Genomic DNA, 57,299 nt, shown 5'->3' with positions numbered 1-57,299 from the left:
TTCCACGCTCCTGATCCTCTTCGATCTACCGTTGTAGTAAAGCCGGTAACGTTCGTAATCGTGCTAGTTGGAATTTGCACGGCGGCAGAGATATACGCCTGGATAAATTCGTTATCAGCTACCTTTACCGCATTCGCGACATATGAAAGCGTAGCTTCTTGCGAATACATCGAAGCGGAAGTGTTTTCCTCAACTTTGATATGGCGGAATCGCAATGTATTTGCTGGGGCATTCGGGCTATTCACCGCACCCATGAAACACCGCCAATATGCCGTATCGGCGGGAGCGGTCGCCGTCGCGAATCCGAACGTCCAGTCGTTACCCGCGTCCAGCGTATAGAACACGTTTGAAATGACGTTCTGGTTTGAATCTAGGAAGTCAATACCGATCCGGCCCGAACCTGCCGTCATTCCTGTCGTATAGATTTCGCCGGAGATTGTGAGAACGGTATTAGGCAGGATAACTACAACATCATGTTCGTCATATGTCCCGTCCGCCGTGATAGCAGCCGGGTTATAGAACAATGAACCTTCGCCAGCCCCACCTGTAACGCCGGACCAATTGCCATTGTTCCACGTCAGATTACCCAGTTCGCCGGAGCCATTAACTAGAACATTTAGCGCGTTGCGTCCTAGAATTTTGCCGGTAGAACGGACGGAACCGCCTACAAATACCGTAGACAAACCGTCATCAGTCTGTGAGCCAAAGGACGTTCGGCCAGTCGAATAAACGCGGGCCGCAACCCTATTACCCGCCGTAAATACCAGGTCCCCGTCCGCTGCCGCAGACCCAACGATGGTATCCCCTTCCGACTGGAAATAACCGCTGCCGCTGTCTGCCGAAAGCCAGGAAGTTACCGTGCCGTCTGCGCCTGCGTATATCGTGCCGTAGGAACGAGTATCCCCGCCGATCTGTAGGGAGTGCGTCGCGTCAGCCGTGGTAATGTCCTTATTGATCGTTACGACACCCGCAGAATTAGCACCCCACGCGTTCAAAAAGTTAGAACCGAAGTCATCGTATGAATGCTGGAGCGTGATGTAACCGTCATTCGTGCCGTTGATCGTGCTGGCGAGTCTCCAACCGTTTAGGTTCGATTCGTTGGCCGCGCGCATGCGGATTTCGCTATAGTCGGCGCGCTGGACAATCTGTCCGCCAACCTGTAGAAGCGCGTTATCTTCGTTATCTGATACCCCGACCAATAGACGACCATCAGCGGAGATACGCACGCGCTCGATTGCATCGGTACGGAAGACAAGCGAACCCGCGCCAGTCGTGGCCGATCCATAAAATCCCACAGTCGGCCCGTTCGCGTTGCCAAAACCGATCAAACCAGAATCAGTCGTATTCTGCGAATTGAAGACATAGTTTCCGGCGCGCACTGATCCGTTAATCTGCAACGCCGTGCCGCCGTCATCGGCTGTCGAGTTGACCGTTACGCGGCCTGCAATGTTGGTCGTGCCGGTATCGTTGACAAGCGAAAGCGTATTTCCTACATAGGTTCCGTCAACGTATCGCCCGACATTCCAGGAAAGATTAGTCCCGTAAGATTTCGTTTCCCACAGCCGCACGCCGTTGTTTCGATATTCGACGGCGCTACCCGTGGTTGCGGCGATATCGTCAAGGATAAGTACCGGCGCGTTACGGCTTACGATTGCATCCCCTTCCACCGTCAGATTCGCGCCCACCGTAGCCGCGCCGTCTGAAGTCAGCGTACCGACGATTTCCACGTCAGCAGCCGTCAGCTTTCCGGTTAGTTTCGTAGCAGCACTGACGGAGAGATTGCCGCCAACGGACAAATCCGCGCCTACGCTCTCACTTTCGGATGCAGGACGGCTGCGCACCAGGACATTCCATGCGCCCGCGCCGTCTGTATCGAACAAAACGGAATCGCCTGGTGCGAGCGTGGTAAGCGCCAGGGTATCGCTTCCCGCTGGCGCGAGCGTAACCGCTACAGTGCCCACGTTGCGAAGCTGGATTACTGCGTCCGCGCCCGCGTCAGCAGAAGGCGGGAAACCTACCGTATCGGTTGCCGCAAAGTCGAGATTGACGCGCTTTCCGACATGATCCGCAACCGTCAGAGATTGCGCGGCGGAAATCAGCGTTGCAGAAGCTACGGCGATTTGCGCGGCAAGCGCAGCAGTATTTGAATTGAGCTTTGTAAAACCTGTGCGAACTGTATCGCCTTGCGTGCCGTCTGTAGCAGCGCCTAGATTAACCTGTTGTAGTGCTGTCATCTTGACCCGGATCGAATGTTTGTTGGAAGGTCGCGGTCATCGTGTACCAATCGCCGTCTTTGGTAGGCTCTGCCCACGTTTCGCAATAAAACAGCGCGGGGTCATCCCACAATGGCGGAGTCCAGTAAAACGAATCCGCGCCGGCTGCTGCGATAAGAAACGCGCGGATTGCGCGCGTATCCGTTTCGTTCGCGATGAATTGCAGGCTGAATTGCGAAGAAATGTTGTTGATTCCGTCCGCTGCGCGCTGTTGGTATCCATCACCAAATTGCGCGCTGCGGACTTTCGCCGTTGCCGTCCCCGAAAAATTGGCAACAGTCGGAACCCATGTGAAAGTCGAAGCCACGGTTAAACGCTCCTATTTGTTAGCTGCCACGCGTAACCGCCCTGCCCCTTAAACTTCTGTGCCGTGCGTTGGTCAATCAGCTTTGTAATTGCCTGGGTCAACCACGGCGCATCGGACGGATCAATTCCGCCGTTGCCGCTGTTGACGACTACGGAAACATTTGCCCCGCTGCTTTGTGTAGGTGCGCTGACGCTCGCAATCGAACTACTGTTGACCGCACCACCGGACGCGAACTTCGCAGCCGAATTAATCGAGTTACCCGCGTTCAATGCATTCAGCAAAGGAATGCCCAGGCGGCGCACGGCTTCGGCTGTCATGACGAATTCGCCGTTTGACAGCTTCGCGAGAATCGAATCTGACGTTCCCGTACCCGGCCCTGTAATCGAACCGCCGCCCGCGTGGCCTACCGTTCCGAATCCGCCGGTAATGTTGGTTAGGTTGTCGAGCGAATCGCCTGGCAACGCATTAGCGACCGTCGTAGCGGCCCCGGTATTCGCGGAGAAGAAACCACCGATTGCGCCTATTGCAGCCGTTGCAAAGCCTAGAATCGCTTTCTCAATCGCGATCTTTTCCAGGTCGGCGATTACAGATTTCGTGAAGTCGGAGAAGTTGAGTTTTCCGGTCTGCACGAAATTCAGCAGCGCCGATTGCATGCCGTTCGTTACGTCATTGAACAAAGACGAAACCTGTTGGACGTTGTTTGAAACGGTAGTCGCATAATTCGCCCACCCTTCCGTTAGGCCATTCATCCAGGATGAATTCGCCTTGTCCATGTCTTTGTAATGCTGCGCGAGCGCATCCATTGCCACCTGTTGCGATTTCTGGATATCCGCTGACGCGTTTTTATAAACGTCTGAATTCCGGTTATCCGGCGAAGTCGCTTTATTCAGGGAGTCTTGCTGTTGCTGGAATTTCGCGGCAATCTGTTGCTGTGCTTGCAAACGCTGCTGCGCTTCTGTTCCCAGGCCAATCGCCTGTACCTGTTCCTGGTACTGTTGCGTTTGGTTTGCCAGATACGAACTAATATTCAGTTCGATCTGCGCGGCGCGATTCTTCAGCGTGTTTAGACGTTCCTGCGCCTGGTTCTGGGCTTCAAGCGAAGCATTCGCCTGTAGCTGGGTCTGTACCGCCTGCTGATTCAGGAGAAGCGACTTTTCCGCATTGGTGAGGGGCTTTCCGTCATCGCGTTTCTTCAGAATGTCGGAAATCTCTTGCTGGAACTTCGCGAGTGCTTGCGCATCCTTGCCCAGCTTTTCGCCGGTCACCGATTGCGTTTGCAGTTCGGCGCTTTGCTGCTGAAGCGCTGCATATTCCTGGCGCGCTGCTTCCAGTCGGTTATCGCCCGCGCTGGTGGTCACCGCACGCGATTTCGAGCCGTTGCCGTCAGTGCCGAAGTTGATCGTCTTCGTTGGCGTCGCCTTCTGCGGCCCCAGCGTGTAATCTGTGTTGGAGAACAGTTTGGACATGAAGGCTACATAGTCTTGCCCTTCCTGCTTTACGTTCCCGAACGCCTTCTTCGCATCGTCAGCAGCCGCGCCCCAATGCAGCCCCACCACATCATTAGCGACGATTACCAGGCCCTTAATCGTGCTCAGTACCTGGAGAATGCCCGTTGCGACCGTGGCCGCTACGGCTGCGACGCCTTCCAGGCCAATCGCCAGACCCTTGTAAAGCGTGGTTTGAATCGTGGTGTTATTGCTGCTCGAAGCCATCGCGTTCGATAGATTCGTCAGCGCCGGGACAAGGTTCGATTCCGCTTCCTTGTGTACCCCTTCCATGCGCGCCTGTGACTCCTGGTGCGCTCGATTCATCGCGTCAATGGATTTCAGCGTCTTGTCATCGAGCACGCCGCCATACGTCACCGCGTCAGCGCTCAATTGCTGAATCTTCGAACTACCCTGATCGAGTAGCGGAATCAGTTGCTTTCCGGCGTTGCCGAATAGCTCCTGCGCAAGCGCCGCTTTGCTCGCGCTGTCGCGCGTGTTTTCGAACGCGTCAGCAGTGCGCGCCAATAGGTCTTCTGGCGAAGCCGTCTTCAGGTCATTTAGCGAAACGCCAACCGCCTTAAACGCTGCGATAGCGTTCTGGTTGCCGTGCAATGCGTCGTTCTGTACCTTGTTAAGATTCTCGAACGCTGCGCCCGCATCCTTCGCAGATACGCCCACGTTTGCCGCAGCGAACGCGAATTGCTGGATAGCTTCCGACGATTGGCCGGTAATCGACTGGATAGACGCGATGTTTTCCGCGTACTCGGACAGGTCTTTATTCGCTTCATAGATCGCGTAACCCGCCGCGCCAATGACTGCGACAAAACCCAGCACGACTGCGCCCAGGGGAGTCATTGCGAGTTTTACCAGGTCAACACTTTCAGCGAGCACCAGGAACGAACCCGGAATCTTAGAGAAGTTGCCGGATATCGCTTCATGACCCATTACGATCAATTCGCTGGTAACGCCTTGCATACCGCCATGCGCGCCGCTCGCGGCTTTCCCGCTTGCCGCCATCGCAGCGTTAGCTTTGGAAATGTTGTCGATATACTTTTGCGCCGAATCGCTGACGCCAAGCTGTGCGGCGCGCAATTCCAGAAGCTGTGTTGTAGTCAGTCCCGCCGTGGCCGATTGCTGGACAAGCGAGTCCATAAATCTCTGTACCTGGCGCTGACTGCGGACGCTTGAATTACCGGTATTGGTTACCGCTTCATCAAACGCCCGTTGCGCTGCTGCCGCTTTCTGTGAGGAAAGGTCAACAGCAACGCCAAACCGGTCAAACGAATTTTGCGCTTTCTGGAGAGCCGTATAAACGCCGTCCGCGTTGACCGATACGTTATAAACTGTGTTTTGACTCGCCATTACAGCCCCGCATCTTTCAATGATTGCGCCAGGGACGCATTAATGGCGTCTGCTTGCGCTTGTTTTGTTGCGTCGATAGCTGGGCGGAAGAATGGGCGTGCTCGCTGTTTGCTCGTGCCGTATTCGTAGAAGCGGAGATAAAAAGCATCCTTATCCCAACCGCACAAATATGTAGCGATCTTTCCTTCAACGGACATTTCCGAATTGAAGGCAACGAACATATTTTCTTTACCGAACCCAATCGGAAACTTCTTAGCGCCCTGGTGGTGCGCTCGCGGCCCTACAGGTGCGCGCGCTTCCGCTTCCTTGAGAACGACTGAAGCGGCACTTGCTGCCGCTTTGCGGATCGCTGATTCGCTTGTCGCCTGGTCCAGCTTCGCGAGTAGATCGGCAAACCCCGCCTTATTTTGTACTTCGATTTTTAGCGGCATTGCTTTTCCCAAATAGTTTTGCTCGAAGCAGATTCGTTTGTGCTTTCGGGTTAAATTCGCCCGCTGAATCAATTTCGATAGCTGGCTTTTCGTTCTGGGATTTCATCCAGAAGAAAGCGTCATCCGGCCCGTATGGGCGCGGTCGCTTCTTGCTGTCACGATTGACGTTTAGGATGGTTGCCGCCGTCATTCCGGCGCGTAACTCTTCGAATTCGCTTCCCCACCGTCTAATGCGGTGGTGCGCGATCCATTCGGCAAATTCGGCGCTGTCGATTTCCTGCTGACAGCGCCTAACCGACATGCCTAGTTCTTTTGCGAGATCGAACCAGAAGAGTCTTTCGGGGCGGCTTCGGAGTTTTTTTCCGCTTCTTCCACGTCGCTAACAGTCAGTTTGTTGACGCGGATCGCGACATCGAGCACGCGCGAAATAACGTCTACATTCTTGTTAGCGAGCGCTGCGATATCGTCTTCCCCGAAAAGCGGCGCGCCCGCTTCGTCAATCAGAGTGAGAGCCAGAAGCAAAGCGCCGAATTGAACCGTGGAAAGCTTCCCGGCTGCGGCCTGAACCTTTTCCCGGCCTGCACCGCTCAAGACGGCAACCCGAACTTCCCCGCCCCATTCTTGAACGTTGATTACTTCGGACTCCCGATCTTGTGCGGCAAGGATTTGATCGCGTGTAAGCATCTAATTAGCTCCCCGTACCCGTATCGGCTTCTACAGGCGTCACCGCGCCGGTAATCGTCAGTCCGATAGTTGCCGTAAGAACCGCGTCAACACCGCCCGCCGCGTTGAACGACTTGCAATAGGCTTCGAAGCCGTCCGCCGTGCCATCCGGGTATTGAAGTTTGCAGTCAACCACCGCCGAACTCTTTTGCGCTGCGAGAAGCGCAGCCTGGCCGGGATCGTCCACGTTTCGATGCACGTCGAGCGACATGGAACCGAAGTCAATCAGACCCAGGCGCTTTTCCTTCGCAACAGAATCCAGATTCGTTACGTCGATTTCCGTTGCCGTGCCATCGAAACCGGTAAAGGAAATGACGTTCGCAACCGGAGTCCAAATAGGCGCGCTCGCGCCTTCGTCCGCAGTATTTACGAAAAACTTCGAACCCTGCGCGCTAATAGCCGTGCTAGTCATATTTTTTATTCCGTGTAGTAAATGGAAACGTCTTGCCGACGCCCATAAAGATTTGTGTCGTCTTCGAATTCGCTTTGGGGTCCGCCGATTGGGAACCCGCCCGCTTCGATTAGCGCGACTCGCGCCGCCTGCATTGCTGATACGGTTTCGCCTTTGTCGGCGGACCAGATAGCGATTTGCATACGGCAGTTCTGAAGCGTGTTTGCACCTGATAGCGTGGTGAAATCCACGCCACTGACGGCCTGATAGACCGCGTAAGGCGGCTTTGCGCCGTTTGGTGCATCGTCTGGGTACACCGGCATAGAAAGGACGCCTTTAAGCGCCTGCACAGTGATTTGTTCTGCGTTCATTACTGCACCTCAAGACATACAAGGTCCGTAAAGACGCGCCCCGCGTGATCCGGCATGACTGCCTGAATCTGGAAAACAAAATTGGGAAATTGAGGGAAGGAAAGACGCATTCCGGGTTCAATATCTGTGCGATATCGAATCCGAATCGAAGAATGGATTTCGGAGTCTTGCGCGTCCGAAAGGATCGTTTGCAGACCGCTTTTGTTGGCGATATTCGCCCAGCAAGTCGCAACTTCCGTCCACGTTTGAAGCTGCTGCCCGTAGTCGTCCTGTTCGGTTGACTGCTGCGTGATTACCACGCGTCGATTTAGCATTCCGGCAAGCATCAAACCCCCGGAATGATTCGAAACGGACGCAACAGCGTGCGAGCGTTGAACGGCATTTCGATTACTTTCGATTGGCCGCTGTCTTCACGATTCGCGTACTGTTCGGCGCACAGCTTCAGGATTGCCGCAACGATTGCGCCGTTGACGACCATAGGGTTGTCATCGGTCGTGATCGTGCCCGCCGTGATATCCGCGTCTAGCGCGTCCTGCGTCTCGTATACAGGTCGATTCAGGTATGCAACGGCGGAGTCTTCCGCAGCCGATAGAAGCGCCTGGATTACGTCGTCTTCGATTCCTGCGTCTTGCCGAACAAATGAGAGTGCTAGACTCAATTCGACAAGTGCCATACTCAACCGCCCTTCTTCGTCTTCGCTGGCGCGGGCGTGTCTGAATCCAAAGCGTCCGCCGAATATTTCGGCGTTCGAGCAACCGCACCAACGGCGCGCGCTGCTGATTCCAGTTCGGCAGGGACTACTTCCCCAACCGCGAACCAACGCGGGTAAATTTCCCCGCGCGGAACCCCGCGAAACTTTTTAATGAGTGTTGCCATACCGGCCCCCATGTGAAAACGGGGAATCCAAAGATTCCACGCATTTAGGATCGCTAATCAACTAATCCGGCGTTGTTGCCGGATTGGTCGTTTCGCTTAGGCCGAAGCTGCCGCCACAGTGAGCGCCTTCATGGTTTCTGGATTCAGAAGACCACCGCCAACGCGCTTCGTAACGTAGTAGCTGACATACGGCTTTGCCGTGTACGGATCGCGGAGAACGCGAACGCCCACGCGGTCGTTAATCAGGTACGTTTGCGCGAAGTCACCGAACAGCACCGGCACCGCACCGGCTGCAACGTCTGGCATATCCGGCAATTCCGTAAGCGAGTAACCCGCAAGCGTGGCCGGTTGCCCTGCCGTTACTGCCGGTTGCCACAGGTATTGACCATAGGAATCCTTCAGCTTGCGAATCACGCCCATCGTGTTTCGATTCATGGCGAAACGCGCGTTACCCGTAAAGACGGTCGGAAGCGCGTAAATCAGGTCATAAATCGAATCCGCCGTGATCGTTGCAGCGTCGCCGCTGTTGACGGTTTCGATTGCGCCGAACGGATGCACCGCCGCGTTAGTCGCGCCAGTAACGTAGGTCAACAGGCCGGTAGGCTGATTCGTGCCCGTACCTGCAAGGAAGGCTTTACCTTCTTGCAAAGCGAATTCGGTCTGGACTTCAGCAGCAAGCCACGATTCCAGGTCGATAAACGAATCGTCAAGCATTTGTTGCGTAGCTGCCGGGTTCGCGTACAGTTCGCCGGTTGCATACGTCAGAGACTTGAACGTTGCTGTATTCGTTTGCGGACGGTCTGCGGCTTCACCAACCCAGCCGCTGTCTGTGCCGCGAAGGTTGAACAGCTTCGAATAGCTGCCGCGCGAAGTTTGCTCAACACGGCAAATCTGGCGCATTGGCGATACGAGAATCAGCTTATCCGTAAGGGTGCGGTCCCATTCGGTAGGCGCAAGATATCCGCCCTGCTCGTCAGCGCCCTTATTGAGCGATGCGGAAACGTCGCCGCGCTTCATGTGCATCTTGAAGGCTTCGGTATATTCCTTGTCTGCGAGTTGCTTTCCGCCGACCATCTGCGAACCGGCCATCTGAACGGCCATCTTGTCGATTGCAGATTGCATCTTGTCGATATCGGCGCTGATCGTTTCGACCTTCGCTTTCGTGTCGCTCGATTCGCGGCCCTTTGCCTGGACTTCGGCAAGCGCCTTATCGTTCGCATCCTTGAATTGAGCGAAGGCATTTTGAACGCCTTCGATCATTTGCTTTACGTCCACTTCAGCGCGCACGCACTGGATACCACGCGGAACGAACGAATGCACAGGGTCGAGCGCTGCGAGAAATTGCTTAATGAGATTCATATTTAACCTTGTAGGGTATTCAAAAGAGATTGCAGACTGGCTGCGATTTCACTGCTTCCGTTATCAGCGCTCGGCGTGATAACTGTTTGCGTTTCGTCTTCCGCAGCGCCCGGCATGCTTCCTTCGAACAACGCCTTTAGCGTCTCGCGGCGCGTTTTCCGGCTGTAACCGGCGCGCGCCATTGACGCTTCAATCGTTGCCAATGCCTTTCGAGCACTGGCGTTTGTTGACTTGATTTGGGAACTGTTGAGCATCCCCGTTGCGAAACCCTTTGCAACGGCTGCTTCAGCGCCTAGCCAGGTTTCTTTGTCCATCATTGCCGCAGCCTGTGCGGTCGTGATTCCGGCGCGATCTGCGTACAGACTCGCCATTGCGTTATCGAACGGTTCGAGCGTTTGCGCTGCCGCCTGCATGTCGTGGCGGTTGCCGATTGCGACACTCCACGCGTTATGGATCATTAGGAATGACCCTTCGCCCATGTTGATTTCGTCACCGGCCATCGCGATAACGGAAGCTGCACTGGCCGCAATGCCCATGACGTTGACCGTCACCGCGCCTTTGTGCGCCGTCAGCAGATTCAGGATTGCGACGCCTTCGAAGAAGTCGCCGCCTGGCGAATTGAGATTGACGGTTAGCGGCTGATTCGCGCCAACCGTTCGCAAAATCCCCGATACTCGCGCTGCCGTCCAACCGTTCCCGTCGTAGCTGTCACCGATTTCGCCATACATGGAAATCGTTGCGGGATCGTCTGTCGCTGCGGCCTGGATACCGGGGTCCCACTTGTCGAGCGCATCCGGTCGAATCTCGTATTGCGCCGTATTAAGGCGATGGTCAGCCTTGATTTGCGGGATTTGTCTTAGGCTCATTTGTATTTGTCCCCTCGTTTCCTGCTGTACTCGCGCCACTTGTGGGCGCGTTGTCTGTCGCTGGTGCGGCTGCGTTCGGCAACTTGTCCGCTGTCTCGTCATCGAGCGCGGGCAAGTCCTGGCATGCTCGAACCTCGTTAGGCGTCATCCAGGGAGCGCCGCCGCCTTGCCCCAATGCGGTAGCAAAGAATTTCGATTGATCGGCCAATGTGCCGCGAAGAAGCGCGCTTTCATCGAAGCGGAATTCAACCTTGCCGGTCTGCGCGTCCGTCAAAAGAACGCGGTTTAGCGCTTCCTCGAACGTCTTCAGCCAGGGAGCCAATCCGTATTGCAGGAAGAACAGCCCCAGCGTTTCGATACCTGCACCCCATGACGTATCGGACATCATCAAAAGCGGTCGCGGAATGCCGAACAGGCGCGCCACTTCCTCGATTTGGTGGTTTCGGTTTTCGATCTGCTGCGAACTCTGGGCGGTCATCGCAAACTGTTTCGCCTGCGCGCCTTCTTCGAGCACCATCCAGGAACCGGCGTTATCAGCGCCCGCGTAGTCGTCCTGCAATGACGCTTTCATGCGCGTATAGGCGTTGTCGGACAGTTCTTTCGGCACCTCGATTGCGCCACCGGCCATCACGCCAGTGCGGAACAGTCGATCCGTCGAGTTTTCCGCCTGTTCTGCCAGGTCGAGCGTGCGACGCCCCAAGCGAAGACGCGAAATCCCGTGGATACTGTCCAGCGACGTGTCGCGGATATGCAAAATGTCGCTTGCTGGAAGGTTTAGGCTTTCACCGAACGGGGTTACGTGCTCATAGACAAGCGAGTAATCCGGCATTAGGTAAGGACGCGTTGACCACCGACGAAGCGGAACGATTGCGATAGGTTTGTTATTGATCGGGCTTCGAATGACGCGCGCATATCCGTTGCCGTCTAGCAGCGCATGAATCATTACTTGCGCCTTGAATTCGCTAGGCGTTTGCCAGTCGTTCGGCTTCAGATTCAGAAGCTTGTGCGCCGGATTGTTCGCCTGGATCGCTTTCGTTTCGTCACATGCAATCAGATTGACCGGAAGCATGGAAATCGAATCCGCAATCAGCTTCACACAGCGAAAAAGCGCCGTGTTATGCAACCGCCATTCGCCAATAATGTCGCCGCCGTCGATTTCGCTACGGCGGATATATTCGAGAAAGGCCGGATCGTTCAAACCCGTAAAGGTCTGGCTTTCGCCTTGTAGTGCCGCGCGAATACGCGGTTCGCTTTGTGGCGCTGCCGGTTTTCCCGTTAGGACTGCTACCGGTTCTGAACGCTTAAAGCGCGAAAAAATACCCATGTGGTCCCCTAGATTCTTCTGATACCGCGCGTTTCGTACACGCTGCGGCCTTGCGCTGGTGGATTCAGCGCCATAAGCGCGACTGCATCGAAGACCGCCATTAGTGGGTCGATCTTTCCGACGCCTGACGCCTGTTTCGTGACGTTGATCGCGTTGGCGGTCGCGACAATCCGCGCGTTACCGACTGCCCAAGCCATAAGGCGGGTTCCGGCGTGCGTCATCACGCCTTCAGCTTCACCGTTGCCGGTCGCTGCGGCTGCAATGCGTCTTTCCGCCGTCTTGATAGCGCCGCCAAGCTTCCAACCCTGGGAAATACCGATAACCTTGTCAGCCGGGATTCCGGCTTCTTCGAGTGCATCGAGCAACGTCCCGATACCCGCAGGGTCCGCGCCTACCTTGTCGAGCAATCCAGCATCGAAAATCCGCTTCACCACTTGGGCGACTTCGGAAACGTCTTCCCCGATCTGGCGAACCACGGTTAAATCACCGTCGCGCTCGAAATCGCGTAGTACCGATACAATCGCCTTGCGTCTTTCGAAGACGGACGGATGCGCCCAGGCGTGCGAATGCACTAGCCAGTTACGCGTCCCCTTCTCACGCCCGATTACGGCGAGTCCTAGCAAGTCATCCAGGCCCCCGCCGTCGATTCCAACGGTTATGACCTCGCTTCGCCGGATCAACTCATCGAGCGTCAGCCCCTTTTCCGTTCCGGCTGCTTCCCAGAATTCAGCGCCCGCCCAGCGATCCGAACGAAGCGCCAATCCGATTTCTAGGTTTGCGTGTTTCGCCATGAATCCGCGAAAGGATTCTTCGCCAGACTCGCGCGCTTTCTGGAATTCGCGTTCTAGGAATGCTTGATCGACGGAATATCCGAAATTCGGATTAACCAACCGCAGGTTTTCTACCTGCATGTGCTCGCCACGTTCCACCATGTCCGGCGGAAATTCGTAAATGACCGGAACGAATCCAGGATCAATTACTTTCCCGTCTCGAACGTCTCGCGCATATCTTAATTTCTGCTCGAAAACGCCCGCAGGCGGATCGTCTGATTGCGTTGTTAGGTAGATCGTGAAGCCTTCAGGACGCGATGCAAGACCGCCTGTCGCTTCGCGAAGCATGTCTTCTGCGTTCGCCTGTTTCCCGAACAGCCACAATTCATCAATCAGCGTGCCAATCGACTTTTTGCCGGATACCGTCTTCGGATCGGCTGCGATTACCTTCAGTCGCGCGCTTTGCGGTAGGTGCGTGATCTGCTTAATGTTCGGCTGCACATGGAACATTGCGCCAAGCTCGGAATCCGTCCGAATCATGTCCCGGCAAGGTGCGAAACTATTGTTCGCAACTTCCACGGTCGGCGCGATAATCGCGAATTCGCCGGAAGCGCGCCAGTTGAGCACTAGCGCTGTCATCATGATTCCGGCTGCGAGCGTGGATTTGCTGTTCTTCTTTGGGATACAGACAAACCACTCTTTAATTAATCGCCTGCCTGACTCTGGGTCATATGATCCGAAGATCGAGCGCACCAAATCGAAGACCCATTCCGCCGATGACTCGCCAAATGTTGGCGAACCCGGCGCGTCAACGATTCGCAATTCCTTGAAAATCTGGACTGCCCTTTCTGCGACTTCTGGAAAGATCGGCGGCGGGATAATTGAATCCCCGCGCTTCAATCGTTCGGACCAATCCGGCATGGCTGTTGACCATACCGGTTCCGTCATACAGGCTTGCCCCCGTTACTCGCCAGGCGTGGCGGCGGAAGGCTACCGAATCGCTGTGCGGCGGCTTCGGCTTCTTGCTGTTTTGTTTCTCGCTTCGTTTTGTCGCCTGGTACGGCGTGCGTATACTTCACGGCTGCGGTTGCCGCTCTTACCTGGATAGGCGTTGCGTCAACTTTGCCCAAGGCGATATCCTGCAAAAGTTGCAGCATGTCGCGTTCGCTGATTTCGACCGGCACCGGAGCGGCTTTGCGCGGTCTGCCGCTTCCGGGTCGAGCGCCGCCACTGTTCGGGCGTGCGCCGCCGCTGCGGCCTTTTACGCCACTCATAAGCGGCCCTCCATTTGCTGATTATTTTTGAAATCGGACTTTCTATCGCGCGTGCGGGATCGGTCGGTCTGCCTAATTTTTAGGCACGAACTTTTGACCGGGGGCATGCAGAAACACACCCCGGAGTCAAGAAATATTTTTATTTTCTTTTCGTCACTTCATATTTACTGCATTCGCGCAAGTTTTTTTACATCTTTTTTTGATGCGCCTATCGCTGCCTATTGGCTCGCTCGATAGCTGCCTTGTCACGGTCGTGATGCGTCTTGCACAACGTCTGTACGTTGCCTGGATCAAGGCGCAATGAGTCATTGCCGCGATGCGGCACAATGTGGTCACCGATGTTGCCTATTGGCTCAGTGATTCCACTCTCTGCACAAGCAATGATTACGTCTTGTGGCGTCATATCGAGCATGCCCAGACTGGCAAGACACATGACACAATGAGGATGTTTCGCTAGGTGCGCTGCTCGAAGCTTGCGCCAAGCACTGTCGTAACCTCGCGCGTGCGCGCTAGTCTTGTGGGTGCGCCACGATCCAGGCTCGGCAATGGCGGTGCGTGGTTTGATCGTGGATAGCCTGGGTTTGAGTGTCGGCAGTCTTGCCATTGCGTTTCACACCATAAATATTTCGCGCGCCTTTCTTCCGTCACACTGAATCGGGGGTTTCAATGGGTGGGATTACGTTTGTCCCTGGCACTTTGGCCGATGGACTACATGAAACAATCGGCTACAAAGCGGGTTTAGCCGTTTCCGTACCAGACCTGTGCGACCTGCTGACGGGAACCGAATATCCTGACGTGCTGCGAGATAGCGAAACGGAATACGTTCGCCTGCGGTCGGAAGAATTTCAAGACCTCTACTATCACGCGCTATATAAGGTCGGCTATTCGAAAGAACTGTTCAACGGCGACCGGCTGGGCATGTATGTACACAAAAAGTACGCAGGCCATGAAACGGAGCTTACCGGCGTCACCAAGTTAATGACTGAATGGCAACGCCAGTCGCTGAAAGACTTCGAAAGTGGCGCAGTGAAGTCGATGGACCCCACGTCTTTTTTCGAAAACGCACTTGTGCAATTTGGCGAAATTGGACTAAGGATTGCGTTTGATCGCATCGAAGCGATGGCGCTAGGCCAGGATTTAGACCCGTTATTTGGCAACCGTCGCCGCTGCGAATGGCTTGACCGTTTGGACCTTGCCGAATTGAAGAAGCGTTGCGACCAAGCGCCTAAACATGGCGCATTCTTCGATCAACGCTTCATCAACTTTCTTGCCAACAATGGCGAGAAAATTAGCGAAATGCACTGGCGACGTTTTGAGCAAATGTCCGCCGAATTTTTCCATCGCGCGGGCTTCAAAGTCGATATTGGCACGGGCGGGAACGATGACGGCGTTGACATTCGAGCATGGGCGGAAGGCGAAGACACTGCCGAAGCGCCCACCATCATTGTTCAGTGCAAGCGCCAAAAGGAGAAAATCGACAAAGTGACAGTCAAAGGTTTAGCCACCGATATCGACTATAACGGCGCGGATTATGGCGTACTGATAACGTCCACAGAATTCAGCGTCGGCGCGCGCGAAGTCGTGGAAGTGCGCGGATATCCGATTCAGGAAGTCAATGCTGGAAAGGTGGTTGAATGGCTCGGACTTCTCAGAGAAGCCGGAAGCGGCATTGTTCGCGTATAACAGTCACACGTTGCGCGCGCATAGCAAAAAGCCCGCGAATATGACTACTCAAGCGGGCTTAAGGTTCGGAACGGTTGACGACGTTCGCGAAGCGTGATATTTAGATTAGACAAATCTTTTACTACAATAGTTCAGTTTTGTCAATCAATAAAGTGTAACTCTTTATTTCGTAAAGTTCCCCTTCTGCGTGCCGATATGTCAGAGAGTGACTGACGAGGAATCAGCATGCGTTCAAAGGAAAAGGACATGACCTGGTATGTAGGCTTGCTGGAAAAGGGTTTGTCGCTCGCTGGCGACTTCCTGGGATATCTGCGTGAGAAGGAATCGAATAGCTTTGCACTCGCGAGCGAAACGAATTCGAAGCTTGCGCACGCAATTGATGACGTTGCACAGAAGCTTGATTCGGTCGTGTCGAGCATTACAGACAAGATTGAACGCGATCAACTCGAATTCCTGACTACGCAAGCGAAGTCTGTACATTTCGCGCTGGAATTCGAAAACGAAGGCATGATGGGACAGACCGTCACCCGCCTTATGGAATTGATCGGATACGCGAAAAACCGCATCGCTGAAGGCAAGGCCGAATGGCTCGGCCCCTGGCTCGTGGCCGAATCAATCCGCCTTATTGCATTGCGCCGCCTGGCTGCATCCGAAAAGGCGCTGGCACTGGTCGAGCGCGAATCCAGTGTTTTCCGCGCTGCGCTTATGGATCATTGCGGACGTTCGATTGTGGCGCGCGGTAATGTGCCCTGGGTCAAGATTGGGGAATTCGTCCAAGGCGCAAACGAAGACGTTATGCCGCTGATCGCGCAAACCTTGCACGTCGAAGAAGACGAAGAAGACGCGCGCGAAGACGCGATTGAAGCAGGCTCATTCGGTCACGCTTTGGCGATTTCCAAGTCAATTGTGGCACCCAGCGCAGGACCTTCCGCCGCCGTGAAGCCTGCATTGAATCCTGCCGCCGCGTGGCCGTTCCCCACCGGTAGCCGTCCCAGCAAGTAAACCAAAATGAAAAAAACCCGGCGAGTTGCCGGGTTTTTTTATTCGACCAAACGAAGATGGTTCGATCCTTCAGCCGGTTCCGGCTTCAGGGGATCGGGCAAATCCGCTTCGTTCCGATACTTGATAAGAATCGCGGTTCGCTGGTTGTGGTCACCCTTGAAAATCACGTCCGGGTTTAGACGCCAAATCGTGCGGCGCACTTCATTGATGACGTTCGCGGCTGCGAGCGAGTGCATAAGGCGTTGAACCGTCTTCAAGCTGGTTTTCGTCGCGTCCGCGATTTCCTTCTGGGTCGCAATGATCCGGTTTTGACTGTCGGCATTCGAAAGCAACCACATAAGGACTTGCATCTTCGAGTTGCCCACTTCGTCCACCAGGGAAAGGATTTCATGCAGCCAAATCTTATGAAATCCAACGTCCCCCGCCGTCTTCAGCACGACTTGCGCGTCCAGGATTTCGCCCGTTTCCACGTTCGCGAAACGTTGCTGACCTTGAAATTTCGTGCTCACTTGCTCCCCCAGAAGTAACTTAGGGCCGGAGCATAGCACAATGCGCAAGGATCGTTGCGCACTTTGTGGTCTGTAAAATGGCGCACTTCAAGGTCTGAAAACGGCACATTAGGCGGACAATCTTGTCCAGTTCGCGATAGCGTGGTATTCGCGCGCAGGAAATCGCCTATTTGCCTATGTTTTGAGCACGAATCAGCCAATTTTGACCGCTTCGCCGGTCGTTTTTGTCCTGTCGCTCTATACCTGGCGGGCGTTTGCGGGCGTTCCCTTCTTGCTCTGCATGTACGCCTGCGCGTTTAGCACAGCAAGAAGAAAAGCGTCAAGGGTTTTGACGTTGACGTGTTTATCAACGCAAGGCAAGCGAAGCGCGTCAGCCCGAAGGGAATGTTCGTGAGGGGACCTGTGCGCAAGCTGGGGTAACTCAGCGAGTTATCCCGGTTTGTGCATGGGGACGCGGGAATTACCAACGCGCCAAACGAACCGGACAAAACTGTCTGCGTAGTGGTCAATTCTCCTGGCCGCTTTGGTAGTCAGTTTTGACCGGTTGCGGGTTTCAATCACACCAAGCGAAGCGCGGAGCGAATTACCGAAAGAAACGCGGGGTCCCGTGGGCGCAATCTCGATTGCGAACATGGGCGCGGGATCGACCAACGGTTTTCGCTTTAATTGCTCGAACGGGATATTCTCCCCGTTGTCAATTACCCATTCTCGACGGCGATTTTACAGACTACAAAGAAATAGCGCAGTGAGGATTTTTTTATTAAGCTCGCTTTCATCTTATTTCCTCACTCCCGCAATGACCGAACAAATGCAACTCGCGCTTAAAGTGCTGGATATCTTCAAAGCGCGCCACCCTCGCCCGTCGCATGTAACGATTAAACAGGCGGCTGAAATGCTGAATCTCAGTCCGCCCACGGTTTCGAAGATGGTCCATTGCGGAACGTTCAAACTGAACCGATGCGGTCGTATTCCGATTGAACAGGTAGACGCGGCCCTTACTACTTATTGAGGCGCTTTGCGATATCGGCGGACGATTCGCGGTAATAGTGATCGTTCAATGTCTGAAGGTTTTTAATCCCGCTGATTCGGGAAAGCGTGAAAACGTCAACCTTCTTTGAAAGACGCGTCAATGCTTCCCCCCGGCTATCGTGGAAATGCAAATCCTCGATAAGCAATGCGGTCTTCGCTTTACGGAACAGCGTATCCATTGAATCAGCCGAAACGCTGAAGCAGGCTTCGCGATCCGCAACCGGACGCAAAAGCCGGATTGCCGCCTTCGAAAGCGGAATCTCGCGCGGCTTCTTCGTCTGGTATTGCATCTTGTGCGCCACCTTCGCAACGCGCGTTTCCATATTCAGGGTCGATTTCCCCAATCCCCGCAATTCCTTTGCGCGCATGCCAGTGCGCAATGCGACCAACCAAGCAAGCGCCACTTCCGCGCTTTTCGTCTTCGGCGCTTCGCCGGTCACATATCCCAGCCATCGAACGATTGGGCGAATCTCTTTCCACGGATGCGGGCGACGGTCGCGCGCCGGGTTGTCGCCTGGTTTCTGAAGATCGGTAATCGGACTTGCGCCGATCCACTTCCATTCTGTGCGCGCGATCTTGTACATATTGCTGTACAGACTCAATTCGCGCATGACGGAACCGGGCGTGATTGCGCGCCACTTCGTGCCATCCGGCGCGACAAAGCCAGCCAGGCGCGTATCGCGCCATTTTCCCCAAACGTCCGTTTCGGATTTCCCCAAAGGCAACGCCGCCATGTCTGGGAAGTCACGGATAAACGCGTTGATCCGGTTTTGTTCCCAGCGCGTGCCGCCCTTCTTTGGCGAAACTTCGTCCCGATATCTCGCGAGCGCTTCGCCCAGCGTATGACTTTCGGATGGGTCTTTCGACTGTTCAGCCTTCAGTTCGGCTTCGCGGGCGTGGCCCCAGGCGGTCGCTTCGCGCTTCGTGCGGAAGTTTGACTTCGAGTCGCGAACGCCTTTGACTGCTACAGCGCAGCGGAAACCGTCTTTGTACGGCGATACATAGGGCATGCGTGGGGAATCCCGTGGGGAAGTTTTGGGGATTCCATTCTACTTTTTTGCACTTTGGGGAGCAAACCAGCACCGTACCGATACCGCAAAGGTCTGTATAAATGCTTGTTTTTACTGCGTTTTTCTCTTCAAGCGTAAAACAGAAAAAACGTTGTGGTGCGTGAGGCCGGACTCGAACCGGCACACCCTTGCGGGCGTCAGGACCTAAACCTGGTGCGTCTACCAATTTCGCCACTCACGCGAATCTTTCTGACCGGCAACTGCGCTGCGAACCGGTGAAACGAGTCGCGTGCAATACAGCCCGATACAGCTTCCTGCGCCCCGCTTGTGCACCCCGATGGGGCGCCGTCAAAGCGCAAGCGCGAGATTCTAACCGATTGCTCCACGCTTGTCTGCATCTCGAAAGCGCCGGAACCCGAAAGCCGCGCCGGTGCTAGAATCGCCGCGCTTCCCCACGCCCCAGAACCCCGTGAATTTCGACGAATACTGCCTGCAAAAGGCGGCCCCGCCAGGATCGAGCACTTACTACGCGCTGCGCCAGGCGAGCGCCGCGCAGCAACCGCTGCTCGCCGCCTTCTTCGCGCTGCGCCGCGAACTCGAGGAAACCGCCAAGGAAACCAGCGACCCGACCGTCGGGCGCACCAAGCTTGCCTGGTGGCAGAAGGAACTGGCTGCGCTCGCGGCAGGCAACGCTTCGCATCCGGTCACCAAGGCGATCGCGCACCACACCGGCGACGCGGCGAAGCTCTATGCGCTGCTGCAACAGTTGCTGGCCGGCTTCGAGATGGATTTCGAGCAGGCCCGCTATCTCGATCTGCCGAATCTGCGCCGCTATATGGACGGCGTGGGCGGCACGTTCGCGACGCTGGTGGCGCAGGTTGCGGCGGGCAGCGATGCAGAACGCGCGGCGATCGCGCAATGGGCCACGCCGCTGGGCAATGCGCTGATGCTCGCGCAGTTCGTGCCGGAGATCGGCAACGATGCGCGCCACGGCCGCATCTATATTCCGATCGACGAACTGCAGCGCTACAACGTCACCGCCGCCGATCTCATCAACCGCCGCTACAGCGCGGAATTCACCGAACTCATGCAGTTCCAGACTGCGCGCGCGCGCGAAGCGGTGAACGCCGCTCTGGCCGCGATGCCCGCGAGCGAGCGCCGCCGTCAGCGGCCGTTGCGTGCGCTCGCGGCACTCGAACTGGCCTTGCTCGACGAAGTGGAACGCGAGCAGTTTCAGGTGCTGCATCAGCAGATCGTCCTCACGCCGATCCGCAAGCTCTGGATCGCGTGGCGCGCTGCGCGACGCGGCTAGATACGCGCCAGCCGCACACGAAACGCGCACACGAAACGTATTAGACGCGCAGCAGCGGCAAGGGCTCGAAACGCTGTTGCAGGACGGCTTGCGCGTCCAGCCCCCACCAGTCTCCCAGCACCGTCGCGTAGATCTGCCGGAAATCGACGGCGACCGGCAAATTGCCGTTGCCGTCGAGGCGCGCAAGCTGGGGCGCCGCGCCGTACAGACCGCCCGTCACACGCCCGCCCGCCACAAAATGCGCCGACGCCGTGCCGTGATCGGTGCCGCGACTCTGGTTCTCGCGCACGCGCCGCCCGAACTCCGCATACGTGACGATCATCGTGCGATCCCAACGCCCCATTTCGACGAGCGCCGAGCGCATCGCCGCCATGCCCGCCGCGAACTGACGCAGCAGATCTGCGTGCCGTTCAGGCTGATTCTGATGCGTGTCGAAGCCGTTGAGCGTGAGGCGGATCGCCGCCACGCCCTGCCCGTTCACGGGCTCGCCCTGCGGCGTGTCGCCGGACGCCAGCGCCTGCATCGCCGTCTTCACCGATGTGCCGAACGCGCCATTCGGAAACGCGGTCTTCAGCGCCAGTTGCCCCGGACGCGGACGCAGTTGATCGGCGGCATGCACGATGTCGTTCTCGACATCGAGAATGTGCGCGAGCGCCGGGTTACGCTCCTTGAGCGAAACCGGCGTCACGAGTCGCGACGCGCGCGCGAACTGCGCCGGATTGACGAGCGCAATGGCACGGGCGCCGTTCGCGAGCGGCCCCATTTCGGCGCTGCCGAGCACGAGTCCATCGGCGGCAAAACCGCTGGGCACAGGCGCCGAGGCAAACGCGCGCGTAAGCCAGCCTTCGCGCAGATACTGGTCGGAACGCGAAGCCGTGTCCCAGATCTCGATCGAGCGGAAATGGGAGAGATTCGGCTGCGCGTAAGACACGCCCTGCACGATCGCGAGTTCGTGTGCGCGCCACATCGGCATCAGTGGGGCGAGCGCGGGATGCAGTGCGCTGTGTTCGTCGAGTTGAATCACATCGCCGCGACGCACGCCGATGGTCGGCCGCAGATTTGCATAGAGCGGGTCGGCGTAAGGCACGACGGTGTTGAGCCCATCGTTGCCGCCCTTGAGTTCGACGAGAATCAGCAGATTCCCGTAACCACTCGCACGCGGCTGCAGCGACGGCACCGACGGCGCAATGCCTTGCGCCCAGGCGGTCTCGGGTAACCATGTCGCACCCGCTGCCGTCATCGCGGCGGCGGCCAGAAAATCGCGTCGCTTCATGCCATGCCTCGTTCAATCGATGCGGCGCGCGCCGCCCGTGTCGTGAATAGTGTGATCATCGCATGCACGCTTATTTGAGCTGGCTTATTTGAGCTGATACACGGGGTCCATCAGGAGTGCCTGGAGATACGCCTCGGCGCTACTGCCTGCTGCAATCGCATCGACAGGCGCAAGCGGCAATACCGCATGCTGCATCTGCAACTGCGCCGAGAGCGACGGCCTGGCATCGGCGGTCAAACCGAAATGACCGAGCCAGCCATCCAGATCGAAACGCATGCCGCCTTGCATCGGCCGCGCGGGCGTCTTCGTTGCGCCGCTTGCCGGCAACGTTGCAGAAGCCTTCGACATCGCAGCATGCGCAGCCGGACGCCCTGCTTCGGTCGCGCGAAACAGTTGCTCGACAAACTGCTTGCGCGCAAGCAGCGTCGAACTGTTGATCCACGCAGCGCCGCCGGGCCAGCCTTTCACATTCGGCGGATAAAACAGGTTCTCGCCGAGCGATGCCGAAGTACGCACGAAAGGCATCGTGTTGGCATACGCGACGTCGAAGCGGCGCACGGTGCCCGCGATGAATTCAACCGGCGAACTCACCAGCACGCCGCGATTGCGTTCGTCCCAGAACGCGGGCGTCACCAGCAGCGCAGCCAGCGCCGCCTTGATGTCGTAGCCGCTCGCGCGAAAACGCGTCGCCACGGTATCGAGTTGCACGGGATCGGGCGTGTCGGCAACGAATTCGCGCCATAGTTTCGCCGATACGAAACGCGCGGTCTGTGGCTCGCCCAGCAGAATGTCGAGCACCGCATCGCCGTCGAACGAACCGGTGTGGCCGAGCACGGTCTTCACACCATCGTCGTGCTGCGGCGCGCGCCAGTCGAAACGTCCGGTATCCGGGTCCACGCCCCAGCCCGTGTAGGCGCGCGCCGCTTCGGAAACGTCCTGCTGCGAGTACTGCCCTTCGCCGAGTGTAAAAAGCTCCATCACCTCGCGCGCGAAGTTTTCGTTGGGCTTGCCCTTGCGATTGCTGGCGCCATCGAGATAGAGCAGCATCGCCGGATCTTTCGCCACGTCATGCAGCATCGCCGAAAAACTGCCGAGCGCGTGACGCCTCAGGAGCGCATTTTGCTGCGCCATCATCTGCGGCTCGGGAACCTTGTCCTGTCCCGATGTGAAATGGTTGTGCCAGAAGAGCGTCATGCGCTCGGTGAGCGGCGATAGCGTCGTGAGGATTTCGTGCATCCACCAGGCGCGCAGGTCGTCGTAATGCTGGCCGCGCGTGCGTTGCTCGTCGCGGCGCTGGTCGGGTGTCAGCGCTTTGCGTTGCTCGCGGGTCAGGAGCGCGTCGCCGGTCCAGCCCGGCAGTGGCGTGAGTGCTTCGGTGCGTCCCGTCGATAACACCTGCGCGACTGCCTGCGCGCGCGTGAGCCCGACGTATGGCGCGATCTCGCCCGGCGCCGGAGCAAAGCCGGTGCGCAGGAGCAGATGCGTGGCGTCGTCGGCGTCCAGCAGATCGGCATCGGATGCTGTTTCGGCGGCCGCGGCGCGGTGAGGCGAGCGGTGAGGCTTCGGCGCGTCTTCTGCCGAGGCACTTCGCGACAACGTGCCAAGCGTGGAAGCGAGCGCGACCAGGCCTGCGGTCGTTTCCGGCAACGCTTCTGGCAAAAACCGCATGAACCGTTTCATGGCACACATGGGATCGAAAGGAGCGCACGAGCCGATCGCGCATCCGTGATGGATGGAGGTATCGACTTAACGGGCCGCACAGCGCACTTGTTGACCGCGCAATTGAAACGGAATTTTTCTCTGCCGCCAGGCGTTAGAGCTGGCTGAAGCGCGCAAGCGCAGCAGGACGGTGCAGCGGGAAGGAAAATAAAGGTAAGGCGGGGAAATGAAACGCGAGAAACGCAAGAAGCGCAAGTGCATCGAACGACACACCGGGGAGCGACGTGGTGTTGGCTCAGCGCTTGTAGAGCTCGCGCACGGCGTCTTCGATGTGCTGGCGCAGAAGGCGGCGCTCATCTGGCGTCATATGACCGTCACGACGACGTTCGTCGAGATCGGGGGGAACGACGGTACGCTGGTTGAGGTCAGAAGCAGGACGTGGCGGCTGATCGTTGCGCACGCGCCGGATCGGCGGCCTGCCCGCGTAGCGGCTGCCCGCATGAGGGCCGTCGGCGAAGGTCTGGGCATGGACAGGCGCCGCTTCCAATGCCACCACGACGCCGCTGGCCAGCGCCAGTGCGATCACGGTATGGCGCATTGTCGGGCCGACCCCTCCCATCGTTTTTTTCCCTTCTTGACGCGGCAAACGGCTACCTCGAATACATGTGGACCCGGCTCTGACACGGGCACTGGTTCGAAAATCGAATGAAGTATCCACCGAATGGCCGCTAAACGTAAAGAAGTCTATCCGTCAGTGCTTGATGCCGTGGCACAGGGCGGGTAAATTTTGTAACTGACTGTAACCCGATAAAGTGTGCGATCTCGCACCGTAACTCAATCGCGCTAAGATGCCAGGCATGGAAACCAAGAACCCGTCCAAAATCCTCGTTGTCGACGACGACCCGCGACTGCGCGACCTGCTGCGCCGCTACCTCGGCGAGCAGGGCTTCAACGTCTACGTCGCAGAAAATGCACCCGCCATGAACAAGCTGTGGGTGCGCGAACGTTTCGACCTGCTGGTGCTCGATCTGATGCTGCCAGGCGAAGACGGTCTGTCGATCTGCCGCCGCCTGCGCGGCAGCAACGACCGCACGCCCATCATCATGCTCACCGCCAAGGGCGAAGATGTGGATCGCATCGTGGGCCTCGAAATGGGCGCCGACGACTACCTTCCGAAGCCCTTCAATCCGCGCGAGCTGGTCGCGCGTATTCATGCCGTGCTGCGCCGCCAGGCGCCGTCCGAGCTGCCGGGCGCACCGTCGGAAACCACCGAGGTGTTCGAGTTCGGCGAATTCGCGCTGAATCTCGCCACCCGCACGCTCACCAAGGCCGGCCAGGAAATTCCGCTCACCACGGGCGAATTCTCGGTGCTCAAGGTGTTCGCGCGTCATCCGCGTCAGCCGCTTTCGCGTGAAAAGCTCATGGAGCTTGCGCGCGGGCGCGAATACGAAGTGTTCGATCGCAGCCTGGACGTGCAGATTTCGCGTCTACGCAAGCTGATCGAGCCGGACCCGGGCAGCCCGCGTTTCATCCAGACGGTCTGGGGCCTCGGCTACGTGTTCATCCCCGACGGCGCCGCCTGATCCTGGATGGGCCTGATGGTGTCTCGAGGTGTCTGTAGTCCCGCACTGCCACTGTTGACGGGAAGGGTTCATGCGGATTGACCGGCGTTTGCTCACGCTCGCGTTCGGCGATCTGTTCTGGCGCACCTTCCTGCTGATCGCGCTGCTTATCGCGGTCAGCCTCGCGGCGTGGTTCCAGAGCTTTCGTGTGATCGAGCGGGAGCCGCGCGCGCAGCGCGTGGCGCTTCAGCTCGTCGCGGTCGTCAAGCTCACGCGCACGGCCCTGCTCTATTCCGATCCCGATCTGCGCCGCGCGCTGCTGCAGGATCTGGAGAGCAACGAAGGCGTGCGCGTCTACCCGCGCGAAACCACCGACAAGTACAAGCTCCAGCCCGACGAATCGCTCAATCGTCTGATTGAACACGACATTCGCGGGCGGCTTGGCGACGACACCGTCATCGCGCAGTCCGTGAACGACATTCCGGGCGTGTGGATCAGCTTCAAGATCGACGACGACGATTACTGGGTCGCGCTCGACCGCGACCAGCTCGATAACGTCACGGGCCTGCAGTGGGTCGGATGGGGCGTCTCCGCGCTCGCGCTCTCGCTGTTCGGCGCGGCCTTCATCACGAGTCTCGTGAACCGGCCGTTCGCGCGTCTGGCCATGTCCGCGCGCATGGTGGGTTCGGGGCAGTCGCCCGCGCAACTGCCCGAAAGCGGCATGGGCGTGGCCGCCGAAACCAATCGCTCGTTCAACCAGATGGTGCGCGACCTCGATCAACTCGAGGCCGACCGCGCGCTGATGCTCGCGGGCATCTCGCACGATCTGCGCACGCCGCTCGCGCGGCTGCGGCTGGAAACCGAGATGAGTCCGTCCGATCAGGCGACCAAGGATGCGATGGTCGACGACATCGAGCAGATGGACATGATCATCGGCCGCTTCCTGGACTACGCGCGGCCGGTGCAGCGTATGCCCGAGCGCGTCGATCTTTCGGTGATCGCCAGCGAAATGGCCGCGCGTATGGCGACCGAAGACGGCGTGCGCCTGATCACGCGCCTCGCGCCCACGGCGGTCATCGAAGCCGATGACACCGACGTGCGCCGCATCGTCGGCAATCTGCTCGAAAACGCGCGCAAATACGGTGCGAGCGAGTCGGACGGCATTCCTCACATCATGCTGGAAACGCGCGTCTCGCATTCGCGCGTGGAGCTTTCCGTCGTCGACGAAGGCCCCGGCATTCCCGAGGACCAGCTTGCGCTCGTCACGCGGCCGTTCTATCGCGTCGACAGCGCCCGTACGCAGGCCAACGGTACGGGTCTGGGCATGGCGATCGTGCAGCGTCTGGTGGGCCGTTATCGCGGCGCGCTGCGCCTGCGCAACCGGGCGCCTGGCCCGGGTCTGGAAGTGACCATCGAGTTTCCGCTCGCCAAAGGCGCCTGAGTCCGTCTGAGTTAGCGTTCCCCTCCTTGAAGTTGACCACGCCGCCGTGCAGGCTCGCGGCGTGCGTCGCCGTCCCCTGCCACAATCGAAGCGAAATCGTGCGCGCACGGGGCGCGCATCCGGCACGTCTTCAAGGAGCGACGCCATGAAAACCGTGGGCGACAAACTGGCAGCTTTCACCGTCACCGCCGCGAAGCCCGGCTTCAATCATCCTGAAGAAAACGGCGAATCGGCTTTTATCGAAATCACCGAGCAGACCTTCTCGGACAAGTGGAAGGTGATCTACTTCTATCCGAAGGATTTCACGGTGGTCTGCCCGACCGAGATCGTCGCGTTCGCGCAGTTGCACAAGGAGTTCGAAGACCGCGACGCGGTGCTGATGGGCGGCAGTTGCGATAACGAGTACGTGAAGCTCGCGTGGCGGCGCGAGAACCGGGAACTCGACCGCCTGAACCACTACTCGTTCGGCGACGTAAAAGGCGAGCTGATCGACCAACTCGGCATTCGCGACAAGGAAGCCGGCGTGGCGCTGCGGGCGACCTTTATCGTCGATCCCGACAACACGATCCAGCACGTGTCCGTGAACAGTCTCAACGTGGGGCGCAGCGCAGCCGAAGTGCTACGCGTGCTCGACGGGCTGCAAACCGGCGAGCTGTGTCCGGGCGGCAGAGAAGTCGGCGGCGCCACGTTCTGAGTTTCATCGCGGAGCACTCAGGTCTGCCCGGCCGCGGTACGCGCGGGCAGGCGGTTGCGGATCGCCGTCGTGAGCGGCGCTTTCCATTCCAGCACGCGCTTTTCGAGCAGTTGCCAGGACAGATGCGCGAGCAGCACGGCCAGCGCGAATTGCAGCACGAGCGGCAGCAGGTCCTGAGCGAACCCGGGCACATGCAGACGCGTGTAAAGCGCGGGCGCATCGCCCAGCTTAGACGGCACGAGGTTGTGGAACAGATAGAAGCCATAGCTGATGGTGCCCAGATACGCGAGCGGCCGCACTTCGAGCGCCGTCACCAGCGCGCTGTCCTGGCGGCGCACGATCCACAAAAATACCGCGCCCAGCGAAAGCGCGAGGCCGATATCGAGCAAACCGGGCAGCACGGCGCGCTGGGTCGCTTCGCAGCTCAGGCAATCGGCGCGCGCGAACGCAAACACGCCCAGACACGCGAACGCCAGCCCGCACCACAGCGCGGCAGGTAAATGCCCCCTCACCTGCACGCGCTCGCCGCCAATCGCCAATGCGCCGCCGAGCGCGAGCAAGGCGAAATTCCACGGCGAGAACGCGTAGACGAGCGGTTCGATGGCGCCGCTCGCGTAGAGCGCAAGATGCGCCAGCGCCGCCGCACAGATCATGCCGATGCAAATCCCCAGATGCCGCGACGCACGCGTGAAAAGCAGCGCGAATGGCGCGATCAGATAGAACTGCTGCTCGACCGCGAGGCTCCAGAAATGCGAGACCGTTCCCGGCCAGCCGTCATGCACGATACCGATCCAGAAATTGGACAGGAATGCGAAATGCCAGGCCAGCCCAAGCTCGACATCGCGTTGATAGAACCACGCATGCGCGATCGTCAGCGCGATCAGCAGCAGGTAATACACCGGGAAGATGCGCAGCGCGCGCTTGACGTAGAACACATAGAGCACCGCATCGCGACGCGCGCCCTGCTGCTCCACGCGCGCGCGATTACGATGCAGCTCGCCGATGATCAGATAGCCGCTGATCAGGAAGAACAGCCATACGCCGATCTTGCCCGCGTCGATCGCGTCGACGTGCGCCTTGTGCGAGAGGAACACCAGCATCACTGCCAGCGCCCGGAGACCGTCGAGGCCTTTCACGCGTCTTTCGAGTCCCGTCATTGCCCTTTCCGCTTCCGGATACGCGTTCAGGATACGGTGACAAAAACGGAAATAAATCGGCAAGAAAAGCAAAGGCGGTGATTGCATCTGCAACCACCGCCTCTGTTGTACGAGCGGGCACGCGGCCTGCGCGGATCAATCGATACATTCGCGGCACGCCGTTTGCGCGGCGCTTTCAACGCACGTTAGTCGATTGAGAAAAGCCCTTGTTTCAGGGCCTAAAACGCATTCTTACTCGCGCGTGAGCAGCACCGCTGCCTGCGCTTCGATACCTTCGCTGCGACCGAGATAGCCCAGCTTCTCGTTGGTCTTTGCCTTCACGTTCACACGATCGAGCGGCAACTTGAGGTCTTCCGCAATCGCGGCGCGCATCGCGTCGATATGCGGTGCGAGCTTCGGCGCCTGGGCGATCACGGTGCTGTCGACGTTGATCAGCTTGAAGCCGGCTTCTTCCACGCGGCGCAGGCATTCGCGCAGCAGCACGCGGCTGTTGGCGCCGTAGAACTGCTTGTCGGTATCCGGGAAGTGACGGCCGATATCGCCCAGCGCGGCCGCGCCGAACAATGCGTCGGTGATGGCGTGCAGCAGCACGTCGGCGTCCGAGTGGCCGAGCAGCCCGCGGTCGTAGGGCACCGTCACGCCGCCGATAACGAGCGGGCGTCCCGGGACGAGTGCGTGCACGTCGTAGCCTTGTCCGATTCTGATGTCCATGTGTGGGATTTCCGTGTGGGTGGTGCTGAGGTGATTGTGCTGTCGGGCGTTCAGGTCGCGGCGCCGAGAATCGCTTCGGCGAGCGCGAAATCTTCGGGGTACGTCACCTTGAAGTTGCGCAGGCTGCCCTGCACGAGACGCGGCGAATGACCGAGCCATTCGATCGCGCTGGCTTCGTCGGTGAGATCGTGACCTTCCTGCTGGGCGCGTTCGATCGCGCCGCGCAGCATGCCGATGCGGAACATCTGCGGCGTCTGGGCCTGCCAGAGGCCGTCGCGCGATTCGGTGCGTTCGATACGCGGGCCGCCCGGCACGTGATGCGGCGCGACGCGCTTGAGCGTGTCGGCCACCGGCAGCGCCATGATGCCGCCGACCGGGTCGTCCTTGAGCGCGTCCACGAGCGAGCGGATCAGCGCGGGCGTGATGCCGGGGCGCGCGGCGTCGTGCACGAGCACCCAGTCGTCGTCGCTGGCGCCGAATTCGGCGAGCGCGACCAGTCCGTTATAGACCGACGCCTGGCGCGAAGCCCCGCCGTTGCGGCGCACCGCGAAGCGCAAACCGCTGAAACGGCGCGCATCGAAGTGGTTATCGTCGGGAGAAATGACAACCAGGGTCTGGGTGAATTCGCTGCAGGCGTCGAACGCCGCGAGCGTATAGTGCAGGAGATCGCGCCCCGCTACCGTACGGTATTGTTTGGGCAGAATCGATCCCGAACGGCTGCCGGTACCGGCGCAGGGAATCAGGGCAAATAGGCGTGAGGTCACGGTGTCGCGAGCCGCATGAGTCAAAGTAAAGGACGGATTTTATAATAGGTCCTTTGCCCGCACGCACGACGACCGCAAGCAGCACCGGTCGACTCGCGTATTGGGCCAACCCTGGGCGCCCCCGCGGCCTGTCGAACGGCCGTACGGAATCACCCTGAATCGCCTTGAATCGCCTGCAGCGCGGATCGCATGCACCCAGGCGGTGCGCGCGGAGCCTGCATCCCACGATGCGCGCCGCCCGCCTCGCCCAGGCCAACCTGTTGCCCCTATGTCCGAAATCGCCGCATCCTCGAAGTCCCCGTCCGCTTCACCGGTCGCCGTCGTCAAGCCGGGGCAGCGCTATGCGTTCGACGGCACGCACGGTTCGTCCGATGCGCTCCTGATCGCCCGATACCACGAAGCCGCGCGCGACAGCGCCGGCGCCCCGCTGCTCGCGGTGATCTGTGCGAGCGCTGTGGACGCCCAGCGTCTCGCCCAGGAAATTCCGTTCTTCGCGCCCGCCGCGCGCGTGCGCCTGCTGCCCGACTGGGAAACGCTGCCGTACGACACCTTCTCGCCGCACCAGGATCTGGTGTCGGAGCGTCTGGCGACGCTGCACGATCTCGGCGAAGGTCGTTGCGACATCCTGCTGGTGCCCGCCACCACGGCGCTCTACCGCATGCCGCCGGCCTCGTTCCTCGCGGCCTACACGTTTTCGTTCACCCAGGGCCAACGGCTCGACGAAGCGAAACTCAAGTCGCAGCTCACGCTGGCCGGCTACGAGCACGTGAGCCAGGTGATGCGGCCCGGCGAATACTGCGTGCGCGGCTCGCTGATCGACCTGTTCCCGATGGGTTCGCCGCTGCCCTACCGCATCGACCTGTTCGACGATCAGGTCGATTCGATCCGCGCCTTCGACCCGGACAGCCAGCGCAGCCTCTATCCGGTCAAGGAAGTCCGTCTGCTGCCGGGGCGCGAGTTTCCGTTCGACGAAGCGTCGCGCACGGCATTTCGCAGCCGCTGGCGCGAAGTATTCGAAGGCGACCCGAGCCGCGCGACGATCTACAAGGACATCGGCAACGGCGTGCCGTCGGCCGGTATCGAGTACTACCTGCCGCTCTTTTTCGAAGAAACGGCCACGTTGTTCCACTATCTGCCGCAGAACGCGCAACTGGTGTTTTCGGGCGATCTGGACACCTCGATCCGCCGCTTCACGGCCGATACCCGGCAGCGCCACAACTTCCTCGCGCACGACCGCGAGCGTCCGATCCTGGAGCCGCAGCGCCTCTTCCTGACCGACGAGGACTTCTTCACGCTCGCCAAGCCTTTCGCGCGCCTCGTGTTGCCGGCGGCGAGCGCGGGCGGCTGGGCCACGCCGCTGCCCACGCTCGCAATCGACCGTCACGCCGACGACCCGCTCGCGTCGCTGCGCGGCTATCTGGACACTACGAAAAACCGCGTGCTGTTCGCGGTGGAATCGGCGGGCCGGCGCGAGACCATCGCACAACTGCTGGCCGATAACCAGTTGCGCCCCACTTCGTCGGATAGCTTCGAAGACTGGCTCACCGGCGACGAGCGCTTCACGCTCGGCGTCGCGCCGCTGTCGACCGGCTTCGCGCTGCCGGGCGAAAGCCTGACGATCATCACCGAAACCGAGTTGTACGGCCCGCTCGCGCGCCGCGCCGGACGCCGCCGCCAGGAACAGGCGAGCAACGTCGATTCGATGGTGCGCGATCTGTCCGAGCTGAAAGTGGGCGATCCGGTCGTGCACGCGCAGCACGGCATCGGCCGTTATCACGGCCTCGTGACGATGGATCTGGGCGAAGGCGACACCGAATTCCTGCACCTCGAATACGCCAGCGCGAGCAAGCTCTACGTGCCGGTTTCGCAGTTGCACGTGATTTCGCGCTACAGCGGCGCCGACCCGGACAGCGCGCCGCTGCATGCGCTCGGCTCCGGCCAGTGGGAAAAGGCGCGCCGCAAGGCCGCGCAGCAGATTCGCGATACCGCCGCCGAGCTGCTGAATCTCTACGCGCGCCGCGCCGCGCGCGAGGGCCACGCATTCGCGCTCGAACCGAAGGATTACGTGAAGTTCGCCGAGAGCTTCGGCTTCGAGGAAACGCCCGACCAGGCCGCTGCAATTGCCGCCGTGATCGGCGACATGACGAGCGGCAAGCCGATGGACCGTCTCGTGTGCGGCGACGTGGGTTTCGGCAAGACCGAAGTCGCGTTGCGCGCGGCCTTTATCGCCGTGATGGGCGGCAAGCAGGTGGCGATTCTCTCGCCCACCACGCTGCTCGCCGAACAGCACACGCAGACCTTCACCGACCGCTTCGCCGACTGGCCCGTGCGCATCGCGGAACTCTCGCGGTTCAAGAGCGCGAAGGAAGTCAGCACGGCGATCCAGCAGATCAACGAAGGCAGCGTCGATATCGTGATCGGCACGCACAAGCTGCTGTCTTCCGATGTGCAGTTCAAGCGCCTGGGTCTCGTGATCATCGACGAAGAACACCGTTTTGGCGTGCGCCAGAAGGAAGCGCTCAAGGCGCTGCGCGCCGAAGTCGACGTGCTCACGCTCACCGCCACGCCGATTCCGCGTACGCTCGGCATGGCGCTCGAAGGTCTGCGCGACTTCTCCGTGATCGCCACCGCGCCGCAAAAGCGTCTTGCCATCAAGACCTTCGTGCGCCGCGAGGAAGACAGCGTGATTCGCGAAGCGATGCTGCGCGAACTCAAACGCGGCGGTCAGGTGTACTTCCTGCACAACGAAGTCGAGACCATCGAAAATCGTCGCGCGATGCTCGAAGCGCTCGTGCCCGAAGCGCGCATTGCAGTGGCGCACGGCCAGATGCACGAACGCGAGCTCGAAGCCGTGATGCGCGATTTCGTGGCGCAGCGCGCGAACGTGCTGCTCTGTACGACGATTATCGAAACCGGTATCGACGTGCCGACCGCCAACACCATCCTGATCCATCGCTCCGATAAATTCGGTCTGGCGCAGTTGCACCAGTTGCGCGGCCGCGTCGGGCGCTCGCATCACCAGGCTTACGCGTATCTGCTCGTGCACGATCCGCAGGGTCTGACGAAGCAGGCGCAGCGCCGTCTGGAAGCGATCCAGCAGATGGAAGAACTGGGCGCGGGTTTCTATCTGGCGATGCACGACCTCGAAATTCGCGGCACGGGCGAAGTGCTCGGCGACAAGCAATCGGGCGAGATTCACGAGATCGGTTTCCAGCTTTATACGGACATGCTCAACGATGCCGTGAAGGCGCTCAAGGATGGCCGCGAACCCGATCTGAACGCCCCGCTCGCCGCGACCACCGAAATCAATCTGCACGCGCCCGCGATCCTGCCCGCCGATTATTGCGGCGATGTGCAGGAGCGTCTGTCGCTCTACAAGCGTCTGGCCAACTGCGAGCACGACGATTCGATCGACGGCATCCAGGAAGAGCTGATCGACCGCTTCGGCAAGATGCCGCCGCAGGCGCATGCGCTGATCGAAACGCATCGTCTGCGTCTGGCGGCGAAGCCGCTGGGCATCACCAAGATCGATGCGGGCGAAACGGTCATCGGTCTGCAGTTCGTGCCGAATCCGCCGGTGGACGCCATGCGCATCATCGAGATGGTGCAGAAGCACAAGCACGTGAAGCTCGCGGGGCAGGACAAGCTGCGCATCGAAACGCGCACCCCGGATCTGACGGTGCGCGTCGCCACGGTGAAGGAAACGCTGCGTGCGCTGGGTGCGCCCGCACGGGCCAACGCGCCGCGTGCGTAAGTACGCACACGCGCTTTAACGGATGATCCGACGCCTGAACCGGCGTCGCCTCCGCCCCCACGGCATGTTGCAGCGCGCCACGTCCGCGCGCGCTGCAACGCGCCTGCCGGCTTTGGCGAGTCCCACCCTTTTTGGTTAATATGGGATACCACTATGGGCAAGCCCAGCACGCCGGAGTCCACCATGAGTACCGCTGAAACAGCGCAGTCTTCCACGCAGTCCCCTGCATCCGCCTCGTCCGAACTTCCCGCCTCGCTTCCCTGGGTCAACCGTCTCGTGTCGATGGACACGGTCAGCCGTCATCCGAATCTCGGCCTGATCGAAACCGTGCGCGACGATCTGCGCGCACGCGGCATCGAATCGACGCTCACCTATGGCCGCGACGGCAAATGGGCCAATCTGTTCGCCACCTTGCCCGCGCACGACGGCTCGACGAATGGCGGCATCGTGCTGTCGGGCCACACCGACGTCGTGCCCGTCGATGGCCAGAAATGGGACAGCGATCCGTTCAAGCCGGAAATTCGCGACGGCCTGCTTTATGGCCGCGGCACCTGCGATATGAAGGGTTTTATCGGCGCGGCGCTCACACTCGTGCCTGAAATCCAGCAGGTCAAACTTGCGAAACCGCTGCATATCGCGCTGTCTTTCGACGAGGAGATTGGCTGCGTCGGCGCGCCCTTGATGATCGAGGAGCTCGTGAAGCGCGGCGTGAACCCGGAAGGCTGCATCGTCGGCGAACCGACCAGCATGCGGCCGATCGTGGCGCACAAGGGCATCAACGTTTATCAATGCTGCGTGCGCGGTCACGCGGCGCATTCGTCGCTCACGCCGCGCGGCCTGAACGCGATCGAATACGCGGCGCGCCTGATCTGCTACATCCGCGATATGGCCGATGAATTCCGCGCGCAAGGCCCGTTCGACGAGCTTTACGACGTGCCGTTCACCACCGCCCAGACCAGCACGATCGAAGGCGGCAATGCCGTCAACACGGTGCCTGCGGAATGCCGCTTCGCGTTCGAATTCCGCAATCTGCCGACGCTCGACCCCGATGCGATCTTCGCGCGCGTCGAGCAATACGCGCGCGAAACGCTGCTGCCGAAGATGCAACGCGAAGGCGTGGCGGGCGCAACGCCCGCGATCGAGTTCATGAAGATTGCCGCTGCGCCGGGTCTGGACGACAGCGAACAGGCCGCGATCACGCAACTCGTGCGCGCGCTCACCGCGGACCAGGCGCGCCGCAAGGTCGCGTACGGCACCGAAGCGGGCCTGTTCGCGCGCGCGGGCATTCCCACCGTGGTGTGCGGTCCCGGCGATATCCAGCAGGCGCACAAGCCCAACGAGTTCGTCTCGCTCGAACAGCTTTCGGCCTGCGAAGGATTTCTGCGCAAGCTGGTGCGCGGCATGTCGGTCGAAGCGCTCGGGCGCTGAATTGGATCACTGAGTTGGATCGCCGAATTGCGTCACTTAGTTGGATCACTGAGGCCGCTACGGTTTCACGCGCCGATCATGCAGGCACGCGACGTGCAATAAGTCTGATGTATCGGCGCTGAACCCCGCAAATTCGCCACTAATCTGGCACTCGGGCGCAATCGGCGAAATGTCAGGCAGTGTCAAATCGCTACCGTGATACGGGAGCGTTCGCTATCATTGCGCGAATGCATCGTTATGACCCCAGGCCCGTGCCGCCCCTTACCAAGGAGAGCCCGCTCATGAGCATGATTCAGGAATTCAAGGATTTCGCCGTCAAAGGCAATGTGATGGATCTCGCCGTCGGTGTGATCATCGGCGGTGCGTTCTCCAGCATCGTCAACTCGGTCGTGAAAGACCTCATCATGCCGGTGATCGGCGTGGTGACAGGCGGCCTCGACTTTTCGAACATGTTCGTGCGTCTCGGCCATATTCCCGATACGTTCAAGGGCAATCCCGATTCGTACAAGGATCTGCAGACCGCTGGCGTGGCCGTGTTCGGTTATGGCTCGTTCATCACCGTGCTGATCAACTTCATCATTCTCGCGTTCATCATCTTTCTGATGGTGAAGTTCATCAACAAGCTGCGCCAGCCGGAAGCGGCAGCCGCGCCCGCCGAGCCGCCGCCCACGCCCGAAGATGTGCTTCTGCTGCGCGAAATCCGCGATTCGCTGAAGAACAATCCGCGCTAAGCACAGGTTTTACCGGTTCAAAAGCAAAAAGCCCGCGTCGCCTTCAACGGCACGCGGGCTTTTTGACGTCATGCGGCTGGCGTTCAGGACGTGGCCGGATTCGATGCGTGATGATCGAGAGTCTGCGCGCGCTGCACCGCGGCTTCTTCGATCAGGCGCTCCAGTTGTTCGAAATTGACCGGCTTCGTCAGATGCGCGGTGAAGCCCGCATCGAGGCTGCGACGCACATCGTCGTCCGTGCCGAAGCCCGTTAGCGCGATGGCCGGCACCGTCGATTCCTTGCGGAACGCGCGGATAAAGTCGATGCCCGAACCATCCGGCAAGCCGATATCGCTCACCACGAGGTCGAAACGTTGTGCGGCCGCGAGCGCCAGCGCGCTCGCCACACTGGCCGCCACCGCGACCTCGTGACCCAGCGCGCGGATCAGTTGCGACATCACCTCCGCCGTATCTTCGTGGTCCTCGATCAGCAGGATATCGAGCGCGCCCGCCTGCTGCGGCGCGCAGTGGTCCGCCGGTTGCTGCGCGCCGGTGCCGGGCGTGGCCGTCGGCAGGACGATCGTGAAGGTTGCGCCGCAGTGCGCGCCAGGACTCTTCGCGCTGACCGTGCCGCCATGCGCCTCGGTCAGCGCTTTTGTCACCGCAAGCCCCAGCCCCAGACCGCCGAATTGCCGCGTCATGTTGTGGCTGCCCTGCTCGAAAGCGTGAAACAGCTTGCCGATCTGCTCGGGCGCGATACCGATGCCCGTATCCTCGACTTCGATCAGCACATGCATGCGTTCGTCGCGCGTGCGCACGTAGATATGGCCGCCATCGGGCGTGAACTTCGCGGCGTTGCGCACGAGATTCCAGAACATCTGCTGCATGCGCGCGCGATCGCCGCGGACATAGTGATGCTTCGCGTGCCGCTCGACATGCACGTCCTGCTGCTTGATCTGGATTTCGCTGTGAAAGAGTTCGAGCACGGCGTCGATGACTTCGTGCACATCGACGGTATCGAGCGTGAGGCTGAGCTTGCCGTTGGCCACGCGCGTGAGATCGAGCAGATCGTCGATCAGGCGCGCTTCGAGTTCGATATTGCGGCGGATCATCAGCACGCCCGCGCGCGCGGCTTCGGGCAAGTCGGGAATCTGTTCGAGCAGACGCGTGCCGGCCAGCACCGGCGTCAGCGGCGTGCGCAATTCGTGCGACAGCATGGCGAGAAAGCGGTCTTTCGCGCGATTGGCTTCTTCGGCGGTCTGACGCGCGGTCTGCTCGGAGGCCAGCAATAGTTCGCGCTCCTGGCTCGATTCGCGCTGCGCGTGAATGTCCGTGCAACTGCCGAACCACTTGTTGATGCCGCCGTGCGGGTCGCGCATCGCCACGATCCGCACATCGAACCATCGGTACGAGCCGTCGTGATGGCGAATCCGCAATTCGTGGCGGTAATCGTTGTTGTCGCTGCGCACGGCCTTTAGCCAGGTGCGGCGGATGTCCTCGCGATCGTCGGGATGCACGGCGTCGAGCCAGGCGAGGCCATGCGAAGCGCTCGCGTCCAGCCCCGTGTAATCGCGCCATTGCTTGGAGAGGAAATCGCAGTCGCCATCCGCGCCGCAGGTGAAAACGAGGTGCGGCAAGGCTTCCGAAAGCGTGCGGTAATGCTCCTCGCGATCGCGCAGCAACAACGCCTGATCCGATGCGCGCTGCAGCGACACCTGCGAGAGCACGCGCGCCACCGCTTCGGGCAGATAGTCGAGGTAATCGCCCGATTTCGGCACGACGTCGGAGACGCCCGCGCGCAACGCCGCAATCACGCGCGATTCATCGGTGAATCCCGTGACGAGAATCGCCGGCACGCGCACGTTGCCCGCGCGCAGGCGGCGGAAGAAGTCGAGCCCGGTTTCCGCGCCGTCGAGCTGATAGTCGAGCACGAGCACATCGGGCGTGCGCGCGGCGAGCACGGTGCTCGCCTCGGCCACGCTGCCGCAGGTGTCCACGCGCGCGCCCGCACGCACCAGCGATTTGCGCGCGAGCCGCAAAATGCCCTCGTCATCGTCGACGACGAGCACGTGCGCGCCCGTCAACAGGGTTGCTTCTTCGTTCATGCGCGTCGCGTCCCTCGGGGCTGGCTCCAGGTATGGAGCATGCGCAGTCTGGTCATGGTGGTCATGCGTGAATCAATCTCTCTCGCGGTCTGGTTCGTGCCGCTGGCTATCGGGTGCGGCCGGGTGCTGTCAGGTGCAGTCGGGTGACAACCGTGGGCTTCATCGACTCCGCCAGGCCGTATCGCGTTTTCAGGGACGCGAAAAACGATGCCCTGCCGGCAGTTTGACGACCTGCAGGAAAAACCCCAGCCGCCTCACCGCTTCGATGAACGCGTCATATTCGACGGGCTTCGTGATGTACACGTTGCAGCCCAGTTCATAGCAGCGCTCGATTTCACGCGGATCGTCGGTGGTAGTGAGCACGATCACGGGCACCGAGGCCGTCGCCGGTTCGGCCTTCAGCCGGCGCAATACTTCGAAGCCGTCCACGCGCGGCATGCGCAGATCGAGCAGCACGACGAAGTTGGCCAGATCCTCGCGCGACGGAAAAGTCGCTGCGCCCGGATTTTCTGTACCCGACGCACCCGGCGCGCCAAAAAAGTAATCGAGCGCCTCCTGGCCGTCACGAAAGCGCAAAAAGCCGTTGGACACGCCCGAGCGCCGCAGGTTGCGTTCGACCAGCGTGGCGTGACCGTCGTCGTCTTCGATCAGCACAATGCTCACGCGTTCACCGGCCAGCGCGGCGCGGTAATCAAGCAGTGCCTGCGGCGTTTGCGCTGCGTCAGCCTCGCCCGCCTGATCGGTCCGATCCGCGTTCTCCCCGTGCGTCATATGCCGCTCTCCGACGTCTTCACAAACGTTTCGATGATGTTCTATGCCGTGCGCAACGGCGCATCGGGCAAGGTGACGAAAAACGTCGAGCCCGCGCCTTCGGTCGATTCGACCCACATCTGCCCGCCATGGCGCTCGGCGATCCGTCGGGCGAGCGCGAGCCCCGTGCCCTGCCCGTCCGACTGGCCGCCATGCAGACGCTGGAAAGCGCGAAACAGCTTGGGCAGATAGGCGGCGGGAATGCCGATGCCATTGTCGCGCACATAATACGTCCGCGTGCGCGTCTCGGGCATGCGTGCTGCATCAAGCGCGCTGTTCGGCGCATTTTGAGGCGTTTTTTTGCTGAAATCCGGGCGCGCAGCGGCCATTTCGTCGATTTCTACGAGATCGCCCTCTTCGTATTTCGCCATCTCGTCGGGCAACACCGCGCCGATTTCCACCTGCCCCGGCCGCGACGGATCGAGATGGCGCAAAGCGTTATCGATCAGATTGCCGAAAATCTGTTCGAGCGCCGCCGGATCGCCCCATGCGGGCGGCAACTCGCCCACCATGATCTGCGCGCGCTGCGCGAGATCGGCGGTGAGACCGCTGAGCGCGCGCTCGACGATGCGCCCCATGTTCACGCGCTGCCAGCGGAATTCCAGCCGGCCCGCGCGCGACATGCGCAGCAGCGCGTCGATGATCGCCGCCGAACGCGAGACCGCCTGGCGCAGGAATTGCAACGATTCGGCCACATCGCCGTCGAGCACTTCGTTCATGCGGCGATGCTCGTCGGCGGGCAAACCGGCGCGGTCGATCTGCTCGCGCAGGTCCTCGCAGGACACCTGCAATTCCTTCGAAAAGCCCTGCAGATTCACCAGCGGCGAGCGCAGATCGTGCGACACGCTGTAGATGAACATCTCGTTGTCCTGGCTTTCCTGGCGCAGGCTGTCGTTGGCGGACGCCAAATCTGCGGCGCGCGCCTGCAACTGCAGCTTGAGCGCGGCCTGTTCGCGTTCGGCGTCGCGCAGGCGGTGGCTGGTCTGATTGAGCACGGCATCGAGCGCCGCGATTTCATCGTCGCCGGCCAGCGGCGCGGCCAGCGCCACACCTTCGCCCAGGCGTTGCGCATTGGCGTCGAGCGCCGCGAGCCGCAATCCCACGTTGCGCGCGAACACGAAGGCCGTGAGCGCCCAGATCAGCATCGAACCGACCACGGCAAAAATCAGCGCGTCCTGCTGGCGCTCGCGCGTCTCGCGCAACGAGGTGCTGCGGGCGACGTCGAGGCGCGTTTGTTCGGCGATAAACGCGTCGAGTTCGCTGCGCACCGCTTCGATTTCGGGCGGCAGGCCGCTTGCGCCCGCGTGCACCAGCGGACCGGCGTGGCCTTCGCGCAGCGCGTCGGCGATTTCACCGCAGCGCGCACGCCACGCACGCGCGTCGTTGTTGATGCGCTGCACGCGCGCGAGTTGTTGTGGATTGTCGGCCACGGCATGCGCGAGCAGCGCAATGCGGTCCGAGAATTCGGCCCACACGGCGCGCCGGTCGATAAACGAGGGATCTTCGAGCACGACCGCGGTACGCACCCGCGCGGCTTCGCGCAACAGCGGCTGGGCGAGGCTCGAAGCCTGCCAGAGAATCTGCTTGCTGGCTTCGGCGCGTTTGGCGGCCTGGGCGGCCTCGCCTTGCGTATCGAAGACGACGCCGAGCAGCGCCAGTTCGATGACGCTTGGAATCGCGATCAGCAACAGACCCTTGGCGAACAGTTTCATGATGGTCGGATTCAGTGGCGGCGGGCGCGCAAGGCGTCGCCGTGATGCTCGTGCGTGGGCCGCAGCGCCGCCCCGGCTCCGATCTGTCTGCCTGATGACCCAATTCGTACCCAATTCGCACATCGGTCGCGGCCAACCTGCGACCGATTCCCCGCGCGGCGCATCGTGCGCCGCAGGCATCAGAGCCGAAACATTATCGGCGCGAAATACCGAGATGACAATGTATGTGGCACTGCCCACCTCGCCGTGAGAAAAGCCGCCTTTTTCCCGAGAAATCGTCACACCGCGCGCGCGTGCGGGACTATTATTGAGACCGGAGACGAAAGAAAGACAGGGTAAGAGAAGCGGTAAAAGAAGCGAGAGAGCGCCGGGATACTTACATGAGCGCGACGTGCTGTCCGGCATGGCGTTTGCCTGACGCAAGGAGGATCTGGGCGCCGTCCCCACGGCCTGCATCCTCGCGAAAACGGCAGATCCATGGTGGATCGACGTGCGGCGCACCAATCCGGGAGTGGTCGCATGGGAACGCTGCGTGTCTTGCAATCCACCTTTTTCAGGCGAATTTTTATGTCCTTCCCGAAAAAGCGTAAACGCATCAAGGCCGATGGCGACGAGTCATTTCTCGCCGTACTGAGCCACTTCAAACCGTTCGGTCAACTGGACACGAAGATCGCGCGTGCGCGCGCCCAGGACGAGCCGGTGCTTTATGCCCATGTGCTGCCGGGTCTCGACGTGCTCCTGTGCAGCATGCGCGGCGCACAACCGCCGTGGCCAGGCACCGGCGAATTGCGCAAGCGCTGCATCGAATCCATTGCGCATGCGCTCGAGCAGCCGATCGAAGGGTTGGAGAACGGCGGCTACTGGTACGAAGCCGATGGTTTCGGCTTCCTGGTCTTCGCCAGCCGCGCGCGCGGCCGGATTCTGCCGGATTTCGGCGCCGGTCGACCCGGCGCAGGTTCGCGACGCCCGGCACGCGGTCAGGACGCGGCCGGCGATCCGGCACCGAAGCAGCAATTGCGCTGAGATCCACACGAAAACGCCCGACGCTATGTGAAATCAGCGTCGGGCGTTTTGTCATGCGCGCCTGCTTTTGACGTGCAGCTTCGTTAGCTTCCCTTATAGAGATTCTGCATGCCCGGCTGCGAAGCCGCGTCGGGCCGCGTGTTCTTTTCCGGTGTCTTCGCGGGCGCCGATGAACGCGACGACGCCGCGCTGCCCGCCACCGGCGCGGAAGCCGGCGCGCGCATCTTCTGCCCCGGCGGCGGCGCGACCGGATGCTGGCGCATCTGCGAGAACAACTGATCGCACGGCAGCGGCTTGTTGTTGCTCGGCGCGATCAGCGGAATCAGCGCCGCGAACGGATTGATCAGCCCCAGCCCGACCATCGCGCCGCCGCGCAGCGCCAGCGCAGCGGCATCGACGCCCACGTGCGGATTCTTGAACGTGCCCTTCACATACAGCGGCGAACGCAGCGAGAAAATGCGGAAGCCCTTGGTATGCGGGTGCACCTTCATGTCCATCGATTCGTCGCGCAGATCGATCGGGCCAGTGATGTCGATCACGGCATCGTCGGTGTCGAGTGCGAACACGCGCGGATCGAGCACGCCATTGGTCGCCACGAAATCGGCGGCCGCGCAGTTGATCTTCACGTCGCGCTGGCCGAACAGCTTCTCGTAGACCACGTTCGCCACGTTCAGGCCGGCCGCTTCCATCAGCAGACGGCTGACGGTGCCTTGCGTGACGAGCAGCTTGACCTCGCCGTTCGAGGTGGACGCCAGCGCCGCCGGCGAATTGCCGGTGGCCGACAGCGACGCGTCGCCGTTGATTTCGCCCAGCGCCGACTGCATCGACTTGACGCTCGGGAACAGTTGCTTGAGCTTGAGGTGGCGCGCTTCGACCGTGCCGCGCGCCTTGAGCGGCGTGTGCCCGCCGTCGAGGTTCACGCGCGTCGCGAGCGTGCCGCCGGCGACGCCGAACTGCAGCGGATCGAGCGCGAGCACGCCGTCGGTCATGATCACGTGCGTGTAGAGATCCTGGATCGGCAGGCTGCCCTGCTTGATGATGCGCTTGCCGGTGAACTTCACATCGGCGTCGATGGCGTTCCAGCGGTCGGTCTTGAACGGCTCGACCGGAATCACGCGGTCGGCGGGCTGCTTGACGGTGTCGCCGCGTTTGGCTTTGCTCGCCTTGCTGTCCGCACCGATGACCGGCGCCAGATCGGAAAACTGCAGCAGGTTCGAGACGAGCGCGCCCGAGAGCAGCGGCCGCGTCGGGCGCTGCGTGTAGACGAGCGTGCCGTTCAGATCGCTGCCGCCCACGCGGCCCGTGAAGTTTTCATAGCGGAAGACGCTCGCGCCTTTCTTGAACTGGCCGACAAAACGGCCTTCGGTCGCATAGGGCGGCGTTTCCGGCAGCGTGACGCCGGTGAGGTTGTAAAGATGCGCCATGCTCTGCCCTTGCAGCCACAGGCGCAGATCGACGGCCGCCAGATGCGCGGGGTCCGTGATCGTGCCGACCAGCGCGATATGCATGTCGCCCGCGCGCACGTCGGCCTGCACCGGGAAGGCGCGCTTCGGGTCCTGCAGCGCAAGCACGCCGCCGAGCTTGCCTTCGCCCGACAGCGCCGTCTTGTTGTACGTGCCTTTGACCGTCCAGCCGATTGCATAGAACGGTTCCGTGGTCTTGCCGCCGGAAACCGCATTGGCGTTGCTGGCCGAACTCGCACCGATTGCGGCGAGCTTCGAGCCAATGCCCTGCGAAGCGGCGGGCGCGCTGGCGGTCGTTACCGCGCTGGCGTCGCTGGCACCGCTCGCAGCACTCGCAGCACTGGCCGCCGCCGCTTCCGAAGCCTGCTGCTTTTCCGCCTGCTGCGCGAGCCGGTTCGCGCCCGAACGCCCGATCACCTGCGCCGAGCCCTGCCGCGACGCCGCTTCCTGCTGCTCCATCACCTTGCCGATCGGAATGCCCTGGCCAAGCAGGCTCACGGTCACTTTCACATCGGTTTTGGTCTGCTGGTCGCTAACGTCGATATTGCCGTTCGAGAACGTGATGTCATGCAGATTGAGTTTCCACGTCGACGGTCCGCTCGAAGCCGGCAGCTTGAAAGTCCAGTTATTGCGGCCATCGGCGAGCCGTTCGACATCGACGGAAGGATTCACGAGATTGATCGCCGGAATCACGATGTCGTGCGCGAGCAGCGGCAGCACAGCCACTTCGAAGTCGATCTCGTCGAGGGTGGCGAACTTGGGCGTTTTGGTCCAGTCGGGGTTCGCCACTTCGATCTGCTGCGCCGAAAAGCGCGGCCAGGGCACCCAGGCGCGCCAGCCCGTTTCGCCCGGCGGCCTGCGCCAGCCCACCTTCAGATCGCCGACGATCGCGAACGGACGGCCAATCGCCTCCGACACTTTTTCGTTGACGTAAGGTTTGGCGCGATTCCAGTCGAAGGTCAGGATGAAAACCGCAAGCGCGGCGATCAGCACGGCGACAACCGCCACGAGCCATGCGATGATCCTGGCGAGTGTGCGGCCGGGGCCGCGGGGCTTGGGTTGCGGTGACGTCATGCGCACTCCGTGTTATGCATTGTTGTTTCGCCAACGATTTTGAAGCAGCCGGCGTGCCCGCCTGGGCCATCAGCCGTAATGCGCGCGCTTTCGCGGGCGCATGTCTGCGTAGCAGCCTTGTTAGCCATCAATATCAATTAATGAAGAACCCCCAGAACGATCACGCCGATACTTCTTGCGGCCTGACCGCGCCGCTGGTCGAGACACGCGCGCTCGCGCGCCGCGACGCGCAACGCGGCCAGATTTTGCTACAACCGGCGAATTTTTCGCTAATGGCAGGCCAGCGCGTGGTACTCACGGGGCCGTCCGGTTCGGGCAAGAGCGTGTTCCTGCGCGCGCTGGCGCTGCTCGATCCCGCCGACGAAGGCTCGATCTTCTGGCACGGCGAGCGCGTCGCGCGCGCGCAGATTCCGCGCTACCGACGGCATATCGCCTATCTGCGCCAGCGTCCCGCGCTGATCGACGGCACGGTCGAAGAGAATCTGCGTTATCCGTATTCGCTGGCGGTGTATCGCGATGCCAGCTTCGACGCCGCACGCGCCGCTAGCCTGCTGGCAGCCGCCGGTCGCGGCAGCGACTTTCTCGAGCGCGACGCCGCCGAACTGTCGGGCGGCGAAGCGCAGATCGTCGCGCTGGTGCGCGTGCTGCAACTCGATCCCGAAGCGCTGCTGCTCGACGAACCCACCGCCTCGCTCGATCCCGATTCGGCGCGCGCAGTCGAAACGCTGATCGCTCACTGGTTCGAACACGAACGCGCCGCGCGCGCGACGGTCTGGGTTTCGCATGATCCCGCCCAGGCGCAACGCGTCGGCACGCGCCACCTGACGATGCGCGCGGGCGTGCTCAGCGAAGCCGCCACCGCCACCACCATCAGCGGAGCACCGCAATGAGCCCGGGCGTGTTGCAGGACCTCGGTATCGGCGATGTCGCGATTGCGGCCTTGCTGGTGTTTGTGAACGGCGCGGTTTCCGTGCTGCTCAAGCTCGATCTCGAACGCAAGCTCGCGTGGGCCGCCGTGCGCACCGTCGTGCAACTGCTGGCGATCGGCTATGTGCTGGGCTGGGTGTTCGCGTTCAACCGCTGGTACGTAGTGCTGCCGCTGATGGCGCTGATGACGCTGATCGCCGGATTCGCGGGCGCGCAGCGCGGCGCGCGCACGTATGCCGGACAGCGCGTCGACAGCATCGTGTCGATCTGGGTGAGCGCCTGGCTCGTTGCGGCGGTGGGTCTGTTCGCCGTGATCCGCATCCGGCCTTGGTACGAGCCGCAATACGCGATTCCGATTCTCGGCATGATTCTCGGCAATACGCTCACGGGCGTGTCGCTGGGCGTCGAGCGCATGATGCAGGAACTCACGGCGCGGCGCGATCGCGTGGGAAGCGCGCTGGCGCTCGGCGCGACGCGCTGGGAAGCGGCTCAGGCGAGCGCGCGCGAAGCGGTGCGCGCAGGCATGATCCCGACGCTCAATCAGATGGCCGTGGTCGGCGTCGTGAGTCTGCCCGGCATGATGACGGGCCAGGTGCTGGCGGGACAGTCGCCTTTGCAGGCGGTGCGCTATCAGATCGTGATCATGTTTCTGATCGCGGCTTCATCGGCGCTGGGAACGGTGGGCGCGGTGATTCTGGCGTACCGGCGGCTGTTTTCGGCCGATCACTGCTTTATCGCCGCGCGGCTCAAGGAGCGTGCCAAAACGCGCGGCTGACGCGGTCCCCGCGAGTAGACGCGGACGCAGAGACCGCCGTGAAGCGAACGCCTAGCGCTGTGCCGAAACGCTCAACTGCGTGCCGTCACTGAGCGTGAGCGTTTTTGCCGTGCCGTTGGTCGGCATCGAAAAATGCAGCACTTCGCTATGCGCGACCACTTCCGGGCATTGCGCGCCGCCCGCCGCCTTGCCGCCACGCGGCGCCTGGGCGCGGAAGCTCACCTGCACATTGGCCGTACCGTTTTGCGCGACGATCGGCGCGAGACGCAACTGGGTCTGGCGCACCATCGCGCCGTTGGCGTCGAGCGGCAAGGAACTGTAGTCAGGGCAACTTTGCGCGGCGGGCACCGCGCCGCCCGGCGGCGTGGAGCGCCAGGTGAAGTCATCGGTATCGCCCGAGCGCAGTGTGCGCGTTTCCTGGGCGTTGCCGTAGAGCTTCGACGTCACTTTGACCGTGTAGCGGATCGGACCGTCGGGTGCGGCCTGCGAGGTCACCTTGATCGGCGGCGAGGCGTGAGCCGGCAGCGCGATCGTGCACGCGCAGGTCACGGCAACGGCAACATGAGCGAGCGCCGCGCGAGTGCGGCGGGAGCGGGTGCGGCTGCAGGGCATGCGTCACCTCCTTGGGGGAGCCGCCACGACCGCGAACGACGTGGCCGGGGCGACACGCGAACACGTGGCGGATTACGTGGCGGATTTACGTGGCGAATTTACGTGGCGAATTGTTCTCCTGTCAGTCTAGCGCGCCGCGCGAAGCCGTGCGCCGGGCGATGGCGTCGCCCGGCCCAGGTTTTATACGGCTTGCCACCGGACAGGTTTTGTAGACCGCGCAGCGACGACTCAGGCGCCGCCCTCCTCCAGCCGCAGCGTCAATTCGCTGCTCACCGTCTGCTGCACCTGGCCGTAGCGCGCCCACGGCGCCGCGCGCTTCGGCCGGTTCAGTTGCTTGAGCCGCACGTCGATATTGGCCAGCGTCCAGTGCGCGCCGCCGGTCGTCTGCGCGAGTTCGTCCCAGCCGATCGGCACGGAAACGCCCATGCCCGGCCGCGCACGCACGCCATAAGCGACCGCCGTGCTGGCACCGCGCACGTTGCGCAGGTAATCGACGAAGATTTTCTTTCTGTGATGCTCGACGCCCATCGTGGCCGTGAACAGCGTCGGCCAGCCCGACGCCAGACGTTGCGCCACCGCGCGCGCAAAAGCCTTGGTGTCGTCCCAGCCCGGCCCGGGCGTGATCGGCACGACGATATGCAGGCCCTTGCCGCCGCTCGTCTTGCAGAACGACTCCAGCCCCAGATCGCTGAGCACCGCGCGGGTGAGATCGGCCGCCTCGATCACGCGATCCCAGCCCAGCGCCGGATCTGGATCGAGATCGAACACGATCCGGTCGGGCCATTCGATTTCGGCGGCGTGCGCGTTCCAGGTATGAAGCTCGATCGCATCCATCTGCGCCACGTTGATCAGCGCTTCGAGCGAATCGATGCCAATCAGCGGATGCGCGGAATCCAGTTCTTCATGGAGCGTCGCGCCGGGAATCGGTGCGCGGGCGACCTGACGCTGAAACAGCAATTCGCCGGACAGGCCTTGCGGCGCGCGCACGAGCGACGCCGGGCGATCACGCAGATGCGGCAGTAGCCACGGCGCGGCCCGCGCGTAATAGCGCACGAGATCGAGCTTGCGAATACCGCTTTCGACGTCGATGATGCGGCGCGCGCTGGTGATGTGGATACCGGCCACCTCGCCGGTGGTGCTGGCGCGGCCGGCACGCGAACGGGCTGGCGTAGCGGGAGTCGAGGCACGCGCTGTGCGCGCGACGGGAACACCGCGTACTTCCGGCTCCTTCGACATCTCAGGGGCTTGAAGCACTTCATGCGTGGAAGGCGCTGCGCTTTCCTGGGCCTGCCTGCGCGCGCCGGTCGGCGTTCGGCCAGGACTTGTCTGGCTGGGATGAGCGTCCTGCATACCGGTTCCCCTGGCGCCGATGGGCGCATGCAACGCGTCGCGCGACGCGGCTCGCGATACGTGGTTGACGGCACGCGGCGGCCGCCCCCCGTCGGACGCCGCACGAGCATTCATTGTGCCTCGAAAGCGGGCTTTCGTCTTCGTAAGGTGTGCGGTGGGCCGCATTGGACTATCGAAACGGTACAATTCGCGTTTTCGCCGCGCATGCCGGCTGGAGCTTTCCTCATAGGGAAACGTCCGGCCGTCTTCGCGCCCTGTTTCGATTCCTGCCCCGAATCTGACTCCACTCCAGCCGCTTCCGGGGCGCCTTGCGCCGCACACGTCATGAATCTCGTCATCCAGAGTCCCGCTCCGCTGCAAGACGTTCACCACAAGCCGCTGCTCGCGCTCGCACGCGGCAGCCGCCTTGTGCCGATCGACGAACACGCGATCCGTATCGAAGACGCCGTACCCGCGCAGCGCCCGGACCTCGACGTCTATTGCGGCGTGCATCAGCTCGACTACGCATTCGTGGAACCGGGCCGCACGCTCGGCAGCTTCGGCCTCGTGGCGATGGACATGGATTCGACGCTCATCACGATCGAGTGCATCGATGAAATCGCCGATTTTTGCGGCCTGAAAGCCGAAGTCGCGGCAATCACCGAAGCGTCGATGCGCGGCGAGATCAAGGACTTCAACGAAAGCCTCACGCGCCGCGTGGCGCTGCTCAAGGGCCTCGACGCGAGCGCGCTGGAGCGCGTCTACGAAGAGCGTCTGCAACTCTCGCCCGGCGCGGAAAAGATGCTCGCGGGCGCGAAGGCGGCGGGTCTGAAGACGCTGCTGGTCTCGGGCGGCTTCACGTTCTTCACGGAGCGTCTGAAGGCGCGCCTCGGCCTCGACTTCACGCGGGCGAACTCGCTGGAAATCGTCGACGGCAAGCTCACGGGCCGCGTCACGGGCGAGATCGTCAACGCCGAAGTGAAGGCGCGTACCGTCAGCGAAACCTGCGCGCAACTGGGTATCGATCCGCGCCGTGCGATCGCGATGGGCGACGGCTCGAACGATCTGAAGATGATGGCCGTGGCCGGTCTGTCGGTGGCGTTCCGCGCCAAGCCGGTGGTGCGCGAAGCGGCGAGCGTCGCGTTTAATTTCGTCGGTCTGGACGGTCTGCTGCGTCTGTTCTGATCGACAAAGCCAGCCGCAAAAACTAGCACGGCCGCGCCTGTCCCAGAAGACAGGCGCGGCCGTTTGCTTTTATGCGCGGGCTTTTACGCGAGCGTAGCGAGTGCGCGCTCGATGTCGGCGCGCAGATCGGCTTCGTCTTCCAGGCCGATGTAGAAACGCACCAGCGTGCCGCGATGCGGCCATTGCGCGGCCGTGCGCATCGACGCGATGTCGTACGGCATCGCAAGGCTGCGCGCGCCGCCCCAGCTCCAGCCCAGCGCGAACAGGTCGAGCGATTCGCAGAACGTGTCGATCTGCGCAGCGCTGTAGCGCTCATCGAAGATCACCGAAAACAGCCCGCCCGCGCCCGTGAAGTCGCGTTTGTAGAATTCGTGGCCGGGGCAATCTTCGAAGGCGGGATGCAGCATCGCCACGATTTCACTACGCGTTTTGAGCCATTGCGCGAGCGAGAGCGCCGTGCGGTCATGCGCGTCGAAACGCACTTTCATGCTCGGCAGACCGCGCAGCACAAGCGAGCAGTCATCCGACGACACGCCGATCCCCGTACGCATGCGCGCCAGTTTGAGCTTCAGATAGAGATCGCGATCGCGCGTGATGGTCGCGCCCATCAGCACGTCGCTGCCGCCCGATTGATACTTCGTGAGCGCCTGCACGGAGATATCGACGCCATGATCGAAGGGCTTGAACGCGAGGCCCGCGGACCACGTATTGTCGATGGCAGTGATCACGTTATGTTTGCGCGCGACGGCCGTGATTGCGGGCACATCGGGCACTTCCATCGTCACCGAGCCGGGCGCTTCCAGCCAGATCAGCTTCGTTTCCGGGCGGATCAGCGCTTCGATACCCGCGCCGATCATCGGATCGTAATAGCGCGCCGTCAAACCGAAGTCGCGTGCGAGCCAGTCGCCCAGATCGCGGTTCGGCGAATAGACATTGTCGGGAATCAGCACATCGTCGCCGGCTTTCAGGAGACCGAAATACACGTTCGAGATCGACGAGAGGCCCGACGGTTGCAGCAGCGCCTGCTCGCCGCCTTCGATCTCGGCAAGACGTTGCATCAGCATCGTCGAGGTGGGCGTCGCGTGCAGGCCGTAGCGCCATTGCGCGTCGTTTTTCCAGTCGAGGCCGCGCACGGTCGCGAGGTCCGGGAACACGACGGTCGAGGCGCGCGTGACGGGCGCGGCGAACGATTCGAAGCCGGGCGTGATGTCGTCCTGCGGATTGACGATGCGCGTCTGCAAGGCGCGATGGGTGTCGGATTTCTTCATAACGGAGTGCTGGCGGTTAAGGCGCGGAGGGTGACATGGCGCGGACGGGTCCTGCTGAACCACTCCCGCGCCGCATGCCGAAGATTAACACCGGCGCCGCTGGGGATGATCCGTAATGGATCGTGCCTGGGCTTGATCCGGATCAGGCGGCCGGTTTGTCGCCCACGGTCTGGGCGTGGCGCGCGTCGTCGTCGGCGTGCAGGTAGAGGCCGGTCGTTTCGATCGACGCGTGACGCAGATTCTTCTGGATATAGCGCAGGTCCGTGCCTGCATCGGCTTGATGCGTCGCGGCGGTGTGGCGCAGCCAGTGCGTCGAGGCGCGGCGCAGCGTGGCCGCGCTCGCGGGATCGCGAGCGTCGAGGGTATCGGCAATGCGCCGGAACACCGTTTTCACGATCAGATACACGGCCGTGGATGTCAGCGGGTGGGTATCGCCGCCCGCGACGCCGAGCACGGCCGGACGCAACTCTCCCGGCGACGGGACTTCCGGCAGACCGTGAAAAGCACGATAGCGCGCGAAATCCGCCATCAGTTCGTCGCTCACGGGCACGTCGCCCTCTACGCCGCCCTTGCCCACGACACGCAGCCACCAGCGGCCACGCCGACGCTCGAAATCGCCCGCGCGCGCCTGTGCGGCTTCGCTGGCGCGTAACGCCGTGCGATAGAGGAAGCGCATGAGCCAGCGGCATCGCTCGTAATGCTGACGCTCGCGCGGCGTGTCTTGCGGGAAAGCGTCGACGCCGTCGAGCACCTGCTGCCAGAGCGTCTGGTCGAGATAGCGTTCGACGCGCCGGCTGCGCGGTGCCTGCGGTGCGCGGGCGCGGCGCAAGGCCAGCGGATTGCCGGCGAGATAACCCGCCGCCACCAGATAGTTGAACAGCCCGCCGAGGATACCCATCGCCTGGCGGCGGCTGCGCGGCGAAAGCGGCCCTTCGAACAGCCGGCGCTCGCGGCCTTTGCGCGGACGCGCCGGATCGACCCAATCGCCCTGCGGCGCGGCGAGGAATTGCTCGTAGAGCACGAAATCCTCGCGTGTGAGGCTGGACAGCGGTTTGTCGAGCGCGCGCGTGGCCCACAGCATCAGGCGCACCGCTTCTTTCCGATAGCTGCGCAAGGTGTGCGGGGAATCGACGTATTCGGCCAGCCAGAGGCGCACGGCTTCGATATCGGTGCGCGCGGCGGTCTGCGCTACCCCGCCGCGTGCGCGATTCGTGCCGCTTCGGCCGTCGAGCGCGGGCGGCAGAGCGGGAAGCAAGGCAATGGCGTCTTCGGACATCGATTCGGAGGCGATTTCGGGCGTTGAGTGAATCGTATCGTAGCTTTACTTTCGATTATAGGTGTTATCGTAAATTTCCAACTCAATCCATTATGTATATAACGTTATATGATGATATACAGTAAAATTTGAAACTATCGCCTCTTCTCCTGCCAGAAAACCATGTCACGTATCAGCGATACCCGTTTGCGTACCCGCGAAACCGCGTCTCGCCTCGTCGCCGAAGGAAAACGGCCGCATGAGCTTACCGTCGACCTCATCTACGCGGAAATCCGCCAGGGCAGCCGCACGACGATCAACGACGAACTCAAGCAGTGGAAAGACGAAAAAACGCGCAGCGACGCCCTTGCCTCGCAACTGCCGCCTGCGGTCGCGGATGCGATGCTCGGCATCTGGGCCGTCGCCGTGGAGCATGGGGAAAAGGTTTATGACGCGCGCGTGGCCGAACTGGAACACGCCACCGCGCAGTCGGAATCACGCGCCGCCGAAGCGCTGGCAGCGTGCGCGGCCGCCGAAGAAGCGCTGAAGCTGCGCGAAGTGGAACTGGCGGCGCTGAACGAGCAGATCGCGGTGCTAAAACCGCAACTCGAAGCGGCCAATGCGCGCGCAGAAGACGCCCGAAATCGCGTCGATGCGCTGGAAACCCAGCGCAACCACGAACGCGATAACGCCGAAACGCGGCTGCGCGAACAACGGGAAGAACACGAAAAAGCGATCGGCGCGTTGCGCGTGTCGCTGGAAGCGCGCGATGCGGCTTTTCAGTCCGAACTGGACAAGGCGACGCAGCGCATGGAAGGCGTGCAGCGCCACATGATGCAGCAGATCAGCGAGGCCCGCGAAGAGCGCAAGCGTGCGGATACGCTTGCCGCGTCGCTTCAGCAACGCAATGAAACCCTGCTCGGAGAACTGGGCGCGGCGCGCGCTCACGAAACGCGTCAGGACGACGCGCTGCGCGAGGCGCAGCAGGCAAATGAAGCGTCGATGCGGGAACGCGGCGAATGGCAACGCGAGCGCGAAGCGCTGGAAAACCGGCTGGCCGCGATGCGCAATCGCTCGCGCGCGAAATTGAAGCGCGCGGCGCTGGCCGTGCCGCGCAGTACGCGCGAGCGGCCAGCCGAAACGGAATGACGCCTTAAGCGGTCACTCGCCGGTCACGACATTGCCGACGCCACCTACCGCATTGCCGCTCTTTGCAGCGGGTGCGGGCGCAGGTGTAGCGCCTGCCGCGAGCGGCTTCAACTCGAACGGCACGGGATGCGAATCGTCCACTTCCATACGGTCGCCCGACAGCGAACCGTCGGCGGCGAACGTGCCGACCCAGTTGCCGGTGATGCGCGTACCGTCGTTCGACTCTTCCGCTTCGAGCGTCTGGCCCGTGCGGTCGCCGGCGATCAGGATCACTTCGCCGGTATCGCGGAACTGATACTCGCCGTGTACGCCGGACGGATCGTCGGGATCGGTCTTGGCGCCCAGTCGCATCAGGATCGCACGCTTGCCGAGCGTGCCCACGTACTGCGGCAACTTCGAGAATTCGGGATTCGGCTTGAGCGTCGAATGCACGGGCGCGCTCGCCGCAGCGTCCGTTGCGTGATTGTCGCCGACCGCGCAAGCGGCCAGCGGCAGCGCAATCGCCACCGCCGCGCACCATGCCAAACCGCGCGCGGCTTTCGAGATTGAAACTTGCATCAGACTCCTCTGAACGGGATTGCTTGGGAGTAGTCGCGGACGATATTGCCGATCACGCCAATCAAGCCGAGGCCAGCGCGTGCTCGACATCCGCGCGATGCGGAATCGGCGCGACGGCGCCATAACCGAGCGTCGAAAGCGCAGCCGCCGCGTTGGCGTAATGGGCCGCGGCGAACGGATCGTCGCCGGCCACGACACGCGCGACGAACGCGCCGCCGAAACAGTCGCCCGCACCCGTCGCATCGACCGCCGCGACGACGCGACCCGGCACCAGCCGACGCTCATCCGGCGTGGCAACGTACGCGCCTTCCTTGCCCAGCTTGAGCGCAACGACGCGCACACCCAGCGTCAGCAGCCGATCGACGATGGCATCGCGATCGTCAAGACCGGTCAGCACCGCCACATCGTCCCAGCTAGGCAGACAGATATCGGTCAGGCGCAGCACTTCGGTCATCACGGCGCGAGCGCGCGCGAGCGGCCAAAGCTTCAAGCGCAGATTGGTATCGAAACTCACCTGCACGCCGTTGGCGCGCGCATGCTCGATCGCGGCGAAGGCCGCGTCGCAGGCGGCATCGCCAATCGCCACGCTGATACCCGAGAGATGCAACACGCGCGCCGCAGCCAGCGCGTCGAGCGGCAGATCGCCCGGCGCGTAACGGCTCGCCGCCGAACCTTTGCGCAGATAGTCGAATGCGTGCCCGCTTGGGCCGTGCGAGACGAAGTAGACGCCGGTGGGCGCCTCAGCGCTCACACGCACATGCGAAGTATCGACACCTTCGCGCGTCCACAGATCGAGCAGCAGACGCCCGAACTGATCGTCGCCGAGCGCCGACACAAAACCCGTGCGCGCGCCCTGGCGCGCGGCGGCGATCGCGAAATTCGACGTATCGCCGCCGAAACCCTGCAGGTAGTCGGGCTTGCCGGGCGCCGCCTGGTTGAATTCGACCATGGCCTCGCCGTAGGCCAGGATGTCGGGCATTGCAGCCGCGGGCGTTGCAGCCGTCATACCGCTCAGACCTCGCCCCACAGATCGTGGCCGTCCGCGCCGGTGATCTTCACCGAAACGAAATCGCCCACCTTGTAGCGCTTCGACGCCTTGGTCGCCGGCGCAACGTAGACCACGCCGTCGATTTCCGGCGCGTCGGCCGCGGTACGGCCAATGCCGCCGTCCGGGTTGATCTCGTCGATCAGCACCTTGAGCGTCTTGCCGACCTTGCGCTGCATGCGCTTCGCCGACACTTCTTCGGCCACTTCCATGAAGCGCGCGCGGCGCGCCTCGCGCACTTCGTCCGGCAGCGCGCCGTCGAGTTCGTTGGCCGTCGCGCCCTCGACCGGCGAGTAGGCGAAGCAGCCCACGCGATCCAGATCGGCTTCGCGGATAAAGTCGAGCAGCGTTTCGAACTGCTCTTCGGTCTCGCCCGGGAAACCGGCGATAAAGGTGCTGCGGATCGTCAGATCCGGGCACATTTCGCGCCACGCCTTCACACGCTCCATGACCTTTTCCGCGTTCGCGGGGCGCTTCATGCGCTTGAGCACTTCGGGGTGCGCGTGCTGGAACGGCACGTCGAGATACGGCAGCACGTGCCCCTTGAACGGACCTTCGGCCATCAGCGGAATGACTTCGTCGACGCTCGGGTACGGGTAGACGTAGTGCAGACGCACCCACGCGCCGTATTGCGCTGCCAGCTCGCCCAGCGCGGCGACCAGATCGGTCATGCGCGTCTTGACCGGCTTGCCGTTCCAGAAACCGGTGCGGTACTTCACGTCCACGCCGTAGGCGCTCGTGTCCTGCGAAATCACCAGCAGTTCCTTCACGCCCGACTTGAAGAGGTTTTCCGCTTCGAGCATGACTTCCGCGATCGGGCGCGACACCAGATCGCCGCGCATCGACGGGATGATGCAGAACGTGCAGCGGTGGTTGCAGCCTTCGGAAATTTTCAGATACGCGTAGTGGCGCGGCGTGAGCTTGATGCCCGCGGGCGGCACGAGATCGACGAACGGATCGTGCGGCTTGGGCAGATGGCTGTGCACCGCCTGCATCACTTCGCCGACGGCATGCGGGCCGGTCACGGCCAGCACCTTCGGGTGCACTTCCTCGATCAGGTTCGAGCCGCTGGCGCTCGCCTTCTTGCCCAGACAGCCGGTGACGATCACCTTGCCGTTTTCGCTGAGCGCCTCGCCGATGGCGTCGAGGCTTTCCTGCACGGCTTCGTCGATAAAGCCGCAGGTGTTGACCACCACGAGATCCGCACCGTCGTACGAACCCGAGATTTCATAACCTTCCGCACGCAGCTGGGTAATGATCTGCTCGGAGTCGACTAGCGCCTTCGGGCAGCCGAGGGAAACCATCCCGACGCGCGGGGCAGGTTTGTGGGAGGTCGTTGATTCAACAGGGTTTTTCACGTGTACGTCCGGATGTGGGGTGCAAGGCGTTCGTTGCGCCGCGCGAATTCAGGCCAATCCGCCATTTTACCCATTTGGCGTATGGAGGGGGGCCGCGTGGCTGGCTAACGACGTTGAACGGACGTTGGACGTGAGGGTCGGAAGAGGAATCGATCTGGGGCCATTTCTCCGCATGCACCCGGCAAACGAGCAATGACGTGAACGCCCAGGCATGCCCCGGCACGATGCCGACGGAGGCAAGATCAAACAGGGAAAGCGCGGCTAACCCCAAAAAACAAACAAGCGGCCACCGGCGCGTGGGCTGCCGCGCCTCGCCGCTTTCATTCGCTACGCGTTACTTCTTCTCTTCCTCGTCGCTCGCATTTTCCTTCGCGCCTTGAGCGGGCGCCGCAGGCGAAACCGGGGAAGCCGGCTTGAACGGGAAGGTGCTGAACATGTTCTTCGCCTGGTTCTGCATCTGCTCCTGCATCTGCACGAACATGTTCTTCGACTGCTCGATGTAGCTGGTCATCATGCCCTGCATCATCGGCGCCTGCATGTTCATGAACTGCGACCAGACCTCGGGGTTCATCGCGTTGCCTTCGTAAAGGCCCTTCGACTGATCCGCGAGCTTGTTCTGGATGTCGATGAACGCCTGGATGTTCTTTTCCAAGTAGGTGCCCATCATGCCCTGCATCGCATGTCCATAGAAACGGATGATCTGCGACAGCATCGACGACGAGAACATCGGCAGACCGCCGCCCTCTTCCTCAAGGATGATCTGCAGCAGGATGCTGCGCGTCAGATCCTCGTTGGACTTCGCGTCGATGACCTTGAACTCCTCCTGATCCAGCACGAGTTGCTTCACATCAGTCAACGTGATGTAGGTGCTTGTCTCCGTGTCGTACAGCCGACGATTCGGATACTTCTTGATCAGTCGTTCGGCGGTTTTCTTTGTAGTCGTCATGTGTCGCCCTTGTATGCGCCAACGCGCGAAGGCCAATGCCATCGCGCGTTGTCTACCCCGGCGGCGGCCTGCCCCGGTGTGCAAACAGGCCGCCGCCGCCCTTGATCCCGCTGTTGCCGCACGTGCCCTTCAACACGCGCGGCAGCGGGCATCAGCCCATGTGCAACCCGCCGTTGAGCGAGAAGTCTGCACCGGTCGCGAAGCCCGATTCTTCCGAAGCGAGCCACGCAACGATCGAGGCGATTTCTTCGGGCGCGCCCAGACGGCGCACCGGAATCGTCGCGACGATCTTTTCGAGCACGTCGGGGCGGATCGATTTCACCATGTCCGTGCCGATATAGCCCGGCGACACCGTGTTGACCGTCACGCCCTTGGTCGCGACTTCCTGCGCGAGCGCCATCGTGAAGCCGTGAATGCCGGCCTTGGCGGTCGAGTAGTTGGTCTGGCCGAACTGGCCCTTCTGACCATTCACCGACGAAATATTGATGACCCGGCCGAAACCGCGTTCGACCATGCCGTCGATCACCTGTTTGGTGACGTTGAAGAGGCTTGTGAGGTTGGTGTCGATCACCGCCGTCCAGTCTTCGCGCGTCATCTTCCGGAACACCACGTCGCGCGTGATGCCGGCGTTGTTGACCAGCACGTCGACTTCGCCTACTTCCGATTTGACCTTGTCGAAGGCCTGGGCCGTCGAGTCCCAGTCGCCCACATTGCCTTCCGACGCGATGAAGTTAAAGCCCAGCGCTTTCTGCTCTTCGAGCCACTTCACGCGGCGCGGCGAGTTCGGGCCGCAGCCCGCGACAACCTTGAAGCCCTGCTTTTCGAGGCGCTGGCAGATTGCCGTTCCGATGCCGCCCATACCGCCCGTTACATACGCAATACGCTGTGACATAAACCACACTCCATTATCGTTATCCGAAGCGCCGATCGACGGCTCCGGCTTCGCCTCTGCCTGCTGCTCCCTACTGCGTCTGCGCCGTGCGCCGCCCGTGAGCGCGCATTACGTCAATCAACGCCAGTCGCAGCCGCGCCGAAGCCGCACGGCCGCACCGTGATCCGCTGTGTCTTACAGACGCTCGAGTGCGAGCGCCACGCCCATACCGCCGCCGATACACAGCGACGCCAGGCCGCGCTTCGCGTCGCGGCGCTGCATTTCATGCAGCAGCGTCACCAGAATGCGGCAACCCGATGCG

The 57,299-nt window shown here is 61.4% G+C and carries 51 protein-coding genes, 1 tRNA gene and 1 pseudogene (1 of these 53 running past the window's edge); 15 read left to right on the top strand and 38 right to left on the bottom strand.

Annotated elements, in window-relative coordinates:
* The 15 genes from G3N59_RS05445 to G3N59_RS05375 form a co-directional block, all read right to left on the bottom strand.
* Positions 1-2,234, bottom strand: the 5' portion of a protein-coding gene (locus G3N59_RS05445) for a hypothetical protein (RefSeq protein ID WP_205981543.1). Its footprint begins 295 nt before the window's first position; 2,234 of the gene's 2,529 nt are visible here — the first part of the coding sequence; it begins with the start codon at positions 2,232-2,234; its stop codon lies beyond the left edge, outside the window.
* Positions 2,212-2,580: a phage tail protein gene (locus G3N59_RS05440; protein WP_205981542.1), complete on the bottom strand. Its 369-nt coding sequence runs from the start codon at positions 2,578-2,580 to the stop codon at positions 2,212-2,214. Before G3N59_RS05440 ends, G3N59_RS05445 begins: the two co-directional genes overlap by 23 nt.
* Positions 2,581-2,582: 2 nt before the next feature.
* Complete coding sequence (locus tag G3N59_RS05435) at positions 2,583-5,429, bottom strand: phage tail tape measure protein (RefSeq protein WP_205981541.1); 2,847 nt, start codon at positions 5,427-5,429, stop codon at positions 2,583-2,585.
* On the bottom strand, positions 5,429-5,860 hold the full coding sequence (locus G3N59_RS05430) for an HK97-gp10 family putative phage morphogenesis protein (protein WP_205981540.1): 432 nt from the start codon (positions 5,858-5,860) through the stop codon (positions 5,429-5,431). The genes G3N59_RS05435 and G3N59_RS05430 overlap by 1 nt, the downstream gene beginning before the upstream one ends.
* Positions 5,832-6,161: a hypothetical protein gene (locus G3N59_RS05425; protein WP_205981539.1), complete on the bottom strand. Its 330-nt coding sequence runs from the start codon at positions 6,159-6,161 to the stop codon at positions 5,832-5,834. Before G3N59_RS05425 ends, G3N59_RS05430 begins: the two co-directional genes overlap by 29 nt.
* A 2-nt stretch (positions 6,162-6,163) precedes the next feature.
* Positions 6,164-6,544, bottom strand: coding sequence for a hypothetical protein (locus G3N59_RS05420; protein WP_205981538.1), 381 nt, complete (start codon positions 6,542-6,544; stop codon positions 6,164-6,166).
* 4 nt (positions 6,545-6,548) lie between these two features.
* Complete coding sequence (locus G3N59_RS05415; RefSeq protein ID WP_205981537.1) at positions 6,549-6,995, bottom strand: phage tail tube protein; 447 nt, start codon at positions 6,993-6,995, stop codon at positions 6,549-6,551.
* A 5-nt stretch (positions 6,996-7,000) separates the two neighbouring features.
* Positions 7,001-7,345 carry a DUF3168 domain-containing protein gene (locus G3N59_RS05410; protein WP_205981536.1) on the bottom strand — a complete coding sequence of 115 codons (345 nt, stop codon included), beginning with the start codon at positions 7,343-7,345 and terminating at the stop codon, positions 7,001-7,003.
* On the bottom strand, positions 7,345-7,659 hold the full coding sequence (locus G3N59_RS05405; RefSeq protein WP_241023231.1) for a phage head closure protein: 315 nt from the start codon (positions 7,657-7,659) through the stop codon (positions 7,345-7,347). The genes G3N59_RS05410 and G3N59_RS05405 overlap by 1 nt, the downstream gene beginning before the upstream one ends.
* Positions 7,660-7,670: 11 nt before the next feature.
* On the bottom strand, positions 7,671-8,018 hold the full coding sequence (locus G3N59_RS05400; RefSeq protein ID WP_205981534.1) for a head-tail connector protein: 348 nt from the start codon (positions 8,016-8,018) through the stop codon (positions 7,671-7,673).
* A gap of 299 nt (positions 8,019-8,317) precedes the next feature.
* A complete protein-coding gene (locus G3N59_RS05395; RefSeq protein ID WP_205981533.1) occupies positions 8,318-9,580 on the bottom strand; it encodes a phage major capsid protein in 1,263 nt (420 codons plus the stop codon).
* 2 nt (positions 9,581-9,582) lie between these two features.
* Entirely contained in the window at positions 9,583-10,446 is an 864-nt protein-coding gene (locus G3N59_RS05390; protein ID WP_205981532.1) for a head maturation protease, ClpP-related, read from the bottom strand.
* On the bottom strand, positions 10,412-11,770 hold the full coding sequence (locus tag G3N59_RS05385) for a phage portal protein (protein WP_205981531.1): 1,359 nt from the start codon (positions 11,768-11,770) through the stop codon (positions 10,412-10,414). The genes G3N59_RS05390 and G3N59_RS05385 overlap by 35 nt, the downstream gene beginning before the upstream one ends.
* A gap of 8 nt (positions 11,771-11,778) precedes the next feature.
* Complete coding sequence (locus G3N59_RS05380) at positions 11,779-13,488, bottom strand: terminase large subunit (protein WP_205981530.1); 1,710 nt, start codon at positions 13,486-13,488, stop codon at positions 11,779-11,781.
* Positions 13,485-13,814 (bottom strand): hypothetical protein, encoded by a 330-nt coding sequence (locus G3N59_RS05375; protein WP_205981529.1) that lies wholly within the window; start codon positions 13,812-13,814, stop codon positions 13,485-13,487. The genes G3N59_RS05380 and G3N59_RS05375 overlap by 4 nt, the downstream gene beginning before the upstream one ends.
* A 666-nt stretch (positions 13,815-14,480) precedes the next feature.
* Here G3N59_RS05375 and G3N59_RS05370 point away from each other — a divergent pair.
* Together G3N59_RS05370 and G3N59_RS36905 are read left to right on the top strand one after the other, a co-directional pair.
* Positions 14,481-15,497, top strand: a complete 1,017-nt coding sequence (locus G3N59_RS05370) for a restriction endonuclease (protein WP_205981528.1) — start codon at positions 14,481-14,483, stop codon at positions 15,495-15,497.
* A 246-nt stretch (positions 15,498-15,743) separates the two neighbouring features.
* Complete coding sequence (locus G3N59_RS36905) at positions 15,744-16,499, top strand: hypothetical protein (RefSeq protein WP_241023209.1); 756 nt, start codon at positions 15,744-15,746, stop codon at positions 16,497-16,499.
* A gap of 38 nt (positions 16,500-16,537) precedes the next feature.
* Here G3N59_RS36905 and G3N59_RS05360 read toward each other — a convergent pair whose 3' ends face one another.
* Complete coding sequence (locus tag G3N59_RS05360; protein ID WP_205981527.1) at positions 16,538-17,008, bottom strand: replication/maintenance protein RepL; 471 nt, start codon at positions 17,006-17,008, stop codon at positions 16,538-16,540.
* 607 nt (positions 17,009-17,615) lie between these two features.
* On the opposite strand from G3N59_RS05360, the gene G3N59_RS36900 reads away from it, so the two are divergent.
* A complete protein-coding gene (locus G3N59_RS36900) occupies positions 17,616-18,017 on the top strand; it encodes a hypothetical protein (RefSeq protein ID WP_241023207.1) in 402 nt (133 codons plus the stop codon).
* Here the strand turns inward: G3N59_RS36900 and G3N59_RS05350 are convergent.
* Both G3N59_RS05350 and G3N59_RS05345 read right to left on the bottom strand, forming a co-directional pair.
* Positions 18,007-19,047 carry a tyrosine-type recombinase/integrase gene (locus G3N59_RS05350; RefSeq protein ID WP_205981526.1) on the bottom strand — a complete coding sequence of 347 codons (1,041 nt, stop codon included), beginning with the start codon at positions 19,045-19,047 and terminating at the stop codon, positions 18,007-18,009. The genes G3N59_RS36900 and G3N59_RS05350 overlap by 11 nt on opposite strands.
* Positions 19,048-19,201: 154 nt before the next feature.
* A tRNA-Leu gene (locus G3N59_RS05345) sits at positions 19,202-19,288 on the bottom strand.
* A 228-nt stretch (positions 19,289-19,516) separates the two neighbouring features.
* Between G3N59_RS05345 and G3N59_RS05340 the strand changes: the two genes are divergently transcribed.
* The gene (locus tag G3N59_RS05340) at positions 19,517-20,359 is read left to right on the top strand and encodes a squalene/phytoene synthase family protein (protein WP_205981889.1); all 843 of its coding nucleotides are present in this window, start codon (positions 19,517-19,519) and stop codon (positions 20,357-20,359) included.
* Between the two features lie 40 nt (positions 20,360-20,399).
* Here G3N59_RS05340 and G3N59_RS05335 read toward each other — a convergent pair whose 3' ends face one another.
* The 3 genes from G3N59_RS05335 to G3N59_RS05325 all read right to left on the bottom strand — a co-directional run bounded on the left by G3N59_RS05335 (position 20,400) and on the right by G3N59_RS05325 (position 23,889).
* Positions 20,400-21,632 carry a DUF1501 domain-containing protein gene (locus G3N59_RS05335; RefSeq protein WP_205981525.1) on the bottom strand — a complete coding sequence of 411 codons (1,233 nt, stop codon included), beginning with the start codon at positions 21,630-21,632 and terminating at the stop codon, positions 20,400-20,402.
* Positions 21,633-21,716: 84 nt separating this feature from the next.
* Positions 21,717-23,300: a DUF1800 domain-containing protein gene (locus G3N59_RS05330; protein ID WP_205981524.1), complete on the bottom strand. Its 1,584-nt coding sequence runs from the start codon at positions 23,298-23,300 to the stop codon at positions 21,717-21,719.
* A 286-nt stretch (positions 23,301-23,586) separates the two neighbouring features.
* Positions 23,587-23,889: a hypothetical protein gene (locus tag G3N59_RS05325; protein ID WP_205981523.1), complete on the bottom strand. Its 303-nt coding sequence runs from the start codon at positions 23,887-23,889 to the stop codon at positions 23,587-23,589.
* 259 nt (positions 23,890-24,148) lie between these two features.
* On the opposite strand from G3N59_RS05325, the gene ompR reads away from it, so the two are divergent.
* The 3 genes from ompR to G3N59_RS05310 all read left to right on the top strand — a co-directional run bounded on the left by ompR (position 24,149) and on the right by G3N59_RS05310 (position 26,988).
* The gene (ompR, locus tag G3N59_RS05320) at positions 24,149-24,874 is read left to right on the top strand and encodes a two-component system response regulator OmpR (RefSeq protein WP_035514479.1); all 726 of its coding nucleotides are present in this window, start codon (positions 24,149-24,151) and stop codon (positions 24,872-24,874) included.
* A 70-nt stretch (positions 24,875-24,944) separates the two neighbouring features.
* Positions 24,945-26,294: an ATP-binding protein gene (locus G3N59_RS05315; protein ID WP_205981522.1), complete on the top strand. Its 1,350-nt coding sequence runs from the start codon at positions 24,945-24,947 to the stop codon at positions 26,292-26,294.
* 145 nt (positions 26,295-26,439) lie between these two features.
* Positions 26,440-26,988 carry a peroxiredoxin gene (locus G3N59_RS05310; RefSeq protein WP_205981521.1) on the top strand — a complete coding sequence of 183 codons (549 nt, stop codon included), beginning with the start codon at positions 26,440-26,442 and terminating at the stop codon, positions 26,986-26,988.
* A gap of 17 nt (positions 26,989-27,005) precedes the next feature.
* Here G3N59_RS05310 and G3N59_RS05305 read toward each other — a convergent pair whose 3' ends face one another.
* The 3 genes from G3N59_RS05305 to ispD all read right to left on the bottom strand — a co-directional run bounded on the left by G3N59_RS05305 (position 27,006) and on the right by ispD (position 29,620).
* Positions 27,006-28,145, bottom strand: coding sequence for an acyltransferase (locus G3N59_RS05305; RefSeq protein WP_205981520.1), 1,140 nt, complete (start codon positions 28,143-28,145; stop codon positions 27,006-27,008).
* Positions 28,146-28,376: 231 nt separating this feature from the next.
* Complete coding sequence (ispF, locus tag G3N59_RS05300; RefSeq protein ID WP_205981519.1) at positions 28,377-28,856, bottom strand: 2-C-methyl-D-erythritol 2,4-cyclodiphosphate synthase; 480 nt, start codon at positions 28,854-28,856, stop codon at positions 28,377-28,379.
* 50 nt (positions 28,857-28,906) lie between these two features.
* Positions 28,907-29,620, bottom strand: a complete 714-nt coding sequence (ispD, locus tag G3N59_RS05295; protein WP_205981518.1) for a 2-C-methyl-D-erythritol 4-phosphate cytidylyltransferase — start codon at positions 29,618-29,620, stop codon at positions 28,907-28,909.
* 268 nt (positions 29,621-29,888) lie between these two features.
* Between ispD and mfd the strand changes: the two genes are divergently transcribed.
* The 3 genes from mfd to mscL all read left to right on the top strand — a co-directional run bounded on the left by mfd (position 29,889) and on the right by mscL (position 35,533).
* Positions 29,889-33,374 (top strand): transcription-repair coupling factor, encoded by a 3,486-nt coding sequence (mfd, locus tag G3N59_RS05290; protein WP_205981517.1) that lies wholly within the window; start codon positions 29,889-29,891, stop codon positions 33,372-33,374.
* A 183-nt stretch (positions 33,375-33,557) separates the two neighbouring features.
* Positions 33,558-34,802, top strand: coding sequence for an acetylornithine deacetylase (argE, locus tag G3N59_RS05285; protein ID WP_205981516.1), 1,245 nt, complete (start codon positions 33,558-33,560; stop codon positions 34,800-34,802).
* Positions 34,803-35,083: 281 nt separating this feature from the next.
* The gene (gene mscL, locus G3N59_RS05280; protein ID WP_205981515.1) at positions 35,084-35,533 is read left to right on the top strand and encodes a large conductance mechanosensitive channel protein MscL; all 450 of its coding nucleotides are present in this window, start codon (positions 35,084-35,086) and stop codon (positions 35,531-35,533) included.
* Positions 35,534-35,616: 83 nt separating this feature from the next.
* Here the strand turns inward: mscL and G3N59_RS05275 are convergent, their stop codons facing one another.
* From G3N59_RS05275 to G3N59_RS05265, 3 genes are all read right to left on the bottom strand, one after another.
* Positions 35,617-37,617 carry a response regulator gene (locus G3N59_RS05275; protein ID WP_205981514.1) on the bottom strand — a complete coding sequence of 667 codons (2,001 nt, stop codon included), beginning with the start codon at positions 37,615-37,617 and terminating at the stop codon, positions 35,617-35,619.
* A gap of 189 nt (positions 37,618-37,806) precedes the next feature.
* The gene (locus tag G3N59_RS05270) at positions 37,807-38,388 is read right to left on the bottom strand and encodes a response regulator (protein WP_205981513.1); all 582 of its coding nucleotides are present in this window, start codon (positions 38,386-38,388) and stop codon (positions 37,807-37,809) included.
* A 41-nt stretch (positions 38,389-38,429) separates the two neighbouring features.
* Positions 38,430-40,139: an ATP-binding protein gene (locus G3N59_RS05265; protein ID WP_205981512.1), complete on the bottom strand. Its 1,710-nt coding sequence runs from the start codon at positions 40,137-40,139 to the stop codon at positions 38,430-38,432.
* A 519-nt stretch (positions 40,140-40,658) separates the two neighbouring features.
* Here G3N59_RS05265 and G3N59_RS05260 point away from each other — a divergent pair.
* A complete protein-coding gene (locus tag G3N59_RS05260; protein ID WP_205981888.1) occupies positions 40,659-41,162 on the top strand; it encodes a hypothetical protein in 504 nt (167 codons plus the stop codon).
* Positions 41,163-41,245: 83 nt separating this feature from the next.
* Here the strand turns inward: G3N59_RS05260 and G3N59_RS05255 are convergent, their stop codons facing one another.
* Entirely contained in the window at positions 41,246-43,699 is a 2,454-nt protein-coding gene (locus G3N59_RS05255) for an AsmA family protein (RefSeq protein WP_205981511.1), read from the bottom strand.
* Between the two features lie 182 nt (positions 43,700-43,881).
* Between G3N59_RS05255 and G3N59_RS05250 the strand changes: the two genes are divergently transcribed.
* Positions 43,882-44,589 carry an ATP-binding cassette domain-containing protein gene (locus tag G3N59_RS05250; RefSeq protein ID WP_205981887.1) on the top strand — a complete coding sequence of 236 codons (708 nt, stop codon included), beginning with the start codon at positions 43,882-43,884 and terminating at the stop codon, positions 44,587-44,589.
* The gene (fetB, locus tag G3N59_RS05245) at positions 44,586-45,401 is read left to right on the top strand and encodes an iron export ABC transporter permease subunit FetB (RefSeq protein WP_205981510.1); all 816 of its coding nucleotides are present in this window, start codon (positions 44,586-44,588) and stop codon (positions 45,399-45,401) included. The genes G3N59_RS05250 and fetB overlap by 4 nt, the downstream gene beginning before the upstream one ends.
* 51 nt (positions 45,402-45,452) lie before the next feature.
* Here fetB and G3N59_RS05240 read toward each other — a convergent pair whose 3' ends face one another.
* Entirely contained in the window at positions 45,453-46,013 is a 561-nt protein-coding gene (locus G3N59_RS05240) for a DUF6013 family protein (protein ID WP_205981509.1), read from the bottom strand.
* A gap of 228 nt (positions 46,014-46,241) precedes the next feature.
* Positions 46,242-47,363: a non-homologous end-joining DNA ligase gene (gene ligD / locus G3N59_RS05235; RefSeq protein WP_205981508.1), complete on the bottom strand. Its 1,122-nt coding sequence runs from the start codon at positions 47,361-47,363 to the stop codon at positions 46,242-46,244.
* A gap of 324 nt (positions 47,364-47,687) precedes the next feature.
* On the opposite strand from ligD, the gene serB reads away from it, so the two are divergent.
* Positions 47,688-48,527 carry a phosphoserine phosphatase SerB gene (gene serB / locus G3N59_RS05230; RefSeq protein ID WP_205981507.1) on the top strand — a complete coding sequence of 280 codons (840 nt, stop codon included), beginning with the start codon at positions 47,688-47,690 and terminating at the stop codon, positions 48,525-48,527.
* Positions 48,528-48,610: 83 nt separating this feature from the next.
* Here the strand turns inward: serB and G3N59_RS05225 are convergent, their stop codons facing one another.
* Both G3N59_RS05225 and G3N59_RS05220 read right to left on the bottom strand, forming a co-directional pair.
* On the bottom strand, positions 48,611-49,795 hold the full coding sequence (locus G3N59_RS05225; RefSeq protein ID WP_205981506.1) for a cystathionine beta-lyase: 1,185 nt from the start codon (positions 49,793-49,795) through the stop codon (positions 48,611-48,613).
* 142 nt (positions 49,796-49,937) lie between these two features.
* A complete protein-coding gene (locus G3N59_RS05220) occupies positions 49,938-51,071 on the bottom strand; it encodes a tyrosine-type recombinase/integrase (protein ID WP_205981505.1) in 1,134 nt (377 codons plus the stop codon).
* A gap of 162 nt (positions 51,072-51,233) precedes the next feature.
* Between G3N59_RS05220 and G3N59_RS05215 the strand changes: the two genes are divergently transcribed.
* Entirely contained in the window at positions 51,234-52,199 is a 966-nt protein-coding gene (locus G3N59_RS05215; protein WP_205981504.1) for a DNA-binding protein, read from the top strand.
* 12 nt (positions 52,200-52,211) lie between these two features.
* Here G3N59_RS05215 and G3N59_RS05210 read toward each other — a convergent pair whose 3' ends face one another.
* The 6 genes and pseudogenes from G3N59_RS05210 to G3N59_RS05185 all read right to left on the bottom strand — a co-directional run.
* The gene (locus tag G3N59_RS05210; RefSeq protein WP_205981503.1) at positions 52,212-52,757 is read right to left on the bottom strand and encodes a hypothetical protein; all 546 of its coding nucleotides are present in this window, start codon (positions 52,755-52,757) and stop codon (positions 52,212-52,214) included.
* A gap of 61 nt (positions 52,758-52,818) precedes the next feature.
* Entirely contained in the window at positions 52,819-53,763 is a 945-nt protein-coding gene (locus tag G3N59_RS05205; RefSeq protein ID WP_205981502.1) for a sugar kinase, read from the bottom strand.
* A gap of 5 nt (positions 53,764-53,768) precedes the next feature.
* Complete coding sequence (rimO, locus tag G3N59_RS05200; RefSeq protein ID WP_205981501.1) at positions 53,769-55,106, bottom strand: 30S ribosomal protein S12 methylthiotransferase RimO; 1,338 nt, start codon at positions 55,104-55,106, stop codon at positions 53,769-53,771.
* A gap of 388 nt (positions 55,107-55,494) precedes the next feature.
* Positions 55,495-56,106, bottom strand: a complete 612-nt coding sequence (phaR, locus tag G3N59_RS05195; protein WP_205981500.1) for a polyhydroxyalkanoate synthesis repressor PhaR — start codon at positions 56,104-56,106, stop codon at positions 55,495-55,497.
* 151 nt (positions 56,107-56,257) lie between these two features.
* Positions 56,258-56,998 carry a 3-ketoacyl-ACP reductase gene (locus G3N59_RS05190; RefSeq protein WP_205981499.1) on the bottom strand — a complete coding sequence of 247 codons (741 nt, stop codon included), beginning with the start codon at positions 56,996-56,998 and terminating at the stop codon, positions 56,258-56,260.
* A gap of 174 nt (positions 56,999-57,172) precedes the next feature.
* Positions 57,173-57,299 (bottom strand): annotated as a pseudogene (locus G3N59_RS05185) (acetyl-CoA C-acetyltransferase); the annotation flags it as partial.

It is taken from the genome of Paraburkholderia sp. Ac-20340 (assembly GCF_017104965.1).
In the GTDB taxonomy this organism is placed as follows: domain Bacteria; phylum Pseudomonadota; class Gammaproteobacteria; order Burkholderiales; family Burkholderiaceae; genus Paraburkholderia.
The sequence above is the reverse complement of the archived record's forward strand: the minus strand, read 5'-3'. Positions and strand labels throughout refer to the sequence as shown.

Bases quoted from the DNA above. Each gene is read 5' to 3' on its own strand.
- G3N59_RS05435 (WP_205981541.1), bottom strand. From the start codon at position 5,429: ATGGCGAGTCAAAACACAGTTTATAACGTATCGGTCAACGCGGACGGC.
- G3N59_RS05430 (WP_205981540.1), bottom strand. From the start codon at position 5,860: ATGCCGCTAAAAATCGAAGTACAAAATAAGGCGGGGTTTGCCGATCTA.
- G3N59_RS05425 (WP_205981539.1), bottom strand. From the start codon at position 6,161: ATGTCGGTTAGGCGCTGTCAGCAGGAAATCGACAGCGCCGAATTTGCC.
- G3N59_RS05420 (WP_205981538.1), bottom strand. From the start codon at position 6,544: ATGCTTACACGCGATCAAATCCTTGCCGCACAAGATCGGGAGTCCGAA.
- G3N59_RS05415 (WP_205981537.1), bottom strand. From the start codon at position 6,995: ATGACTAGCACGGCTATTAGCGCGCAGGGTTCGAAGTTTTTCGTAAAT.
- G3N59_RS05410 (WP_205981536.1), bottom strand. From the start codon at position 7,345: ATGAACGCAGAACAAATCACTGTGCAGGCGCTTAAAGGCGTCCTTTCT.
- G3N59_RS05405 (WP_241023231.1), bottom strand. From the start codon at position 7,659: ATGCTAAATCGACGCGTGGTAATCACGCAGCAGTCAACCGAACAGGAC.
- G3N59_RS05400 (WP_205981534.1), bottom strand. From the start codon at position 8,018: ATGGCACTTGTCGAATTGAGTCTAGCACTCTCATTTGTTCGGCAAGAC.
- G3N59_RS05395 (WP_205981533.1), bottom strand. From the start codon at position 9,580: ATGAATCTCATTAAGCAATTTCTCGCAGCGCTCGACCCTGTGCATTCG.
- G3N59_RS05390 (WP_205981532.1), bottom strand. From the start codon at position 10,446: ATGAGCCTAAGACAAATCCCGCAAATCAAGGCTGACCATCGCCTTAAT.
- G3N59_RS05385 (WP_205981531.1), bottom strand. From the start codon at position 11,770: ATGGGTATTTTTTCGCGCTTTAAGCGTTCAGAACCGGTAGCAGTCCTA.
- G3N59_RS05380 (WP_205981530.1), bottom strand. From the start codon at position 13,488: ATGACGGAACCGGTATGGTCAACAGCCATGCCGGATTGGTCCGAACGA.
- G3N59_RS05375 (WP_205981529.1), bottom strand. From the start codon at position 13,814: ATGAGTGGCGTAAAAGGCCGCAGCGGCGGCGCACGCCCGAACAGTGGC.
- G3N59_RS05370 (WP_205981528.1), top strand. From the start codon at position 14,481: ATGGGTGGGATTACGTTTGTCCCTGGCACTTTGGCCGATGGACTACAT.
- G3N59_RS36905 (WP_241023209.1), top strand. From the start codon at position 15,744: ATGACCTGGTATGTAGGCTTGCTGGAAAAGGGTTTGTCGCTCGCTGGC.
- G3N59_RS05350 (WP_205981526.1), bottom strand. From the start codon at position 19,047: ATGCCCTATGTATCGCCGTACAAAGACGGTTTCCGCTGCGCTGTAGCA.
- G3N59_RS05335 (WP_205981525.1), bottom strand. From the start codon at position 21,632: ATGAAGCGACGCGATTTTCTGGCCGCCGCCGCGATGACGGCAGCGGGT.
- G3N59_RS05330 (WP_205981524.1), bottom strand. From the start codon at position 23,300: ATGCGGTTTTTGCCAGAAGCGTTGCCGGAAACGACCGCAGGCCTGGTC.
- G3N59_RS05325 (WP_205981523.1), bottom strand. From the start codon at position 23,889: ATGCGCCATACCGTGATCGCACTGGCGCTGGCCAGCGGCGTCGTGGTG.
- ompR (WP_035514479.1), top strand. From the start codon at position 24,149: ATGGAAACCAAGAACCCGTCCAAAATCCTCGTTGTCGACGACGACCCG.
- G3N59_RS05315 (WP_205981522.1), top strand. From the start codon at position 24,945: ATGCGGATTGACCGGCGTTTGCTCACGCTCGCGTTCGGCGATCTGTTC.
- G3N59_RS05310 (WP_205981521.1), top strand. From the start codon at position 26,440: ATGAAAACCGTGGGCGACAAACTGGCAGCTTTCACCGTCACCGCCGCG.
- G3N59_RS05305 (WP_205981520.1), bottom strand. From the start codon at position 28,145: ATGACGGGACTCGAAAGACGCGTGAAAGGCCTCGACGGTCTCCGGGCG.
- ispF (WP_205981519.1), bottom strand. From the start codon at position 28,856: ATGGACATCAGAATCGGACAAGGCTACGACGTGCACGCACTCGTCCCG.
- mfd (WP_205981517.1), top strand. From the start codon at position 29,889: ATGTCCGAAATCGCCGCATCCTCGAAGTCCCCGTCCGCTTCACCGGTC.
- argE (WP_205981516.1), top strand. From the start codon at position 33,558: ATGAGTACCGCTGAAACAGCGCAGTCTTCCACGCAGTCCCCTGCATCC.
- mscL (WP_205981515.1), top strand. From the start codon at position 35,084: ATGAGCATGATTCAGGAATTCAAGGATTTCGCCGTCAAAGGCAATGTG.
- G3N59_RS05275 (WP_205981514.1), bottom strand. From the start codon at position 37,617: ATGAACGAAGAAGCAACCCTGTTGACGGGCGCGCACGTGCTCGTCGTC.
- G3N59_RS05270 (WP_205981513.1), bottom strand. From the start codon at position 38,388: ATGACGCACGGGGAGAACGCGGATCGGACCGATCAGGCGGGCGAGGCT.
- G3N59_RS05265 (WP_205981512.1), bottom strand. From the start codon at position 40,139: ATGAAACTGTTCGCCAAGGGTCTGTTGCTGATCGCGATTCCAAGCGTC.
- G3N59_RS05260 (WP_205981888.1), top strand. From the start codon at position 40,659: ATGGGAACGCTGCGTGTCTTGCAATCCACCTTTTTCAGGCGAATTTTT.
- G3N59_RS05255 (WP_205981511.1), bottom strand. From the start codon at position 43,699: ATGACGTCACCGCAACCCAAGCCCCGCGGCCCCGGCCGCACACTCGCC.
- fetB (WP_205981510.1), top strand. From the start codon at position 44,586: ATGAGCCCGGGCGTGTTGCAGGACCTCGGTATCGGCGATGTCGCGATT.
- G3N59_RS05240 (WP_205981509.1), bottom strand. From the start codon at position 46,013: ATGCCCTGCAGCCGCACCCGCTCCCGCCGCACTCGCGCGGCGCTCGCT.
- ligD (WP_205981508.1), bottom strand. From the start codon at position 47,363: ATGCAGGACGCTCATCCCAGCCAGACAAGTCCTGGCCGAACGCCGACC.
- serB (WP_205981507.1), top strand. From the start codon at position 47,688: ATGAATCTCGTCATCCAGAGTCCCGCTCCGCTGCAAGACGTTCACCAC.
- G3N59_RS05225 (WP_205981506.1), bottom strand. From the start codon at position 49,795: ATGAAGAAATCCGACACCCATCGCGCCTTGCAGACGCGCATCGTCAAT.
- G3N59_RS05220 (WP_205981505.1), bottom strand. From the start codon at position 51,071: ATGTCCGAAGACGCCATTGCCTTGCTTCCCGCTCTGCCGCCCGCGCTC.
- G3N59_RS05215 (WP_205981504.1), top strand. From the start codon at position 51,234: ATGTCACGTATCAGCGATACCCGTTTGCGTACCCGCGAAACCGCGTCT.
- G3N59_RS05210 (WP_205981503.1), bottom strand. From the start codon at position 52,757: ATGCAAGTTTCAATCTCGAAAGCCGCGCGCGGTTTGGCATGGTGCGCG.
- G3N59_RS05205 (WP_205981502.1), bottom strand. From the start codon at position 53,763: ATGACGGCTGCAACGCCCGCGGCTGCAATGCCCGACATCCTGGCCTAC.
- rimO (WP_205981501.1), bottom strand. From the start codon at position 55,106: ATGGTTTCCCTCGGCTGCCCGAAGGCGCTAGTCGACTCCGAGCAGATC.
- phaR (WP_205981500.1), bottom strand. From the start codon at position 56,106: ATGACGACTACAAAGAAAACCGCCGAACGACTGATCAAGAAGTATCCG.
- G3N59_RS05190 (WP_205981499.1), bottom strand. From the start codon at position 56,998: ATGTCACAGCGTATTGCGTATGTAACGGGCGGTATGGGCGGCATCGGA.